This window comes from Mesorhizobium sp. M0590, assembly GCF_040320905.1.
Taxonomy (GTDB): domain Bacteria; phylum Pseudomonadota; class Alphaproteobacteria; order Rhizobiales; family Rhizobiaceae; genus Mesorhizobium.
Genome location: NZ_JAMYQN010000021.1, coordinates 57,672 through 102,448, shown reverse-complemented (window position 1 = coordinate 102,448; position 44,777 = coordinate 57,672). Strand labels below are relative to the sequence as shown.

General features: G+C 63.4%; 42 protein-coding genes, 1 pseudogene and 1 riboswitch (1 of these 44 only partly in view). Of the genes and pseudogenes, 16 read left to right on the top strand and 27 right to left on the bottom strand.

The genetic code is table 11. The annotated features are described in order from the left end of the window. A pseudogene (locus NKI52_RS27180) lies at window positions 1-1,093 on the top strand (hypothetical protein); the annotation flags it as partial. A 160-nt stretch (window positions 1,094-1,253) separates the two neighbouring features. On the opposite strand, the gene NKI52_RS27175 reads toward NKI52_RS27180, so the two are convergent. Further along, window positions 1,254-2,237 (bottom strand): aldo/keto reductase, encoded by a 984-nt coding sequence (locus NKI52_RS27175; RefSeq protein WP_352700319.1) that lies wholly within the window; start codon window positions 2,235-2,237, stop codon window positions 1,254-1,256. Window positions 2,238-2,247: 10 nt separating this feature from the next. Further along, on the bottom strand, window positions 2,248-2,403 hold the full coding sequence (locus NKI52_RS27170; protein WP_156937304.1) for a YjiS-like domain-containing protein: 156 nt from the start codon (window positions 2,401-2,403) through the stop codon (window positions 2,248-2,250). A gap of 231 nt (window positions 2,404-2,634) precedes the next feature. Here NKI52_RS27170 and NKI52_RS27165 point away from each other — a divergent pair, with 231 nt between their 5' ends. After that, on the top strand, window positions 2,635-3,504 hold the full coding sequence (locus NKI52_RS27165) for a LysR family transcriptional regulator (protein ID WP_352647932.1): 870 nt from the start codon (window positions 2,635-2,637) through the stop codon (window positions 3,502-3,504). A gap of 160 nt (window positions 3,505-3,664) precedes the next feature. On the opposite strand, the gene NKI52_RS27160 is transcribed toward NKI52_RS27165, so the two are convergent. The 7 genes from NKI52_RS27160 to NKI52_RS27130 form a co-directional block, all read right to left on the bottom strand. Next, a complete protein-coding gene (locus NKI52_RS27160) occupies window positions 3,665-4,474 on the bottom strand; it encodes an MBL fold metallo-hydrolase (protein WP_352700318.1) in 810 nt (269 codons plus the stop codon). 185 nt (window positions 4,475-4,659) lie between these two features. After that, window positions 4,660-4,851 (bottom strand): YdeI/OmpD-associated family protein, encoded by a 192-nt coding sequence (locus NKI52_RS27155; RefSeq protein WP_352587523.1) that lies wholly within the window; start codon window positions 4,849-4,851, stop codon window positions 4,660-4,662. A gap of 63 nt (window positions 4,852-4,914) precedes the next feature. Beyond that, window positions 4,915-5,709 carry a helix-turn-helix domain-containing protein gene (locus NKI52_RS27150; RefSeq protein ID WP_352700317.1) on the bottom strand — a complete coding sequence of 265 codons (795 nt, stop codon included), beginning with the start codon at window positions 5,707-5,709 and terminating at the stop codon, window positions 4,915-4,917. Between the two features lie 75 nt (window positions 5,710-5,784). Further along, window positions 5,785-6,129, bottom strand: a complete 345-nt coding sequence (locus tag NKI52_RS27145) for a hypothetical protein (protein ID WP_352700316.1) — start codon at window positions 6,127-6,129, stop codon at window positions 5,785-5,787. Window positions 6,130-6,274: 145 nt separating this feature from the next. After that, the gene (locus NKI52_RS27140; protein WP_352578217.1) at window positions 6,275-7,045 is read right to left on the bottom strand and encodes a type 1 glutamine amidotransferase domain-containing protein; all 771 of its coding nucleotides are present in this window, start codon (window positions 7,043-7,045) and stop codon (window positions 6,275-6,277) included. Then, the gene (locus NKI52_RS27135; protein ID WP_352587437.1) at window positions 7,042-8,541 is read right to left on the bottom strand and encodes an aldehyde dehydrogenase family protein; all 1,500 of its coding nucleotides are present in this window, start codon (window positions 8,539-8,541) and stop codon (window positions 7,042-7,044) included. Before NKI52_RS27135 ends, NKI52_RS27140 begins: the two co-directional genes overlap by 4 nt. Continuing rightward, window positions 8,534-9,178, bottom strand: coding sequence for an NADPH-dependent F420 reductase (locus tag NKI52_RS27130; protein WP_352578215.1), 645 nt, complete (start codon window positions 9,176-9,178; stop codon window positions 8,534-8,536). The genes NKI52_RS27135 and NKI52_RS27130 overlap by 8 nt, the downstream gene beginning before the upstream one ends. A 381-nt stretch (window positions 9,179-9,559) precedes the next feature. Further along, a riboswitch (guanidine-I (ykkC/yxkD leader) is annotated at window positions 9,560-9,675 on the top strand. Between the two features lie 101 nt (window positions 9,676-9,776). Here NKI52_RS27130 and NKI52_RS27125 point away from each other — a divergent pair. The 7 genes from NKI52_RS27125 to NKI52_RS27095 all read left to right on the top strand — a co-directional run bounded on the left by NKI52_RS27125 (window position 9,777) and on the right by NKI52_RS27095 (window position 15,426). Next, a complete protein-coding gene (locus tag NKI52_RS27125) occupies window positions 9,777-10,841 on the top strand; it encodes a putative urea ABC transporter substrate-binding protein (protein ID WP_023679467.1) in 1,065 nt (354 codons plus the stop codon). A 38-nt stretch (window positions 10,842-10,879) separates the two neighbouring features. Next, window positions 10,880-11,758, top strand: a complete 879-nt coding sequence (locus NKI52_RS27120) for an ABC transporter permease (protein ID WP_352587526.1) — start codon at window positions 10,880-10,882, stop codon at window positions 11,756-11,758. Further along, entirely contained in the window at window positions 11,755-12,564 is an 810-nt protein-coding gene (locus tag NKI52_RS27115; protein WP_023679465.1) for an ATP-binding cassette domain-containing protein, read from the top strand. The genes NKI52_RS27120 and NKI52_RS27115 overlap by 4 nt, the downstream gene beginning before the upstream one ends. A 10-nt stretch (window positions 12,565-12,574) precedes the next feature. Then, complete coding sequence (locus tag NKI52_RS27110; protein WP_352578214.1) at window positions 12,575-13,783, top strand: agmatinase family protein; 1,209 nt, start codon at window positions 12,575-12,577, stop codon at window positions 13,781-13,783. A 2-nt stretch (window positions 13,784-13,785) separates the two neighbouring features. Further along, window positions 13,786-14,337 (top strand): hypothetical protein, encoded by a 552-nt coding sequence (locus NKI52_RS27105; RefSeq protein WP_352587442.1) that lies wholly within the window; start codon window positions 13,786-13,788, stop codon window positions 14,335-14,337. Between the two features lie 34 nt (window positions 14,338-14,371). Next, window positions 14,372-14,965 carry a HupE/UreJ family protein gene (locus tag NKI52_RS27100; protein WP_352578212.1) on the top strand — a complete coding sequence of 198 codons (594 nt, stop codon included), beginning with the start codon at window positions 14,372-14,374 and terminating at the stop codon, window positions 14,963-14,965. A 299-nt stretch (window positions 14,966-15,264) separates the two neighbouring features. Further along, a complete protein-coding gene (locus tag NKI52_RS27095) occupies window positions 15,265-15,426 on the top strand; it encodes a thiamine pyrophosphate-dependent enzyme (protein WP_198023629.1) in 162 nt (53 codons plus the stop codon). A gap of 413 nt (window positions 15,427-15,839) precedes the next feature. Here NKI52_RS27095 and msuE read toward each other — a convergent pair whose 3' ends face one another. The 6 genes from msuE to NKI52_RS27065 form a co-directional block, all read right to left on the bottom strand. Continuing rightward, entirely contained in the window at window positions 15,840-16,430 is a 591-nt protein-coding gene (gene msuE, locus NKI52_RS27090) for an FMN reductase (RefSeq protein ID WP_352623096.1), read from the bottom strand. Window positions 16,431-16,502: 72 nt separating this feature from the next. After that, a complete protein-coding gene (locus NKI52_RS27085) occupies window positions 16,503-17,558 on the bottom strand; it encodes an aldo/keto reductase (protein WP_352623097.1) in 1,056 nt (351 codons plus the stop codon). Between the two features lie 19 nt (window positions 17,559-17,577). Next, on the bottom strand, window positions 17,578-18,525 hold the full coding sequence (locus NKI52_RS27080; protein WP_352641063.1) for an ABC transporter ATP-binding protein: 948 nt from the start codon (window positions 18,523-18,525) through the stop codon (window positions 17,578-17,580). Then, the gene (locus NKI52_RS27075; RefSeq protein WP_352700315.1) at window positions 18,503-19,501 is read right to left on the bottom strand and encodes an ABC transporter ATP-binding protein; all 999 of its coding nucleotides are present in this window, start codon (window positions 19,499-19,501) and stop codon (window positions 18,503-18,505) included. The genes NKI52_RS27080 and NKI52_RS27075 overlap by 23 nt, the downstream gene beginning before the upstream one ends. Window positions 19,502-19,503: 2 nt before the next feature. Next, window positions 19,504-20,502 (bottom strand): ABC transporter permease, encoded by a 999-nt coding sequence (locus NKI52_RS27070; protein WP_352700314.1) that lies wholly within the window; start codon window positions 20,500-20,502, stop codon window positions 19,504-19,506. Then, window positions 20,502-21,488 (bottom strand): ABC transporter permease, encoded by a 987-nt coding sequence (locus NKI52_RS27065; protein WP_352700313.1) that lies wholly within the window; start codon window positions 21,486-21,488, stop codon window positions 20,502-20,504. Before NKI52_RS27065 ends, NKI52_RS27070 begins: the two co-directional genes overlap by 1 nt. A 315-nt stretch (window positions 21,489-21,803) precedes the next feature. On the opposite strand from NKI52_RS27065, the gene NKI52_RS27060 reads away from it, so the two are divergent. From NKI52_RS27060 to NKI52_RS27040, 5 genes are all read left to right on the top strand, one after another. After that, window positions 21,804-23,414 carry an ABC transporter substrate-binding protein gene (locus NKI52_RS27060; RefSeq protein WP_352700312.1) on the top strand — a complete coding sequence of 537 codons (1,611 nt, stop codon included), beginning with the start codon at window positions 21,804-21,806 and terminating at the stop codon, window positions 23,412-23,414. A gap of 66 nt (window positions 23,415-23,480) precedes the next feature. Further along, a complete protein-coding gene (locus tag NKI52_RS27055; protein ID WP_352700311.1) occupies window positions 23,481-24,665 on the top strand; it encodes an LLM class flavin-dependent oxidoreductase in 1,185 nt (394 codons plus the stop codon). 9 nt (window positions 24,666-24,674) lie between these two features. Further along, window positions 24,675-25,712: an ABC transporter substrate-binding protein gene (locus tag NKI52_RS27050; RefSeq protein WP_352700310.1), complete on the top strand. Its 1,038-nt coding sequence runs from the start codon at window positions 24,675-24,677 to the stop codon at window positions 25,710-25,712. An 18-nt stretch (window positions 25,713-25,730) separates the two neighbouring features. Next, window positions 25,731-26,948 (top strand): acyl-CoA dehydrogenase family protein, encoded by a 1,218-nt coding sequence (locus NKI52_RS27045; RefSeq protein ID WP_352700324.1) that lies wholly within the window; start codon window positions 25,731-25,733, stop codon window positions 26,946-26,948. Between the two features lie 5 nt (window positions 26,949-26,953). Next, the gene (locus NKI52_RS27040) at window positions 26,954-28,219 is read left to right on the top strand and encodes an FAD-dependent oxidoreductase (protein WP_352700309.1); all 1,266 of its coding nucleotides are present in this window, start codon (window positions 26,954-26,956) and stop codon (window positions 28,217-28,219) included. 35 nt (window positions 28,220-28,254) lie between these two features. Here NKI52_RS27040 and NKI52_RS27035 read toward each other — a convergent pair whose 3' ends face one another. Both NKI52_RS27035 and NKI52_RS27030 read right to left on the bottom strand, forming a co-directional pair. Continuing rightward, window positions 28,255-29,346, bottom strand: a complete 1,092-nt coding sequence (locus NKI52_RS27035) for a rhodanese-like domain-containing protein (protein ID WP_352700308.1) — start codon at window positions 29,344-29,346, stop codon at window positions 28,255-28,257. Beyond that, window positions 29,343-30,704, bottom strand: a complete 1,362-nt coding sequence (locus NKI52_RS27030) for an LLM class flavin-dependent oxidoreductase (RefSeq protein WP_352700323.1) — start codon at window positions 30,702-30,704, stop codon at window positions 29,343-29,345. The genes NKI52_RS27035 and NKI52_RS27030 overlap by 4 nt, the downstream gene beginning before the upstream one ends. 181 nt (window positions 30,705-30,885) lie before the next feature. On the opposite strand from NKI52_RS27030, the gene NKI52_RS27025 reads away from it, so the two are divergent. Then, the gene (locus NKI52_RS27025) at window positions 30,886-32,325 is read left to right on the top strand and encodes an FAD/NAD(P)-binding protein (protein ID WP_352700322.1); all 1,440 of its coding nucleotides are present in this window, start codon (window positions 30,886-30,888) and stop codon (window positions 32,323-32,325) included. Window positions 32,326-32,405: 80 nt separating this feature from the next. Here NKI52_RS27025 and NKI52_RS27020 read toward each other — a convergent pair whose 3' ends face one another. Continuing rightward, window positions 32,406-34,001: an ABC transporter substrate-binding protein gene (locus NKI52_RS27020; RefSeq protein ID WP_352622002.1), complete on the bottom strand. Its 1,596-nt coding sequence runs from the start codon at window positions 33,999-34,001 to the stop codon at window positions 32,406-32,408. A gap of 97 nt (window positions 34,002-34,098) precedes the next feature. After that, window positions 34,099-35,694: an ABC transporter substrate-binding protein gene (locus NKI52_RS27015; RefSeq protein ID WP_023679442.1), complete on the bottom strand. Its 1,596-nt coding sequence runs from the start codon at window positions 35,692-35,694 to the stop codon at window positions 34,099-34,101. Between the two features lie 387 nt (window positions 35,695-36,081). On the opposite strand from NKI52_RS27015, the gene gcvA reads away from it, so the two are divergent. Next, window positions 36,082-37,047: a transcriptional regulator GcvA gene (gene gcvA, locus NKI52_RS27010; protein WP_502897804.1), complete on the top strand. Its 966-nt coding sequence runs from the start codon at window positions 36,082-36,084 to the stop codon at window positions 37,045-37,047. A 31-nt stretch (window positions 37,048-37,078) separates the two neighbouring features. Here the strand turns inward: gcvA and NKI52_RS27005 are convergent, their stop codons facing one another. The 8 genes from NKI52_RS27005 to NKI52_RS26970 all read right to left on the bottom strand — a co-directional run. Continuing rightward, entirely contained in the window at window positions 37,079-37,939 is an 861-nt protein-coding gene (locus tag NKI52_RS27005; protein WP_352647894.1) for an NADPH-dependent oxidoreductase, read from the bottom strand. Between the two features lie 62 nt (window positions 37,940-38,001). Next, entirely contained in the window at window positions 38,002-39,078 is a 1,077-nt protein-coding gene (locus tag NKI52_RS27000) for an LLM class flavin-dependent oxidoreductase (RefSeq protein ID WP_352647892.1), read from the bottom strand. Between the two features lie 74 nt (window positions 39,079-39,152). Next, window positions 39,153-40,508, bottom strand: coding sequence for an LLM class flavin-dependent oxidoreductase (locus NKI52_RS26995; protein ID WP_352647890.1), 1,356 nt, complete (start codon window positions 40,506-40,508; stop codon window positions 39,153-39,155). Next, window positions 40,505-41,686 carry an acyl-CoA dehydrogenase family protein gene (locus tag NKI52_RS26990; RefSeq protein WP_352637664.1) on the bottom strand — a complete coding sequence of 394 codons (1,182 nt, stop codon included), beginning with the start codon at window positions 41,684-41,686 and terminating at the stop codon, window positions 40,505-40,507. The genes NKI52_RS26995 and NKI52_RS26990 overlap by 4 nt, the downstream gene beginning before the upstream one ends. Before the next feature lie 4 nt (window positions 41,687-41,690). Continuing rightward, window positions 41,691-42,032, bottom strand: a complete 342-nt coding sequence (locus NKI52_RS26985) for a DUF3088 domain-containing protein (RefSeq protein ID WP_352637662.1) — start codon at window positions 42,030-42,032, stop codon at window positions 41,691-41,693. A gap of 7 nt (window positions 42,033-42,039) precedes the next feature. Beyond that, a complete protein-coding gene (locus NKI52_RS26980) occupies window positions 42,040-43,395 on the bottom strand; it encodes an LLM class flavin-dependent oxidoreductase (RefSeq protein ID WP_352637661.1) in 1,356 nt (451 codons plus the stop codon). A 13-nt stretch (window positions 43,396-43,408) separates the two neighbouring features. After that, window positions 43,409-44,584, bottom strand: coding sequence for an acyl-CoA dehydrogenase family protein (locus NKI52_RS26975; RefSeq protein ID WP_352637659.1), 1,176 nt, complete (start codon window positions 44,582-44,584; stop codon window positions 43,409-43,411). A gap of 24 nt (window positions 44,585-44,608) precedes the next feature. Then, window positions 44,609-44,777: the final stretch of an NAD(P)-binding domain-containing protein gene (locus NKI52_RS26970; protein WP_352637657.1), read on the bottom strand. It continues 1,271 nt past the right edge of the window; 169 of the gene's 1,440 nt are visible here — the last part of the coding sequence; its start codon lies off the right edge, out of view — the gene reads right to left on this strand; the stop codon is at window positions 44,609-44,611.

Sequence of the window (44,777 nt, the reverse complement as noted above, 5' to 3'; positions counted from 1 at the left end):
CGGCGGCACCTCGACCGCCACAGCCCCGGCCGAGACCATCACCGGCGGCAGCACCTCGACTGCCACCGCCCCTTCCGAAGCCACCTCCAGCGGCGGCACCTCGACCGCCACAGCCCCGGCCGAGACCATCACCGGCGGCAGCACCTCGACTGCCACCGCCCCTTCCGAAGCCACCACCGGCGATAGCAATCATGGCAAGACCACGCTTTCGCATCTCCTCGCCGGCAACGGCGGTTCGATTACTACCGCCGCCTCCGGCGCTACCGCCAGCGATGGCAGTCATGGCAAGACCGCGCTGTCGCCCCTCCTCGCCAGCGACGGCAGTTCGACTACTACCGCCGCCTCCGGCGCTACCACCAGCGATGGCAGTCATGGCAAGACCGCGCTGTCGCCCCTCCTCGCCAGCGACGGCAGTTCGACTGATACCGCCGCCTCTGGCGCTATCACCAGCGATGGCAGCCATAGCAAGACCGCGCTTTCTCACCTCCTCGCTAGCGACGGCAGTTCGACTGCTACCGCCGCCTCCGGTGCCACCACCAGCGATGGCAGTCACGACAAGACCGCGCTTTCTCACCTCCTCGCCAGCGATGGCAGTTCGACTGACACCACCCACGATAATGCCGGCGACAAGGTAAGCGAGGGCAGCAGCGTTGACCGCATATTGGCCTCGTTGAGCCATTCTCTTTCGGCCGGCTCGGAACTTCTCCCGACCAACGATCCATCCGACAAGACGGCAACCAGCCTGATCCGCCACGGGTTCGCGCAAACCGTCCAGCCCGATGAAAGTGTCGGCGCCCAGGCAAAAAACGGCGCCGCCGCCGAGATCATGTCTGGCCACGGAGGCAACGATGCCTTCGACTTCAGCAAGCTTCAGGACAAAGTCCAGCTCGACCACTCCGCGCTTGCCGACCTCAAGTCGGGAGGGCTTTCATTGCATACGTCCCCTGCTGTTACGGCCACGGATGATGGTTCCCACCACATCATCTTTGACAGCTCAACCGGGTCGCTCTCTCTCGACAGCGACGCGGTCGGCGGCGCAGCTCAAGCGCAGCTCGCTACCCATCTCCCGTTGCAGCATCACTCTTTGATCTGAAAACCGGAGCGGCGGACCTTCAACTCGAGCGTGTCCGCCGCTCCGTCCGTCTTCAATTGCGCCACGGAAGCTTGACTAAGAAAAATGCGATATCGGCAGACAGCAGAGAGATCGAAGTTGGTCGCATTATCGCCAATGCGAATTCCGGATTCACCACACCCTACGCAGTCTCGGCAATTTTCAGCACTGCGTCGATCTCGGCCATCACCGTTGCCGGCAGCGGCCCTTTCTCCAGCGCACCGAGATTGTCCTCGACCTGCTCGGGCCGCGTGAAGCCGGGAACCGGCAGGGCGATTGCCGACTTGGCGAGTATCCAGCCGAGCGCGCCTTGCGCAAGCGTGCGTCCGCCCGAGGTGAGCAGGTCGCGGATTGCCGAGAGCCTTGACAGATAGTGCGGGTTGGCGGCGCCATCCCTGAAAAACACCATCCATTCGGCATTCCCGCCGCGCACATCGTTGGTGGGCAGCCGCATGGCCGGCGTGTATTTGCCGGTGAGCAGCCCCATTGCCAGCGGCAGCCGGCTGAACGAGACGAGGTTCTCGCGCGCCGCAACGGCCATCAGCTCGTTCGCCGGGGTAAACACATTGAAGTCGTTCTCTACGGCGACGAACCCTTCGCGCGGCGCGTAGGCGGCAAGCCGTCCGCGGTGATCGGTGCTCCAGCCGAAGCCGCCGATCTTGCCCTCCTGGCGCAACAGGCCGAGCGTATCGAACACCTCGCCGGCGCGCTCGATCGGATACTCGTTGATATGTAGCAGCACGACGTCGATACAATCCCGCTGCAGGCGCTGCCGCGAATTGTCGATCGATGTCCGGATTGCCGCGGCAGAGGCATCCTCGGGTGCGATCTTACGCGTTTCGGGATCGCCGAAATAGCCGACCTTGGTGACGATGACGGCTTCGTCCTTACCCCTCAACGCCCGCCCGAGGATCAGTTCGGCATTGCCGGCGCCGTAGGCGGCAGCCGTGTCGAACACCCGCGCGCCGATCTCATAAGCCATCGCCAGCGCGGCTTGCGACCTGATATCGTCGACCTCGCCATAGATTGTCGCCGTGTCACGCCAACGCGCGGGGCCACCCGCCGCCCAAGTGCCGATGCCGATGCGCGGTACCGAGCGGCCACCCCAAAGCATCATCATCTGCATGCCCGGCTCCTCAACGACGCAAGCTGGCGTGGCGGGCACGCTCGCGGATCTCTTCGCGAGAAATGCCGGCATCCGCCAGTGTGCTGTCCCGGGCCTGCCTCAAGCTCGCAAGCGTCTGGCGATAGGCAATCCAGCGGGCGAAACGGTATCGAAGTTCATCCAACATGATCGTCTCCTTTGGCACGCAGAATGCCCGCCTGGGTTGGTCGAAAGCGCAAAGCCTCTGCGCGAATCGCATGCGCGATCGAAAGGGCTGCGCTCGCTTCTTGGCCAGCCGAGGCGCTTGCCCCTGTCCCGCCAGGCAGGATTGTCCAACGCCTCCAATGCCTGCATACTTGCGCACGATGCCCGCTTTGCGCTACAGCCACGGTCGCAAGGAGTTTTTCATTTCTGCAAAATGGATATCGGCTGGGACGATCTGAGGTTGTTTCTCGACGTTGCGCGGCTGGGTGGCTTGAGCGCAGCGACGGGAACCACGCGCCGCAGCGCAGCCACCCTTGGACGACGCGTCACCGCGCTCGAAAAGCAGATCGGCGAACCTCTATTCGTGCGCCAGCAGACCGGCTACCGGCTGACCCCGGTCGGCGAGGAACTGCTGCGGCGCGCCGAAGACGTCGAGGCGGCAATGCAGTCGCTGACCCGCTGGCGCGAGGGAAACCTGCCCGACCGCATTGTCCGCGTCTCGGCCGGGCCATGGACCTCGGCCTTCGTTTCCGCCCATATCGGCGAGATCTGGACGGTCGATGACGGCATAAGGGTAGAGCTTGTCACCACCACCGACCGGGTCGACATCGGCCGCCGTGCCGCCGACATCGGCATCCGCAGCGAGCGCCCGACCGAGCAGTGGCTGGCCGGCCGTCAGAGCGGCAAGGTCGCCCACGCCATTTATTCCGGACGTCACCTGATCAACGGCATCGCCGCCGGATTGTTCGTCGGCGTCACCGGCGAAGGCGCAAACATTGCCTCGGCGCGCTGGCTGCAAGCCCATCACGGCGACCGCATCGCCGTACGCGGCAACAACACCCATTCGGTGCGCGAACTGGTGGCCGCCGGCGCCGGCCTTTCGGTCTTTCCGTGCTTCGTCGGTGACGGCGATCCGCGGCTGGTTCGCGTTGCTCAGCCTATCCCCGAACTTGAAACCGACCAATGGATCGTCACCCATCACGAGGAACGTCACTCCCCGCCGGTACGGAAAGTCGCCGACCGGATCGCCGCCTTGATGCGGGCGCACCAGCCGCTGTTTCGCGGCGAGACGCCGATCCGGTAAGCCTCAGGCAGATCGGCCGCCAGTGGATCAAGAATCAGATATTTTGGTGGGCCGGACGATGGTACCGCCGCCGTTGAGGACGCCGGAGTGCGGCGCGCTGCTCGTAGAGATCCTTGCCTTGGGCGAAGAGAGCGGTATAAACCGACCAGCACGGGGCCGCCTATCCGGTCACTCGTCCTCCTGCCGGCTCATAGCCGTATGCTTCGCCCTTACGCACCACGCGACCGATGCCCGGCCAGCCAAGGTGCGCGCCGGCGATCCACGTCCCCGCCTCGGCCGCGTCACTGAAAACCTTTAGGCGGGTTGCGCGCGCGGTCAGCTGATCGTCGTCATAGCCCCAACTGAACGCGGGATTGCCGAACTGCAAGGCCGGCACATGAACGATGTCCCCGAAGAATAGGAAACGGTCCTCGTCCGTGTCGAACGTGTAGCCGGTATGACCGGCAGCATGACCGGGCAAGGCGACCGCCCTCAATCGCTCACCCACCTGGTCGCCATTCTGGACAGGCTTCAGCAGGGGCCGGAACTGCGCAAGGTGCGCGTAAGCGAAAAAGCTCTGCACAGCCGCTTCGGGAATTACGATCGCCTTCAAGTTTGGAAAGAGCACTCGGCCGTCGGGGGTCAAAAGTCCGTGCACATGATCCTGATGGGCGTGGGTGAGCGCCAAGACCGTGATCGAAGCCGGGTCGATCTTGGCTTCCGCCATGGCCTGCTCAAGACGCCCCACTGTCGGGGCCCAGCCCCCTCCTCCGCTGTCGATCAGAACGCCGTCAACGCCTGGACCTGCGAGGGCGAAGCAATTGACAGACAGGCGAAGCGCCCCTGCCAACGCAGCTTGCGGCACCGGATTATCCTGCGGGTCCCGCAGAAGGTCCGCCGGCATCTCGATGTAACCGTCCGAGAGCGACCAGACGCGCCACCTTCCCGACGTGCTGCCGAGCACGTTATTAGTTTGCGATGTCACGATCATATGGCCACCTGCCGCAAACGAAAATGGAGGATAGGTTCGATTGTCACTATTTGGCTCTCTGCATCCTCTGCGCAAAAACGTGGGGAAATCGATGAAGATCAATGCGGAAAGCACCCGATCTCGATAGGCCACGGATCGGAAGATGATCGTTGACGGATCTGCTAGCTTCGCGGCGATGCCAACTCTTATTGCATTCCCATGTAGATTCCTCCCTTCGTAAGCTCGTCAATCATCTGATTTATGCGCTTTCGGCGTGTTTCCGGGTGACGGGCGCGCTCGATCCAATGCAAGTAATCATTGCGCTGATAGGGAGGCCGTTGCTCGAAAGCAGTTATCAGATTTGCGGCCTCGAGCTCTGCACGCAAACTGTCGGGCATCTTAGCCAACGGACGTTTCAGCAACTCACATCTCCGCCATTCGATGCTGGAATAGATCACAAGTCAGCCGTCGCGCCTGCGAGACCGCAGCCGGCCTGGCGACAGCCCTTTCAATCGGGTCACGACGCGATTCATATGGGCCTGGTGAGTGAAACCCGCGTGCTGAGCAATCTCGGCCAGCGGCAGATTGCTATTTTCCAAAAGCTCGACCGCGCGATCAACGCGGCGGCGTAAAATGAATTGATGTACCGGCAATTGCGTCGCCTCGCGAAAGGCGGCGGTGAAGGCGCGTCGTGGTATTCCCGCGATTCCGGCAAGATGGTCGATCGACACCCCCTTTTCCAGATCGCCGTCAATCGCAGCGAGGACCCGGTCGAACCGCTGCGAGGTTAGGACCGGAGACTTCTGCTGCCGCTGGCGTGCATGCCCGAGACGGAGCAGGTTCGCGAAAACCAGGCCCAGCGTCCATTCGCGGACGATCGGGTTGGCTGGCGGGTCGCCTTCGAGGCGTCGGCACAACTCGGCCACCAGCGAATCGCGTATCGGTCGATCGGTCAGGATTGCCAGGTCCTCGGGGGTCCCGCCTGCGGATACCAGGAGCCTTGACGCCAGCGCGGAGTCAACGGTGATCATCGTCAGCTCTCGCGGCTCCTCGATCTTGAACCGCGTGGCACGCTCGGGAAGACTGAGCAGCAGGTCGCCGGGGCGGGTGAAGACGCGCCGCAGCCCGCGGCCAAGATCGATCTCTGCATAGGATGAACCGCTGCGAATCACACGCAGCTGAACGACTCCGGCCGGCGCATGGCGATAGTCGCCGGCAGGAAAGAACAACCTCTTTGCACTTGCCGCGGTCACCATCGTTGTACCGGGCGTCCGGACGCAAGTTCCTCCAGGACTTCGATGATCGATCGCCGCATCCTCGATCCTTGATGCCTACACTTTTGCCCGTTTGACTGGTCCACCAGGCCCATCATTTGCCAGGGCAGTCAGTTCACCAATCCGGGGCACAAAGATGTTGTGCAGTGTCTGGGTCATAATGGTCATTTCACGCTGAACTTGCAGTTCCTGTGCGGCGGGAAACAATATGTCCTGCAAGAAGAGCTCCAGGCCTGCCTTGTCGTCCCATATCTCGATGATGCGATAACCATCGTCTGTGGCATGCGCGATGTGCTGGTAGATGCCGCCAGCGGGCCGTTTCTCCACGCCGATCCGATCGAGGATGCGGCTATAATCTTCGGCCGTCAGGCCGGCAATATCAAGTGTCGTCACTACGGCCATGGTTCATCCTCGCTGCTGATAGTGGTTGTTTGAGGTGGAGTTCTTGGACGGACCCGGATCCTATTGGGCCGATGTCGTTTGGCATCGCCCGCCCTGACGGCGAGTTTGTCTCCCGAACTTCACCGACAGGAGCGGTCTTTGGTCCTCAGCCACCGAGCGCCTCGATGACAAGACGGGCGGTCGCCGCTCCGGAGAAGTTCTGCTGGCCGGTGATCAAATTGCCGTCGCGCACGGCAAAATCGCGCCACAGCCCGGCCTGAACATAATTCGCGCCGAGCGCACGCATCTCATCCTCGATCCGCCATGGCATCAGATGCGTACCGTGTGGCAGCGCGCCCATCTCCCAGACGGCATTGTCGGCGAAGTCTTCCTCGACATTGGCGAAACCCGTAACAGTGCGCCCTTTGGCCAGCAGCTCGCCGGTTGAGAGGCGAGCGTAGCGCAGCAGCGCGACGCCATGACACAAGGCGGCCGCGACCTTGCCGGCCGCGAAAAAGTTGATGAACAGCCGCTGCAACTCAGTTGCGCCTTCGAAGGTGAACATCGGCGCTTGGCCGCCAGCGACGACGATAGCGTCGAACGCGTCGACCGACAGCTCTGCGATGGGCCGGGTCGTCTCCACCAGCGCCGCCAGTTTCGGCGTCGACAGGAAACCGAGCGAGATCAGATCCGTATCCGAATAGCCGGACGGATCGCGCGGGTCGCTCAACGCATCCGCCTCGCATTTGCCGCCCTCAGGCGAGAAGATCGCGACTCCATATCCGCGCTCGGTGAAGGCGAGCCAGGGATGAGTTAACTCGCTCCACCAAAACCCGACCGGCCAGCCTGTGGTGGTTGACACAGCCGGGTTTGAAAGGACCATCGCGACGCGTTTAGGATGCCGCGGGTCGAGTGGGTTGGAATCGCGCACGCTCATCGCGCCATCTCGACTGGTTCGCCAAGATTCGCCCAAATCGTCTTGTATTGGGTGTAGCTTTCCCACGCCTCGCGGCCCTGCTCGCGGCCATAGCCGCTCATCTTGAAACCTCCGAACGGCGCATTAGGATGGTACTTGTGCCAGCAGTTCAGCCAGACCGTGCCTGCCTTGATCCGGTCGGCGAGCCGCAAGGCGCGGCCGAGATCGCTGGTCTGGATGCCCGAGGCGAGCCCGTAGCTCGTATCGTTGGCGATCCGGATCGCGTCCTCCTCGCTGTCGAATGGAATCACCGGCAGGACAGGGCCGAAAATCTCTTCGCGCGATATCCTTAGGTCGTTGGTCGCATCGGCGAAGATGGTCGGCTCGATGAAGAGGCCCTTGCCGTTGACCTGGCGGGTGCCGCCGCCCGCGGCCAGTCGCGCGGTGCGCTTGCCCTCTTCGACATAGCTCAAGACCTTGTCATACTCGCCCCGCGATGCGATCGGCCCGATCATCGTCGCAGGGTCCAGCGGATCGCCGAGCGTCGCCGACCTCGCCATGGCGCTCAGCTTCTCGACGACCTCGTCATAGCAGGCGCGTTCAACCAGCAGGCGCGATCCGGCGACGCAGACTTCGCCCTTGTTCCAGAAGATGCCCCAGAAGGCTGCCTGTATCGCGACATCGATATCGGCATCGGCGAAAACGATATTGGGACTCTTGCCGCCGAGCTCCATGGTCAGGTGTTTCATCGTCCCGGCACCGTTGCGCATGATGCCCTGGCCGACGGTGGTCGACCCGGTAAAGGCGATCTTGCCGACGCGGGCATCGTTGACCAACGCGTCGCCGATGGTGCCGCCCGGGCCGGTGACGAGATTGTAGACGCCTGGCGGCACGCCCGCGTCGAGGATCACTTGCGCCAAGGCGAGGGCCGTCAGGGGCGTGTCGGTCGCAGGCTTGTGAACGACCGTGTTACCCGCCGCGAGTGCCGGCGCGATTTTCGAACAGGACAGCGCGAGGGGAAAATTGAACGGGGTGATCGCAGCGATCACACCGAGCGGCTCGCGCCGCGTCAGGATCCTGATATTTGGTTCGTAGCTGGTACGATAGGCGCCGTCCATCGCGCTCATGGCGAGCCCGCCATGAAAGCGGAACAGTCCTGAGCAGTGCGGCATGATGATATCGCGGAAATCGCGATAGGGCATACCCATATCCATCGCCTCGCGCACCGCGAAATCCTCGGCCCGCTCGTCCATTAGATCGGCGATGCGAAACAGGATCTTGGCGCGCTCCTCATGATGCATCCGCGCCCAGGGTCCTTGCTCGAAAGCCCGCTGCGCGGCCGCGACGGCATCGCTCGTGTCGGTGACGTCCGCCTTCGCAATATCGGTGATCGCCGCCTCCGTGGTCGGATCAAAAGTCGTCGAAGTCTCGCCACTGACGGCATCGCGCCATTGGCCATCGATCAGCAGACGTCCTACTGGAATCGCCTTGCGCCGCGCGGGTAGATAATCAGTCATGAGTCCGTCCGTCCTGTCGAATGAGATTGAAGGAAATTGTCGGCCCCATCCCGCGCCGATAGGCGAGCTGGACCAATAGCAGCATCATCGGCTCGATCAGGCGCGAGGCCGTGAGATCGCCGACATCGACCGGTATTGTCGGCAGATCGGCGAGAAGCCGGCAAACCGCCGCCTTGGCATCTGCGTCATTGCCGGCGACATAGCTCGTCACCGGATCGCCGTTGAGACGCGGATCATCCCTGTCAAGCAATTCGGCAAAGGTCGGAATGCACTTGACGACAAGGGCGCCCCGCGCGCGCCTCTGAACCTCCTCGCCTACAGACGTAGTAGTGCCTAGCAGCATCGTGGAAAGGTCAGGTGCGACTGCATTGGTATTGTCCCAGACGATCTTGCCCGACAAATCGCCAAGCGCGTCCATCGCCAGCTCGAGAGCCGGCCATGGCGTCGCCAGGGCAATTACGTCGGCCCATCTCGCTACTTCGTCAGGGGCACCGAAGCCAACACGGAGGGTTGCCGCGATTGCGCGCAACTTGCCTTCGTCACGACTGAAGCTGAGGCGAATTTCGTGCCCGGCGAGGCCAAGACATTTCGCCAAGGCCTTCCCGAGCGAGCCTGGTCCGATGATCGCAACTTTCACAACTGCCTCCCGACACGCGATCGGGCTTGCCTAGCATCATTGCAGTCGCGCTTATTTCACGAATTGCCCTTGCACGATCGGGCGCACTCGTCACATGGGTCGGCGCCAATTGGCATCCGGATCCGCCGCGCGCTCACGCCCTTCCCGAACGTGTCCCTATTGGGCATGTATGTGTGGGCGACCATAGAGCAGGGTGCGATCAGCGGAGGTCCCCAGGGCACAAGCTTGCTCATATTGGTTGACGCTAGATTTTCCTTGCCTAATCCGTCGGCGTTGCGATGACTTTTGTGGCATCAGCATAACGCGATTGCCTGCAAATCCGGGGAAAGGCCGCCTCAGGACGGCTTTCCGGACTGGCACGCCCCTTGCTTCGTTATTCATGTGCAGAGCGTCTAGGGTTCCGGCCGTGTCGATCACGGTGCTGGTCCAAGAGACGCGACCGCTTGAGATGCATTGAGGCATCTGGCGGAACACGGCGGGCCAAAATCCCGGGAGAACCCTGCACGGGTTTGCTGGCGCGAACCTCTCCCGGATGCGCGCTCCGTGAACCCCCCAACAGACGTTCGGACGCAATCCGGATCGCAAACAGGGGTATGTAATGTTTCGCAAACTGGCCACAATCATCCTAGCCGCATCACTCAGCCTCCCCTTCATCTCAGCCGCGCAAGCGGCGCCCAAGAAAGACTTCAAGATTTGCTGGTCGATCTATGTCGGCTGGATGCCGTGGGGCTATCTTTCCGACAGCGGCATCATGAAGAAGTGGGCCGACAAATACGGCATCAATGTCGAGATCACCCGCATCAACGACTATGTCGAGAGCATCAACCAGTACACGGCCGGCGGCTTTGACGGCTGTTCGATGACCAACATGGATGCGCTTTCGATCCCGGCCGGCGGCGGTGTCGACACGACGGCCTTGATCGTCGGCGATTTCTCCAACGGCAACGACGCGGTCATCCTCAAGAACAAGACCGCGCTCAAGGATATTGCCGGCCAGAAGGTCAATCTCGTCGAGCTCTCCGTCTCACATTACCTACTTGCGCGCGCGCTGGAGACGGTGGAGTTGGCCGAAAAGGACATTACGGTGGTGAACACCTCCGATGCCGACATGGTCGCTGCCTACGGCACCAGCGACGTCACCTCCGTCGTCACCTGGAATCCGCTGGTCTCGGAAATCGCTGCCATGCCGGGCGCCCACAAGGTATTCGATTCGACTGAGATCCCCGGCGAGATCATCGACATGATGGTCGTCAACACCGCGACGCTGAAGGACAATCCGGCCTTGGGCAAGGCGCTTGTCGGTGCATGGTATGAAGCCATGGCGCTGATGACGTCGGGTACGCCCGAAGGCAAGGCGGCCAAGGAAGAGATGGCCAAGGCGTCGGGGACGGATCTTGCCGGTTTCGACGCTCAGCTTGCATCAACGGCGATGTTCTTCGAGCCGGCCAAGGCGGTCGCATTCACCAACGGCGCCGAACTGCCGAAGACCATGGATCTGGTGCGCAACTTCCTGTTCAGCCACGGCATTCTTGGTACCAACGCGCCGAGCGTCGACGTGATCGGCATGAGCTTCCCCGACGGCTCGACGCTGGGCGACGTCAACAACGTCAAGCTGCGCTTCGATCAGGCCTTTATGGCAGAGGCGGCGGGCGGAACGCTCTGACGCGGGAGCGCGACATGCTAGCCAGAGGAACCGGCATCATGCAGGCCGCAGCAGGCCCCGAAGTCGCGCGCCTGCAACTTAGCAGGCCGAAAGCGCGGCTTCGCCTCATCAACGCGACGGTCTCGCGCGGCGGAGCGTTGCTGCTTGGGACGCTGCCGTTTGCCGCCGTGGCGATTGCCTATCTCTTCGCTTCGTCGCAAAGGCTGGCGGTCAATCCCAGCGACAAGCTGCTGCCCTCCCCTGCACAGATGTGGTCGGCCTTTTCAGACCTGGCGACAGTGCCGGACAAGCGCTCCGGCGACCTGATCCTGTGGGCCGACACCTATGCCAGCCTGATCAGGCTGTTCGCCGGAGTCGGCATGGCCACGCTGGTGGCGCTCAGCCTCGGCGTCGCCATAGGTTTCATCCCGCGCGTCAGGGCCTTTCTGCTGCCCTTGGTCACAGTTGTCTGCGTCATCCCGCCACTGGCGCTGCTGCCGATCCTGTTCATTGCGCTCGGCCTCGGCGAAACGGCCAAGATCACCTTGATCGCTCTCGGCGTCGCACCGGTCATGGTGCGCGACATCGCCAACCGGGTGATGGAATTGCCGCCGGAGCTCGTCGCCAAGGCACAGACGCTCGGCGGCAACAGCTGGACCATGGTGCTCAGGCTGGTGCTGCCACAGGTCATGCCGCGCCTCATCACTTGCGTACGGCTGGCGCTTGGGCCGGCCTGGCTGTTCCTGATCGCGGCAGAAGCCATCGCCTCCACCGAGGGGCTCGGCTACCGCATCTTCCTCGTTCGTCGCTACCTATCGATGGACGTCATCCTGCCTTACGTCGCCTGGATCACGCTGCTTGCGGTGATGACCGACTGGCTGCTCGTGCGGCTCTCTCACATCATCTCGCCCTGGGCGCATCCGGTGCGGACCAGATGAGCCGGATCCTCGTCCATGGGCTGGAGAAGAGCTACGGCGACGCCCGCGTGCTGGAACGGGTCAATGTCTCCGCCGAAGCGGGTGAATTCCTGTCGCTGGTTGGCGCCAGCGGTTGTGGAAAATCGACATTCCTGCGCATCCTGCTTGGCCAGGAACAGCAAAGTGGCGGCGTGGTCGTCGTCGGCGACCAGCCGATCGTGCCGGAACCGACGCCGCAGCGCGGCATCGTCTTCCAGCGCTATTCCGTGTTCCCGCATCTGACCGCGCTGCAGAACTTGCTGCTGGTCGAGGACTTCCGTTCGGGCGGACCGTTCGGCCGCGTCTTCGGCGCCAGGCGCAAAAGCGCCAGGCAAGAAGCCGAAACCATGCTGGAACGGGTCGGGCTTGGCCATGCGCGCGATCTCTATCCGGCCACGCTTTCTGGCGGCATGCAGCAGCGGCTGGCGATCGCGCAGACCTTGCTCGGCCGGCCGCAGATCCTGCTTCTCGACGAGCCGTTCGGCGCACTCGATCCCGGTATTCGCATCGAGATGCATGAGCTGCTCACCGAGCTCTGGACCGAGCACGGCATGACCGTGGTCATGGTCACCCACGATATCGGCGAGGCATTCAAGCTCGGCACCCGCGTGCTGGTCTTCGACAAGGTGCGCCACGACCCCCAGTTCCCGTCCGCCTATGGCGCGACGATCACCTACGATCTGAAGCTCGACCGCAAGCACCGGGCTTCCGCACGAGACGTGGCCGAAGTGGCCGCGATGGTCGGGACGACCCGACTGGATAGCGCAATCGCGACGACGGCGTCGTGAAGGAGGTTTCATGCACAGAGATAGTCCAGAACGCCGGCATCGTCGCGCCGGGCTCACCGACCACCAGCCACGCCAACGCTTCCACCATCCGAACTTCGAGATCCGCGACATGCAGGGCTGGAAGTCGATCGAGGCGGAAGGAAAGCTGCCCGAGGATGGCTGGCGCAAGGAACAGAAATGGGCACTCGACATGGGCCTGCCCGGATCGGATTCGATCATCGACAAGTCGATCCCGACATTCGCGCGAGGCGAGTTGCCGCATTTCGCCGGCATCAACACCTTCCTCAAGGCGCCCTATGTCGAGAACGTCCGCGATGTCGGCAGATATGACGCTGCCGTCATGGGCATTCCTTTCGACAGCGGCACCACCTACCGGCCCGGAGCCCGCTTCGGGCCGCAAGGCATGCGCCGCATCTCGGCGCTCTACACGCCTTACAATTACGAGCTCGGTGTCGACCTGCGCGAGCAGATGACGCTTTGCGACGCCGGCGACGTCTTCACCATCCCCGCCAATCTCGAAAAGAGCTTCGACCAGATCACCAAGGGCGTCAGCCATGTCGCCTCTTCCGGGGCGCTGCCGATCATGCTCGGCGGCGACCATGCGATCGGATTTCCGTGCGTGCGCGGTATCGCCGACGTGACCTCCAAGCGCATCGGCATCATCCATTTCGACCGCCACATCGACATTCAGGAAAAGGATCTCGACGAACGTATGCACACGACGCCCTGGTACTGGGCAACCAACTTGCCGAACGTCTCGGCCACCAATCTGGTGCAGCTCGGCATCGGCGGCTGGCAGGTGCCGCGCTACGGCGTCGCCGAGGCGCGGAAGCGCGGCACCAACGTGCTGACGATTTCCGATATCGAACAGATGGGGCTGGAGAAGGCGGCGGAGATCGCGCTCGAGCTCGCATGGAAGGACACCGACGCGGTATACATCTCCTTCGATGTCGACAGCATCGATTGCGGTTTCGTGCCGGGTACGGGCTGGCCGGAGCCCGGTGGCTTCCTGCCGCGCGAGGCACTGAAGCTGCTCGGGCTAGTGTCGGCGCCCGGCATCTGCGGACTGGAAGTGGTCGAGGTGTCGCCGCCCTACGACACGTCAGACATCACGGCGCTGTTTGGCGTGCGGGTTGTCGTCGAGGCGCTGGGCTCGATGGTCGCGCACGGCAATCTCGGCAAACACAAATCCATCATCGACAAGCCGACGAGCTTTTGACCATGCACGATGATCATCACCACCACAGCCATGACCATGGCGACGGTCACCATCACGAGCCGAACGGTCATCATCACCATCCCCACCCCGTCGGCCACAACGGGCCGGCCGGCAAGCCGTTGCAATGGCAGACACCGCATCTACCGCACGACCATGCGCCCGAACCCGCCGACGCGCCGGCGACGGATCTCGATCTCCTCGAGATCGCGTTTCTCGAAGGGTTTTCGCGGGCGCCCGACCCCTCCAGTTTCCTGCGCCTCGCCGGGATTCCGTTCGTCGGCGAGACCGCCGACGGCGTGCGGCTGCATCTTCTGCGCGTCGAGACGCAGGACATGGTCGATGTCGGCGCCGTCATGCCGCTGATTGGTGGCGCCGGCGTCACCTATCACCCGCTGCCCGCGAAACTGACGTCGCGCCGGCGCCGCCTAGCCTTCGTCTACCACAACGGCAAGGCACAAACGCCCCTTGACTTCGGCGAGGCGCGGCTTCTGGCCGAGAGGTCCGGCGCCGCACAATTCACCATGCCAGGGGCGGACAATGAGCACCGGCCTTGAACCGATCGCACTCCTATCAAACAGGTCCAGAACCATGAACAGAACGCTTTCATTCTTCGGCAGACTCGCCCTGGCAGCCCCCACAACACTCATCCCCTCGTTGGCCTTCGCCCATAGCGGCGGTTTTCATGCCCACGGGTTTGTAGACGGCGTTCAGCACCCGCTGGCCGGCATCGATCATCTATTGGCGATGATGGCTGTCGGCATCATTGCCGCTCGCGCCGGCGGCAAGGGGATCATCATCGTGCCGTCGTGCTTTGTCTCGGCGATGGTCGCTGGCGCCCTGCTCGGTATCGCCGGCATCGGCCTGCCCTCACTGGAAACCGGCATAACGCTATCGCTGTTGGTCTTCGGCGCCATGATGGCGCTTGCCAAGCCGCTTCCGCTCGCTGTGGCCGCCTCGCTGATCGCTCTCTTCGCCCTCTTCCACGGCAATGCCCATGGCCTCGAAATTCCCGAGACGGCCAGCGGCATCGCTTATGCGGTCGGCTTCGTGGTCGCTACTTCGGCTCTTCACGCGACCGGCGCGTTAGCCGCCCTAACACTTCGGCGCTGGCCGCGAGCCATCCGCACGGCAGGGGTCGGCACGTCGTTGGTCGGCGTGGCGCTGGCGGCACAGATCATCTGAACCGCAGCCCATTCATCTGCGATGAACAGGAGGCGAAGGCGTGATCAACCGGCTAACCGTTTGGCAGCGCATCCGAAACGTGCTGTACCAGATCCTGAAGACCCGGTCTGAGCGACTCTGATCTCATCCGGAGATTGAGGCTAGCAGCTTGCCGTACGCAGCGCGCGCGTACGGAGCGGTCCGCCGTGGGTCGCGACTAACTTCCTAGGTGCAGCCGGACGGTCTTGCCTGACGTCGCCGGCCTGTTCCCAGCTACGCCAAATGATCGCCGTCGTGAACTCCGCGCCGGCGAGCGTGACTTGGTCGTCACCGCTGCTGGCGGCCTCCCGGGCGAGGTCATGAAGAACTGGCGTGTCAAAGCGCCGAACAAATTCGATCGCGAATTCGGCTTCTCACGCATGGGCTACGAGATCGCCGCAGGGTGGGGTGCGGCGATGGCCGATGTAGCATCCAGACAGTAATTCGAGGTTGATTGCGACGGGACTATGGGCGGATTTCTATTCCGAACACCGTGCCGGCGTCGTTCAAGCACTTGATAAACGATCCTGACACTCCACCGGCGGCTGGCAACACATCTGCGGCCTCCGGAGGCCCACCATAAGTCAATAAAATCAAACGCTATGGACGGCGGTTCGCCAGTTATTACTTGGCTACCCGAACCAAAACACACCGCTAAGTCATTGATAAATAATAACAATGGTGGGCCCGGAGGATGCATCAAAAGCATTGATTTCATTGACTTTTTCGTGGGCCAAAATCAGAAATCTTCCCGTATCGTTCCGTATGGTTCCGTCGCCGATGTCGGCCAAAACACCGAACGTTCTGCTTATTTGGCCGTCCAAGGCATCCGGCACCTGCTCGAACCCGATATCCGTCAGCCCGAAGCCGCCCGGACCGGTTGGCTCTTCGGCTGGCGCGCTGAAAGCAGGGCAACGAATTGATCCACGGCCTGCCCGGCCCGCGCCAGGACCAGCGGATCCACAAGCTTGCCATCGGAAAAATCGCTGTCGCTGCCGTACACGGCGCTTGGCACGGTCAGCGCCGAGTAGAAGCCGAACAGCGGGCGGAGCTGGTGTTCGACCACCAATGCATGGCGCTGGCCACCACCCGTCGCGCCGATCAGGACCGGCCGATCGACGAGTGCCAGCGGATCGATGAGATCGAACAGATGCTTGAAGAGGCCGACATAGGACCCGTTGTAGACCGGCGTCGTGACGATCAGCGCGTCGGCATGCTCGACAGCCTCCACCACATCCAGCGCCTCCGGCGTCAATTCCTTTCGCGTAAACGCAGCACCCAGACCACGACCGGCATCGACAAGATCGAGGAAATTTACCGTGACAGACAATCTTTCGCGCAGCGCCTTGCCGAGATGATGCGCCAGCGTCCGCGACTTCGACGGCCTGTGCGTGTTGCCCGAAAGCACGACGATGTTCTGGCGCAGCCGTTCGACGTGGAAATTCATGGGCTTCTCATCTGTCCAAAGCAATTGGAAACGCGGGCGGGGCCGCCGGCCCCGCCATTTCGTCGGCGACCGTCAGGCGGCGCGCAGAGGCCGTGTCAGCGGGATCGGCGCGGCCGGCTCCGAACGCGGCACGCGGCCTTCGACCGGATGGCTCGGATCATTGAACCCATGCGTTGAGGCATGGCCGGCGGTGACGAGGCGGTCGACAAAGGCCTCGTCCTCGGCGCTCAGCCTGAAGTCCAATGCCTTCGCATAGCTGTCCCACTGTTCCTCGGTGCGCGGGCCGGCGATCGCCGCCGTGATCAGCCGGTTGTTCAACACCCAGGCCAGCGCGAAATCAGCGGCCGAGACGCCGCGTGACTTTGCGTGCGCCGCGATCTGCCTGGCGATCTCGATCGATTCCGGGCGCCACTCGGTCTCGGCGATGCGCTTGTCGCCACGGCCGGCCCGCGTGTCGGCGGCAGGCGCCTGGTTCGGCTCGTATTTGCCGGTCAGCACGCCGCGCGCCAGCGGGCTGTAGGAGACGACGCCAAGACCGTAATAGGCGGCCGCCGGCAGCTGTTCGGCCTCGGCGGTGCGGTTGACGATGTTATAGAGTGGCTGGCTGGCCACCGGCCGGTCGATGCCGAGTTCATCGGCCAGATGCGCGACTTCGGCGATGCGCCAGCCACGAAAGTTGGAGACGCCGAAATAGCGCAGCTTGCCCTGGCGGATCAGGTCGGCGATCGCCCGCACCGGCTCCTCCAGCGGCGCATCGAAGACGGCGCGGTGGAAGTAGAACAGGTCGATATAGTCTGTTCCCAGGCGCCGCAGGCTGTTCTCGACCGTCTGGATCACCCATTTGCGCGAATGGCCGCCGAGATTAGGCCCCTTGTCATGCGAGTTGACGAACTTGGTCGCCACGACCCAATGATCGCGCGTCGCCTTGATGCCGCGACCGACGACTTCCTCGGACTTGCCGTTGTGGTAGACGTCGGCGGTGTCAATGAAGTTGATGCCTTGCTCGCGCGCCTTGTCGATGATGCGATGCGCGACCGTCTCCTCGGTCGGCCCGCCGAACATCATCGTGCCGAGGCTGAGCGGCGAAACCTTCAGGGCGCTGCGGCCAAGATAGCGGTAGTCGGACATTTTTCTGCTCCGTTGAATTTCAGTTGATGGTTGGTTCGGCGTAGTGGCAGGCGACGTGGTGTCCGGGCGAGATCGCCCGGAATGCCGGCTCCTGCGAACGGCACAGGTCCGTCGCCAGCGGGCAGCGCGTGTGAAAGCGGCAACCGTTCGGGATGTTCTGCGGGCTCGGCAGATCGCCATGGATCGGCGCGGCCTGACGTCGGCGCGCCGGGTCCGGCACGGCATCCATCAGCGCGCGCGTGTAGGGATGCTTTGGCGAGGTCCACAGCGTCGCATTGTCGGCGCTTTCGACAATGCGTCCGAGATACATAACCAGCACCCGGTCGGCGAAATAGCGGACGACCGACAGATCGTGCGAGATGAACAGATAGGACAGCCCGAGCTGCCGCTTCATGTCGACCAGCAGGTTAAGGATCTGCGCCTGGATCGAGAGATCGAGCGCCGACACCGGCTCGTCGCAGACGACCAGTTCCGGATTGAGGATCAGCGCCCGGGCGATGCCGATGCGCTGGCGTTGCCCGCCGGAAAATTCATGCGGGTAGCGGCCGAGAGCATCTCCAGGCAATCCTACACGCTGGACTATGTCCTCGACAATTTTCCGCCGCTCGGCCTTGTTGCCAATGCCATGGACCTTCAGGGGTGCTGTCAGGATGTCGCCTATCATGTGGCGCGGATTGAGCGATGCGAACGGATCCTGGAAGATCATCTGGATATTACGGCGCGCCGCCTTCAGCCGGCGCGCGTCGAGAACGGTGATGTCGGTGCCGTTGAACTCGATCCTGCCGCTAGTCGGGTCGACCAGCCGCATGATGGTCTTGCCTAGCGTCGATTTTCCGCAACCGCTTTCGCCGACGAGACCAACCGTCTCGCCGCGTCCGACTTCGAGGGATACGCCATCGACGGCGCGCAGCGTGCCGCCCTGGGCGTGGAAATGGGTGGAAAGGTCAGAGACCGAGAGCAGCGCCATGCGCAACCTCCGGAATGAAGCTGTAGGGGCAGGCGACTAGACGATCCTCGCTCACCTCGACGAGGGCGGGTACGAAATGGGCGCAGCTGTCGCGCGCCACCGTGCAGCGCGGGCGGAACGGGCAGCCCTTTTCGCCAGCGGCCGAGACGATGCTGCCGGGAATCTCGGTCAGCCTGGCGTCGCGGTAGTGGAGATTGGTCTTCAGCCTTGGCGAAGCGGCAAGCAGGCCGCGCGTATAGGGGTGAAGGGGTGTTCTGAACAGTGCGTCTGGCAGCGCCTGTTCAACCTTGCGGCCGGCATACATGACGACGACCTTGTCGGCCCATTGTGCGACGACACCAAGATCGTGGGTGATGAGCACGACAGCCATCGACAATTCGCGGCGCAGCGTATCGAGCAGGTCGAGCACCTGCGCCTGGATGGTCACGTCGAGCGCCGTCGTCGGCTCGTCGGCAATCAGCAGGCGTGGTCGGCAGGCAACGGCGATGGCAATCATGACGCGCTGGCGCATGCCGCCGGAAAGCTGATGCGGATAGTCGTCGATGCGCCGCTGCGGATCGGGAATACGCACCAGATTGAGAAGCTCGATGGCACGGCTCCGCGCTGCCTTGCCGCGTATGCCTTCGTGCAGCGTCAGCACCTCGGTGATCTGCCGGCCGATGGTCAGCACCGGATTGAGCGACGTCATCGGCTCCTGGAAGATCATGGCGATCTCGCGTCCGCGCAGGTTCCGCATAGCCTTCTGGTCGAGACCGAGCAGGTCCTTGCCGGCGAATTCGATCCGGCCATTGGGGATTTTCGCCGAGCGCGGCAGAAGCTGCATCAGGGCGAGCGCAGTCAGCGACTTGCCGGAGCCTGATTCACCAACGATCGCCAGCGTCTCGCCCTCACCGACCTCGAAGCTCAGCCGGCTGACCGGCTCAGTGTTCGGGAAGCGAGCCGTCAGATTGTCGATCCTGAGCAAAGGAGCCGCCATCTCTAGCGCTCCTGTGAGAAGCGCGGGTTGAGCGCGTCGTTGAGGCCGTCACCGATCAGGTTGAGCGCCAGCACGGTAAAGACGATCGCCAGTCCCGGAAGCGCTGTCAGATACCAAGCGGTGCGGATCAATTCCCTGCCCGCTCCGATCATCGAGCCCCAGCTGACGACGTTGGGATCGCCGAGGCCCATGAAGGACAGCGCCGATTCCATCAGGATCGCGGTCGCCACCATCACCGACGAGGTCACGATCAACGGCGGCAGCGCATTGGGCAGGATCTCGCGGAAGATAATGCGGGCATGGCAGTAGCCGAGGCTGCGGGCGGCCATGACGAAATCCTTCTCGCGGATGGCCCGGAATTCGGCGCGGGTCAACCGCGCCACCGTCGGCCAGGTGATGACGGCGATCGCCACTGTCACGACGGGCGCGGTCGGCTGCGCGATCGCCACCATGACGACCAGAAGCACGAAGCTCGGTATGGTCTGAAAGATCTCGATCAGGCGCACCAGCAGATCGTCGATCCAGCCGCCGAAGTAGCCGGCGGCGGCGCCGACCAGGATGCCGAAGCCGAGACCGAGCGCGGTCGCCACCAGGCCGACGAACAGCGAAATCCGCGCACCATGCAGAATGCCAGAAAGCACATCGCGGCCCATGGAGTCCGTGCCCAGTGGGAAGGCTGGGTTCTGGCCCGGCCACAGGAAGGGCCGCGCCACCATCGATAGCGGATCGGCCGGATAGAGGACTGGTGCTAGCAGTGCGGCCAGCACGACCAACGACAGGAACACCACGCCGAACATGGCGTTGGGATTGCGCAGGAAAACCTTCAGCGCACGCCCTCCAACGGCTATCGGCACCGACGCTGCCGAAGCGGAGCGTGCGTCGGGCGCGTGGAGATTGCTCCAGCTCTTTGCCTCGGGCTCAGGCGGTGCCGCGGGCCCGCGGGCATCGGCATGGAGACGGCGGGAACGGGCATCGCCCGCGGCGAAATCGGTGGAAGCCATCAGCGTACTCCGATGCGGGGATCGAGCCAGGCGTGCAGAAGATCGACGGTCGCGTTGGCGATGATGACCAGCAGCGACGACAACAGAAGGATGCCGAGCAGCACGGTGAAATCGCGGCCCATGACCGCTTCGAAGGCGAGACGCCCGAGGCCGGGCCAGGAATAGACGGTCTCGACAACGACGGCGCCGCCGAGCATGCCGCCAACATGCATGCCGGCCATGGTGGTAATGGGGATCAGCGCGTTGCGCAGGACATGGCGAATGGTGATGATGGCCGGCGGCAGGCCCTTGGCTGCGGCGGTGCGCACGTAGTCCTGCGACTGGACCTCCAGCATCGCCGCTCGTGTCAGCCGCGCATAGATCGCCACGTAGAACAGCGCCAGCGACAGTGCCGGCAGGATCATGTAGCGCGCCCTGTCCCAGAGCCCGGCAAGGCCGGTCAGGTTGCTGCCGATGGTTCCCGAGCCGCCGCTCGGCAGCCAGCCGAGCTTGACCGAAAACAACACGATCAGCATCAAGCCGATCCAGAAACCCGGGATTGAATAGAACAGCAGCGAAATAACGGAGAGCAGACGATCCGGCAGGCGCCCGGCAAACACCGCCATCACCGATCCAAGGGCGAGGCCGAGCACAATGGCGACGGCCAGAGCCACCGCCATCAGCACCAGCGTGCCGGGCAGCCGCTGGCCGATCAGGTCGGCAACCGGCATGCCGTAGCGCGGCGAAAAGCCGAGGCTGAAATGCGCCAGATTGTAGAGATAGTTGAACAGCTGGACGAGCAGCGGATTGTCGAGCCCAAAGCGCTGGCGCAGTGCCGCCATGGTCTCCACCGTGGCCGAACCAGCCTCGCCAGCCATGACGTCGGCCGCATCGCCCGGCGCGAGCTGCTGCAGAAAGAAATTCAGGATCACGATGCCCAGAACGGTCGGCACCGCCTGTATCGCGGTGCGTCGAAACGTTCTGCCAATGCGCGTCAGGGTCGACATCGTTTTCGCTATCCCGGCTGTGGCTGACGATGCGGGTTTGCTGTTTCCCGGAAAGTTTCGTGCTTTTTAGTTGACAAAATTTATAGACATTGTCAAACGTGATTTAAGAAATTTTATCCTGCAAATGGCGACTTTGCAGAATAGAATTTTATTTCATGCTACGAAATTAGCGGTTTGAGGCATGAAATCTTAAGCGCGGGAGCGGGTCGGCCAAATCTTTTCGCAAACGGGCCCGCTCTTGGAACAATAGATTTTTAACTCGGTGGCCGAGGATCGGCCGATCGGGGGCGGCAGCAAAAAAAGGACTAGGGCGCGATGTCTCATTTCCTCATTCCGAACCGCCGCAGGTTCCTCGGCATCTCGGCAGCCGCACTCGGAGCGACGCTGTTGTCTGCATCGCGCAGCGCCTACGCCGCCGAGCCGAAACAGGGTGGAACGGCGACGCTGGTGCTCTCGGCTGAGCCGCCGGTGCTGACAACGATCGCCCACACGGCATTCAATTCGGTCTACGTCTCGGCAAAGACCACCGAGGGCCTGCTGACCTATGATTTCGATCTCACGCCGCGCCCATCCCTGGCCAGACAATGGTCAGTCAGTGACGATGGGCTGCAATACACCTTCAAGCTGCGCGAAGGCGTGAAGTGGCATGATGGCCAGCCGTTCACCGCCGCCGACGTCGCCTATTCGATCACCACGATCAGAGAGGTTCATCCGCGCGGCCGCAACACCTTCCTCAACCTTGTAGATATCCAGACGCCGGATCCGCTGACCGTGACGCTGGTTCTGTCGAGGCCGGCGCCTTACCTGATCACGGCCCTGGCCGCGGCCGAAACGCCAATCGTGCCGAAGCACCTCTATGACGGCACAAAGGCAGCCGAAAATACCGTCAACGTCGCGCCGGTCGGCACCGGCCCGTTCGTCTTCAAGGAATGGGTGCGCGGCAGCCACATCGTCTATGAACGTAATCCCGACTATTGGGACGCGCCGCGCCCCTACCTTGACCGGCTGATTGTCCGTTTCATCCCTGACGCTTCGGCGCGCGCACTGGCGCTGGAGACAGGCGAGATCGATCTGGCGCCGGCAACGCCGATTCCGTACAGCGATTTGCAGCGCTTCGAAACGCTGCCGCATATCGGCTTCGAGAAACAGGGCTACCAATATTCCAATGGCATCAGCCGGGTCGAGTTCAACCTGGAGAAACCCTATTTCCAGCATGTTCGCGTCCGCCGCGCCTTCGCCCATGTTATCGACCGCGACATCATCCGCGACACCATCAACTATGGCTATGGCGCGACCATTCCCGGCCCGATCAACCCCAATTTGAAGAAGTGGTACGTCGCCGACCTGAAGACCTATCCGGTCGACATTGCCACTGCCGAGAAACTGCTCGACGAAGCAGGCTTGCCGCGCGACGCCAACGGCACCCGGCTCAAGCTTGTCCACGACTATGTCCCGAGCGGCGAGACCTACAAGCGCGGCGCCGAATACATCAAGCAGGCATTGGCCGCAGTCGGGGTCGAGGTCACCGTACGCAGCCAGGATTTCGCCACCTACACCAAGCGCATCTACACCGACCGCGATTTCGACTTCACCTTCAACGGCATGAGCAATCTGTTCGACCCGACGGTCGGCGTGCAGCGGCTCTACTGGTCGAAGAATTTCAAGCCCGGCGTACCGTTCTCCAACGGTTCGAAATACAGCAACGCCAAGGTCGATGAACTTCTTGAAGCGGCCGCCGTCGAGGTCGATCACGAAAAGCGCTTCGAGCAATGGGCCGCGATCCAGCAGATCCTTGTCGAGGACCTGCCCGACATCGGCATCGTCAGCCAGCCGGAAATCACCCTCTACAACAGGCGCATAGCCGGTCACACGGTGGGCGCTGAGGGCAATGCCGGCTCCCTCGCAACAGCCCATATCGTCGCTTGATCCGCTGACCCGTGTGCGCGGTCCTTTCGCGCACGGGTTCCCTTCCTCCACCCGAGAAAGTTCGCCATGACGCTCGCCCACAAGCCTGGTTCCATCGTCGGCACGCCCTTCTTCAAGGCGCCGACCGACTATCCGGACAGCCCGCTGTCGAAAGCGCTCCGGCAGCCGGTGCTGCTCGGGCTGTTCCTGCCAATCCAGGCCGGTGGCTGGACCAACTCGACGCTGCCGCGCTCGACCGACTGGCGCTTCGATTACAACCGCGACCTGACGCTCAAGGCTGAGGAGCTTGGCTTCGACCTCGTCTTCGCGCTCAGTCAATGGCTGCCCAAGGGCGGCTATGGCGGCGTTTTCAACGGCCAGGCGCTGGACAGTTTTGTGTCCGTGGCGGCCATGGCCGCGATCACCAAGAAGATCATGCTGATTTCGACCATGCATGTTCTCTACGGCCCGTGGCATCCGCTGCATCTGGCGAAGTTCGGCGCGACGCTCGACCACATCTCCGGCGGCCGCTGGGGCATCAACGTGGTCACCGGCCATCGCGCCGTCGAACACGAGATGTTCGGCTGGAACCGCATCGAGCACGACCGTCGCTATGAACTCGCCGCCGAATTCGTTGAGGTGCTGCAGCGACTGTGGCAGGACGACGAGAATTTCTCCTTCTCCGGAGAATCGAGCTGGAAGCTCAATGGCGGCTTCGTCACGCCCAAGCCGAATTATGGACGGCCGATCCTGGTCAATGCCACCGGCTCCGACGCCGGCATTTCCTTTGCCGGCCGTTATTCCGACATCGTCTTCGTCACCAGCCCGGCCGGCTCCGATATTGCCAGCGCGCTGGAAGCGCTGCCGGCGCATACGAAGAAGGTGAAGGACGCAGCTCTCGGCGTCGGCCGCACCGTGCGCACGCTGCTCAACCCGCTGGTCATCAGCAGGCCGACCGAGAAGGAAGCCTGGGCGGTCGCCGACGAGATCGTCGCCCATGCCGACAGCCGCACGCCGAAAGGCTTCCAGACCTTCAACAGCGACGCCCAGGCCTGGAAAGGACGCGAAGGCCGCGAGGACCCCTACGCCAAGGTCGGCGGCAACATCTACCTCATCGGCACGCCCGAACAGATCGTCGACCAGTTCGTCAAGTTGAAGGACGCCGGCATTGACGGCCTGCAGCTGTCCTTCTTCGATTTCAAGCCTGACCTCGAATTCTTCGGCGAGAACATCCTGCCGCTGATGAAGCAGGCTGGCCTGCGCAACACCTAAGGAGCCATCATGACCGCGACTGGGATCTCCGAAATCTGGTACACACGCTGCCCGGTGCCGACGCCTGTCGGGCTCGCCGCACAGCTCGGGCTTCTCGACGAGACCTTTCGCAAGGAGGGGATCGAATTGAAGTCGATCATCGATTCGGCCAATCGCGACATCCGCCAGAGCCATTTCAACCACACGCTCGACTGGTCGTTCCGCCACGGCGGCAACGTGCCGCCGATCCGCGCGCGGTCCGAAGCGCGCAAGACGCGTCTCGTCGGCATCACTTGGACCGACGAATTCCAGGCAATCATCGCCCTGCCCGGTTCCGGCATCAGGACAACCCAGGACCTGAAAGGCCGCCGCTTCGGCATCGCCCGGCGCCCCGAAGGCATCGTCGACTTCATGCGAGCGACGGCGTTGAAGGGACTGGTCTCGGCGCTCTCGCTCGAGGGCCTTGGCTATGGCGACGTCGAGATCGTCGACATAGCGCTGGCCGACAGCGTGCTCGACAGCCAGGAAGGACCGTCGCTGTTCGGCCTCAAGCGCAAGCAGGCCTATGGCGAGGAAGCCGCAGCCCTGATCCGCGGCGAGGTCGACGCCATCTATGTCAAGGGCACGGCCGGCATCAATGTCGCCAATCTGATCGGCGCCATCCAGGTCGTGGAATTTGGCTTCCACCCCGACCCGAACATCCGCATCAATTCCGGTTCGCCGCGCGTGCTGACCGTCGATGAACTGCTGGCGGAACAACGCCCCGATCTGGTCGCGCGACTGATCGAGACCATCCTGCGCGCCAGTGCCTGGGCCGAGGCGCATCCGGAAGAGACGCAGCGCTTTGTTGCCCGCGAAGCCGGGGCCACCGAGGAACAGGTGCTGGCCGCCAATGGCCCGGATGTCCATAAGCATCTCGGCCTCGGACTGCAGCCTGAGCTCGTCGCAGCGGTTTCCCACTACAAGAATTTCCTGCGCGACTGGGGCTTCCTCGCCGGCGATTTCGACGTCGAGCACTGGGTCGATCGCCGGCCGCTCGATCTGGTGAACATTCGCGCCGCCGCCTGAGAGAAAGCCAACGTCATGATGTCGACAATTGCCGAGTTTCCGCAACTCCTCGAGAAAGTGGCCGGCCTCGCCGACGACTTCGCGCTGACCGCCGCGCATCACGACGCGACCGGGGAATTCCCATTCGCCAATTTCGACCGGCTTCACCAGGCGGGGCTGCTTGGCCTGGTCACGGCGCGCGAACATGGCGGCTTCGGTGGCGGGCTGACGGAAGCACAGGCGGTGATCGCCGAGATCGGTCGTGGCGAGCCGTCGACAGCGCTGGTGCTGGCCATGCACTACAACAGCCAGTATGCGATGCGGAAATCCGGAAAATGGCCGCGCCATCTGGTTCAGCGGATTGTCGAGGCCGGCCGTCTTGGCCCTGCCCTGATCAACGCCGCCCAGGCCGAGCCCCGGATCGGCTCGCCAGCTCATGGCAAGCCGCCCGAAACCATTGCCCGGCGGGACGGCAACGTCTGGCGGATATCCGGCCACAAGAACTACGTCACCGGCATTCCTATTCTGAAATGGGTGAACTTGCTGGCGCTGACCGACGAGCCGCAGCCGCGTCTGGCTTCATTCCTGGTGCCGACCGACGCGCCTGGATTTCGCGTCGAAAAGACATGGAACGCCGCCGGCATGCGGGCGACGGCCAGCGACGACATCATTCTGGATAATGTTGCGGTTCCTGCCGAAGACATCACCGAGGCGCAGCCGGCATCCGAGCCGCTGAGGCGCGAGGAAAGCGCGACGGCGTTCTTCTTTTCGCTGATCGGCGCTGTCTACCACGGTGCCGCCCGTGCTGCCCGTGACCGGCTGGTCTCCTTTGTCAGCACGCACGCGCCGGCAAGTCTTGGTGCGCCGCTGTCGACCGTGCCGCACATCCAGTCAGGGCTGGGCGACATAGAGGTTCGGCTTGCGAGCAGCGCGCGGCTGCTGCGTTCGCTCGCCGAAGATGTCGACGCCGGCCGGCCTGTGGGCACCGACGGCATGACGGTCAGGCATGTCGTCATCGACAATGCCGTTGCCGTCACCTCGCTGGCGCTGGAGCTTGCCGGCAATCCAGGCCTTAACAGAGATTTCCAGCTTGAGCGCCACCACCGTGATGCGCTGACCGCCCGTTCCCACGCACCGCAGAACCACATGATCCGCACGATCGCCGCCAAGGCGACGCTCAGCCGCCATACCGCCCGGCAGCTGGCCGAGACACCGGCTATTGCCGCTGGCAAGCCCAGGCTCGTGGCGGTCGGTTGAGCGCCATGACAACAGAACATGTCGAAGTCGCCATTATCGGCGGAGGCCCCGGCGGCCTGACACTGGCGCAAGGCCTGAAGAAGAACAGCATCAGTGTCGCGGTCTTCGAGAAGGACCGCGCCCGCACCGACTATGTCCAGGGTTTTCGTCTGCGCATCCGCCAGCGCGGCATCGATTCCCTGATCGCCAATTTGCCGCCGGAACTCTACGACGCTTTTGTCGCCACGCTCGGCCAGGCGCCAGATCGCAACATCCTGCTCGACGAGAATTTCAAGATCCTGGGCGAGGATGCTGCCTGGGGCGGCGGCAACGCGCTGGGCGAGGCCGACGATACGCATATCGAAAAGTCAGTGAGCCGTATCACGCTGCGCCAGGTGCTGTTGTCCGGCCTCGACGGCATCGTGCGCTACGGCAAGGTCTTCTCCCGCTACGACGAGCAGCCGGATGGTTCGGTCGTAGCGCATTTCGAGGATGGCTCGACAATCCATGCCGATGTGCTGGTCGGTGCCGACGGCGCCCGCTCGCGCGTGCGCCAGCAGCTGGTGCCGCATGCCAGGAGCTTCGATACAGGCGTCAGGCGCCTGGCCGGCAAGATGACGCTGCATGCGGCAGCCCTTCACCAGATCTCGCCGCTGCTACTCGACTACAATGCCGGCGTCAGGCCAACCGAAGGTCATGGGCTTATGGTCACCAGCCACAGGGTCAATGTCGACGCATTACGAAAGCATGGACTGATCGGGCTGGACGACGCCACCCACAAGGATTTTTCCGGTTTCCATTTCAACAACACCACCAGCTATGTCTGGTGGAACACCGCCTATGAAAAGGACGAACTTGCCACGGACGACGCGCTGGCAAAGCTCTCCGGTTCAGAACTGATTGACCTGCTGATCTCGAAGATCGCCCACTGGCACCCGGAAATCCTCGACCTCATCCGCTACACCGACCCATCGACGGTGGCGCTGCTTCATGTCCACAGCTCCGAACCTGTCGATCCCTGGCCGACGAAACCGGTGACGTTGCTTGGCGATGCCATCCACGCCATGACCTATTTTCGCGCGCTTGGCGGCAACACCTCGATCTACGACGCCGGGCTGCTGGTGCCAGAGCTGGTGGCCGCCAAACGCGGCGGCAAGCCGCTTCTCCAGGCGCTGTCGGAGTATGAGGCCAAGATGCTGGAGCACGGCGCCAAAGCCGTGCGGTCTTCGCTGACGGCGATGCAGAAGAACGTGCTGGCGGGCCGTCGCCGCCAATCGGAAGCCGCCGAATAGTGGCCCCGAAAAAATCGGCTGACAGTGCTCCTGCCCTACGCCGCTTCCACCAGGCTGGCCGACTGGAAGTCATACAAGAGGATCGCGATCTCGAAGCCGCGCCGCTGCAGCCAATGCGCCGTCGTCGCCGCGCGGACACCGAGCAGATCGTCGATCAGCACGACGCGGGCGCCGCGCACGGCGATGGTGCGATAGGCGACACCGAGCAACTGCCCGCCCTCAGACGCGATCGACCCCGGAATATGCGCTTCGGCGAACTCGTCGGGCGTGCGCACGTCAAGCAGGTAGGTCGTCCGCTTTTCGTCCTTCGCCCAGTTCGCGGCCGTGGCCGCATTGATGCGGGGAAAGCTGTCGCCTTCGGCAAGCTTTGCGATGTGCTCCCCGGCGAAACGCTTGGCATCCTCGCTTGCCGGACCATAGATTGCGGTCTTGCCGGTTTCGAGTGCAAGACCGGCTTCGCGCCATGCCTTGGTGCCGTCGTGCAGATAGGCGACCCGGTTGGGCACGCCGGCATCGATCAGTGTCTGCGCCCCGATGATGGCGCGCGGCAGGCCGGCGCAGGAGACGACAACCTGCGTCTCCGGTGACGGCACCAGGTCGGCGAAGCGCAGCACCAGCTCGGCGCCCGGCACGCTGACGGCGCCCGGCACATGGTCCTTTTCGAACTCCGCCACCGTGCGGCTGTCGAGCACCACCACGTCGGCGCCTCGGCCTCTGAGCACCGCGAGCTCTTCAACGCTGACGACCGGGGTCCCCTTCTCGTCGCGGATCGCCAGCGAAAAATCGACGCCCGGCGTATCGAAGGTCGGCAGGCCTTCAACGCCGCTTTGCGTCCATTCCGGAATTCCACCGTTCAGCGAAAACAGCTGGGTACGGCCATACCCCACCAGTCGTTCGACAAGTTGCTCGGCAACGCCGCTGCCGTCGTCCGCCAGCACGGTGCGCACCGATTTGCGCGGGATGAAGCGGTCGATCTCGGCCTCGACCTGAGCCGCGGGCAGGTTGGTGGCGAACAGCGGCGATGCGTATCCGACAGTCGCGCTGTCGCGAATGTCTAGCACCGCCAGTTCTTCGCCATCCGCCAGCCATTGGCGAAACATTTTCGAATCGATCGTCCTGTCGCTCATGATGCTTTCCTCTCTTGCTGTTCAGCGGCGCCACGGATCGAACGCGCAAGGCCGAGGTTCTCGCGCAACGTCCCGCCTTCGTAAGCAGTCCGGAACAGACGCCGCCGCTGCAGCTCCGGAATGACGAGGTCGACAAAATCGGTGAGGCCCGTCGGCAGGATCGGCGGCATGACGTTGAAGCCGTCCGCGGCGCCACCGGCGAACCACTCCTCCATCATGTCGGCCACATCCTTTGGCGTGCCGACGATCTGGAAATGGCCGCGCGCGCCGGCAACGGCGAGATACAATTGGCGGATGGTCAGGTTCCGGCTCGCGGCCAATTCGGAAACGACTTTCAGGCGGCTCTTCACGGCATCGGAACTGCCCAGTGCCGGCAACGGTCCGTCGAGTGAATGGCCGGAAAGATCGACACCGCCGAGCAATCCTGAAACCAGCGCCACACCAACCACAGGATCGACCAGGCGCTGGATCGCATCGAACTTGTCCTCGGCCTCCGTGCGCGTCGGCGCGACGACCGGGAAGACACCGGGCATGATCTTCAAGCTGTCGGCGGAGCGGCCAAACGAGCCCAGCCGGCCTTTCAGTTCGCCGTAAAAGCCGCGCGCCGATTCGATGGTCGGGTGGGCGGTGAAAACCACCTCCGCCGTCCGCGCCGCCAAGTGCTGGCCGGCATCGGACGAGCCCGCCTGGACGATGACGGGATGGCCCTGCGGTGGGCGAGCGACGTTGAGCGGTCCCTTGACGCGGAAATGCCGGCCGACATGGTCCGGGGCGTGGATGCCGCGCCGGTCGATGGCGATCCCCGAAGCCTTGTCGGCGACGAAGGCATCGTCGTCCCAGCTGTCCCAAAGCTTCTGCGCGACAGCGACGAATTCCTCGGCGCGGGCGTAACGGTCGGCATGAACGGGATGCTGGTCGAGGCTGAAATTCGCCGCCGCCGGCGCATCGGCTGAGGTGACGACATTCCAGCCTGTCCTGCCGCCGCTGAGATGATCGATCGAAGCGAACAGCCGCGCCAAGTGGAACGGCTCCCAATAGGTGGTCGAGGCGGTCGCAACGAGCCCGATCCCTTGCGTGATGGTCGAGAGCGCCGACAAAAGCGTCAGCGGCTCGAAATGCACGACATGGCCGGTGCGCTCGAAGGTCTCGATCGGCTGCTCGCCATTGCGCGCGCTGAGGCTGTCGGCCAGAAACACCATGTCGAACAGGCCACGCTCGGCAGTGCGCGCGGCGTCCGCATAGTGCTGAAAGCTCAGGCCCGGATTGGCAGGCACATCGGGATGGCGCCAGGCAGCGACATGATGGCCCGGTCCGCGAACAAAGGCTCCAAGCCTTATCTTTCGATTTTCAGTCATCAGCGGTTCTCAGGCTGGTCGCAAAGGGCGTTCCTATCTAGCGCCTGCCAAACCCGCTGAGTGAAAGAATGCCTTTCGCCAGCTGGCAATTATTGTTTTTTGACATCGGATTACGGGAAAGCACGATGGTCGTTGCCGGGGCGGTGGGCTAGAGCCATGACCACCGGCGTCGCAAAGGTTCTTGATGCTTCATACCCTTTCCTCCCCGCTACGTTCGATCCCTCGTTCAATCATCATCGTTGGCGGCGGCTTTGCCGGCGCGGTTACCGCGATCAAGCTGCTCGACCGTTCAACTGAGCCGCTGGCAATCACCATCATCGAGCGCCGGGCCCAACTCGGCCGCGGTGTTGCCTACAGCACCTGCGATCCGAACCATCTCGTCAACGGCGCGGCGCGTATCTTCTCGCTGCATCCAGACGATCCCGATCACCTCGTCCGCTGGCTCCTGGCGAATGGTCCGGACCAAGGCTGGACACCGCCCGAAGATGTCCCGGACTCCAGCCCGCCACGTTGGCTGTTCGGCAGCTATGTCCAGTCGGAACTGACGAGAGCGGTTCGAGAAGCAGATGGGCGCTCCTCGCTGCGCCACATCAAGGCATCCGCCGTCGACATGCTGACGGGTCCGTCCGGAGTCTGCGTCGGCACCGGCGACGGCCAGCAATTGCTGGCCGATGAGGCCGTGCTGGCGACTGGGGTGTTCCAGAGCGAGCCAGCGGCGGCAGAAGCACCTGTCATCAGCGATCCCCGCTACGTCGCAAATCCCTGGGATTCGGCGGCGCTCGACCGGCTCACCGGCAGCAAGAAACTGCTGCTGATCGGCTCCAGCCTGAGCATGGTCGACGTCGTCGCCAGCATGGAAGCGCGCGGCTTCAAGGGCGGTTATCGCGTCGTGTCGCGGCGCGGACAGATCGTCGAACCTCGGCGCAACACGGAAGCGTGGCGCGATTTTCTCGCCGGGCGGCCGCTGCCGAAAACCACCAGGGCGCTTCTCGCACTGGTCAAGGCCGAACGCCGGGCAATCGAAACCACCGGCCTGGACTGGCAAGGGCTGCCACTGACGATCCGGCCGTGGATCCTGGCCTTGTGGCAGGGCGCCACCGACAGGGAGCGCTTGAAGTTCGCACGCCATCTGCGCGCCTTCTGGGATGTCACCGCGCACCGCGCGGCGCCACCGAGCTTTGAGCGCGTGGCACTGGCGCGAAGCCAAGGCCGTTGGACGGGTGGAGCGGGACGGGTGCTGGCACTCCATCCGCAGGCAAATGGGATCGTCGCTGAAATCCGCTGGCGCGATACCGGCGCAGTCGAACGGCTGCGCTTCGACGGCGTCGTCAACTGCCGCGGCCATCAGGAGCATGATTGGCGACGGATCGCCGATCCGTTCGTCCGCAGCCTGCTTGAGAACGGCATCGTCAGGCCCCATGCAACCGGCTTCGGCATCGACGCGACGCATGGCGGCCAGGTGATTGCCGGTAACGGCAACACCCATGGCAATCTGTTCGCCATCGGCCATCCGCTGCGCGGCGTCGCCTGGGAATCGAGCTCAATCGGCGAACAACTGGCGCAGGCCATAGCCCTTGCCGGCCTTCTGGTCGGAGCCAGCCCAAGGCTGCGTGCTTTGGCCTGAAGTTACCGGCTTTGCGAAATGGAAGAAACGAAAAGGGCCGCAGCTCGATGCGGCCCTTCTCTCATGATTGCCCGGCAGATTTAGGCGTTCGGGTCGAGATAGGCGTCGGCGAAATTCGCTGACAGGCCTTCGGCGCCAGGCGCGTAGTTCTTGACGGTTTTGCGGGCGATGATGATGGTGGGTGGCGCGATCAGATTGATGATCGGCAACTCGTCGGCGATGATCTCCTGGAACTTGAAGAAGAGTTGCTTGCGCTTGGCCTCGTCGAGCTCGACCGATGCGGCTTCCAGCAAACGGTCAACCTCCGGGTTCTCATAGTGCGCGCCGTTGGAGAACGGCAGCCCTTTCTTGATGTTCTTCGACCAGTAGAGCCGCTGTGCGCCGGCGCTCGGATCGAAGATGTTGCCGCAGGATTCCGTCGACAGGTCCCAGGTGCGATCGGTGTAGATGGTTTTGACATAGGTTCCGAAGTCGAATTTTTCGATCTCGGCATCGATGCCTATCTTGGCCAATGCCTGCTTGAGGAAGTCGGCATAGCCCCACGGGTTGTAGGGATTGTTGGTGAGCCTGAGCTTGAAGCGAATGCCGTCCGCTCCCCGCTTGAAGCCGGCCTCGTCGAGCAGTTTTTCCGACAATGCCGTATCGACGGTCGCGGCCTTTACGTCGGGGTCGAAATACTTCTTGTTGACGACGCTGATCGGCGTCGGCGAGACTTGGCCATAACCGTAAAACACGATTGCATTGACCGCGTCGAGGTCGATCGCGTGCGCGATTGCCTGACGGACCTTCTTCTCCTTCAGGATCGGGTTTTCGAGGTTGATGATCAGTTGGTGCAGCGGGCCGCTATAGGTGAAGACCGTGCTGTCGACGACGAATTGCGGCAGCGCGTTGAAACGCTCCAGATCGGCGAAGGCCACAGGGTTCGGTCCGATGTCGACCTCGCCCGTTTCGAGCGCCGCGGCGCGCGCGCCCGGATCGGTGATGAAGCGGAAAATGATCCGGTCGAGATAGGGTTTAGGCGCATCCCAATAGGTCGGGTTCTTTTCGACGAGGATGTGGCTGCCCTTCACCCATTCCTTCAGCACGAACGGCCCGCTGCCGATGATCTGCTCGAAGGACGGATCGTCAGCCGGCTTCAGCTTCTCGTAAATGTGTTTGGGCACGACAGGCGATTCCGTGGCGGCCAGCCCCGAAATCAGGGCGGCGGACGGCTTCGACAATTTGATCTTTACGATATACGGGTCCGACGTGTCGATGTCGGTGACGTTCTGGAAGGTGATGCGCCCGCGCGGATGCGCTTCGCGCAGCCGGGAGATCGAAAAGGCCACGTCCTCGGAGGTCAAATCATGGCCATCGCTAAACTTCACCCCCTGGCGCAGCTTGAAGACGTATTCGAGCCCGTCGTCGCTGATCGACCATTCGGTGGCCAGTTGCGGTCGCGGATTGAGATCGTAGTCGTAGGCGAGCAGGCCGTCGAAAATCTTCGGACCGATGGTGGCCGGTCCGCCAGCGCTGGTGTTGATGGAAACGATCTGGTTGGGCTCGGGATAGTAGACGAAGTTGAGCGTGCCTCCGGCCACCGGCTTTGCGTCTTCTGCGAATGCCCCGGCGGGAAGTGCTGCACTCGCGCCGGCCAGCAGCAGGAACTGATTGAACAGGCGTCGGTTGATGGTCATGGTCGGTACTCCGAATTGGCGCGATTTATCTTTCATGGAGAAAAGTCGGGATCGTCGTTTTCACGCGCCGGTCCCAACCAGAGGGCTTGCAGAACGCTTAGGCGTTTGGCGCGAGCCATATCTGCGCGAAGCTGTTGTTGATCCCCTGAGCGCCGGGCGCAAAATCCCGGACCTTCTTGTTGGCGACGATCTGGGCGCCGGCGGCGACCAGATCGACCGACACCACGTCGTCATGGATGATGTGCTGGAATTTGTGCCAGAGCTCGCGCCGCTTGGTCTCGTCGGGCTCGATTGCCGCGGCTTCGAGGATCTGGTCAACCTTGGGGTTTGCATAGTGGCTAGCGTTGGAGAAGACGAGGCCGATCTTGAAGTTCTTCGACCAGTAGGCGCGCTGGACGCCGAGCGTCGGATCGAAGGTGTTCGACAGCGACTCGACCACCAGGTCCCAGGCGCGGTCGGTGTAGACGGTCTTCAGGAACGTCGACAGGTCAAGCTTGAGGATCTCGGCATCGATGCCGACCGTCGCCAACGACTGCTTGATGAAATCGGCATAGGACGCCGGCAGGAACGCGTTGTAGGCAAGCCGGAGCTTGAAGCGCGTGCCATCGGCGCCACGCGGATAGCCGGCGTCGTCGAGCAGCTTCTCCGCCAGTTTGGTATCGGGCTCGCGCGCCTTGATGCTGCGGTCATACCATTTGGGCAGCGCCGTGCTGATCGGGCTCGGCGATACCTGCGCATAACCGTAGAGCGCGATGTCGACCAGCTTCTGCAGGTCGATTGCGTGGGCGATGGCAAGGCGCACATCGCGCTTGGTCAGGATTTCGTTCTCGTAGTTGAAGAACAATTGCTGCTGTGGGCCGGAATAGGCGTAGGTGTTGGTGTCGACGACCAGAGCGGGGTTTGCCTTCAGCCGTTCGATGTCGGCCAGCGGCACGGGATTGGCGCCGATATCGATCTCGCCGGTTTCAAGAGCCGCCGAACGTGCGGCCGGGTCGAGGATGACGTGCAGGACGATGCGGTCGAGGTAGGGCCGAGGCGCGTCCCAATAATCCGGATTGCGGTCGAAGATCAGATGGCTGCCGGGCACCCATTCCTTGAGAATGAAGGGACCGGTGCCGATCGTCTGTTCGAGCTTCGGCTGTTCCGCCGGCTTGAACGTTTCGTAGACGTGCTTCGGCACAATCGGTGATTCCGAGCTGCTCAGTGCCGTGATCAGATAGGGCGCCGGCTTTGAAAGCACGATGATGGCGGTGTGCGGATCGGGCGTCTCGACCGCGGTCACGTTTTGGTAGGTGATGCGGCCGCGCGGATGCGCCTCCTTCAGCCGGAAGATGGTGAAGGCAACGTCTTCCGACGTGAAGTCCTTGCCGTCATGCCATTTGACGCCCTCGCGCAGTTTGAAGGTGTAGCGCAGGCCGTCATCGCTGATCGACCACTCCGTCGCCAGCAGCGGTTTCGGGCTGAGGTCATAGGCGAAATCAAGCAGACCTTCATTCACCTTGGGACCGATCGCCTGGCCGGTGCCCGACGAGGTGTTGATTGCAATCAGCGACGTGGGGTCGGGATAGTAGGCCCAGTTGAGCGTGCCACCCTGGACCGGCGTTCCTTCGGCAGCGAAGGAAACCCCGGGCAATGCGAAGCTCGCACCGCCAAGCAACAGCAGCTGGTTGAAATGACGACGATTGACAGACATGGCCTTGAGCTCCGGAAAACGGCTTCGATGGCATCCGGCGGCCGAACACACTCCGGCGCCTCGACGCGATGATCTCTGCCACGCCGCAAAACCGGAAGAATGATTTTCTATCGTCTGCCGAAAGCACCGCTTCGCACGACCGTTTCATTCCAGGATCTGGCAACGCTGCTCGACGCCCAAATCAGCGCTCCGATCTTATTTCTACAAGAATTGTAGACATTACGATTTTTTAGATTTCCGTTCCCGCTGCCGCGACGCTGCGGCAAACGAAATTTTCCACCGAGCACTTTAGCGCAAAGCCCGCCCTCGTCGCGCCCGGCCTGAACGTGTTGAATGCGCTCTATGGTCGATCTCATTCGCGCAAAATCAAGGAAGCTGCGGCCGACGTTGGCGAGGCTTCCGCCGCTGACGTCGCTTCGCGCTTTTGTCGCAACCGCCCGCCACCTGAGCTTTACGCGGGCGGCCGAAGAACTCCATGTGACGCCTGCCGCCATCGGCCAGCAGATCCGCCTGCTCGAGGATCACCTCGGTCAACCGCTGTTCCATCGCAACCGCGGCGAGCTTCTGCTGACGTCGGCCGGCCAGGCGCTGATGCCCGGCCTCACCGAGGCTTTCGACGTCGTTGTCGAGTCGGTCGCGCGGATTTCCGGCGACGAGGAGGATGCGCCGATCAAAGTGTCGGTCGCGCCCTCCTTCGCCAGCAAATGGCTGATCCCGCGCCTCGACGCACTGCGCGACGCGGTACCCGGCCTAGAAGTGCTGGTCAACGCATCGACCAGGCTTGCCGACTTTGCCAGCGAAGACGTCGACTGCGTCATCCGCTACGGGTCGGGCGCCTATAGCGGCCTGCTGACGGAACGGCTTTTTTCGGAAGCGGTGCTCCCCGTCTGCAGCCCGGAATTTGCCCGCATGCACGGTCTCTATCGCGGGCCGGAGGGGCTGCGTGACGCACCGATCCTGCATGAGGACGGTCCGGAACGCGATCCAAGCTGCCCTGACTGGAAGGGCTGGCTGAGATCCAACGGCCTGTCTGGCCGCTTTGTCGAGGGCGGTATACGGCTTAGCCAATCGTCACTGGTGCTCGACGCTGCTGCTGCCGGCAAGGGCATCGGTCTCGGCAAATTCCGGCTGGCCGAGCCTGACCTTGCCGCAGGGCGGCTGGTCAGTCCGTTCGGCTCACCGCAGCCGGTCGAGTTTTCCTATTATTTCGCGACGACACCGCACAAGGCGAAGCTGGCGACAGTCGAGCGCTTCCATGGCTGGCTGAAGGCCGAGGCGCGGAGGCTTGGCGCGCTCGACTTCACGCCGCCGGCGGCGCTGCCGGCGCGCATCGCCATCATCGCCGCCGAATAGCCCCGCCTCGGTCTCGCGAGCAGGCGCGCGCCTATTTGAGCTTGAAGCCCAGGGCCTTCAGCACTTCGCCCAGGCGATCACGGCCTTTCAGCGCTGCTTTGCTGCCGATGCGGTTCGAAAGCAACTCTGTCCAGTCCACCACAGGCATCGCCTGCTCCTGCTGGAATAAACGAAGCCTCTGGTTGTAGGCTGCAAGATCGTCCGGATCGGGCTCTGATCGATAGCGCTCGCGGTGCAGCACCACAGCCTGCGGCAGTCTGGGCTTGATGTCAGTCGCAGCCAGGAGATCGGGATAGCCGACGGTCAGGCCGAACACCGCCACGGTTTCCGGCGGCAGACCGAGTTCGCGTGCCACCTCCTGCGGATGATTGCGCATGGCGCCGATGTAGCAGGAGCCGAGCCCGAGCGCATCGATCGCCACCACGGCATTCTGCGCGGCAAGTGCGGCGTCGATCACGGCCAGCAGAAAACTCTCCTGATAGTCGAGCCCCTCGCCCTCCCGGCCGTTTGCCTCGGCTATGGCGCGCAGCCGCGACAGGTCGGCCAGCCAGACCAGCAGCAGTGGCGCCTGCTCGATATGGCGATTGATCGCCGCCAGTCCGGCAAGCCGCGCCTTGCGCGCCGGATCCTCGACGACGACGACACTCCACGCCTGGAGATTGGACGAGGTCGGTGCCGACTGGGCGGCCGCGATGATCAGTTCGAGCATTCCTTCGGGCAGAGGCCTGGCGAGATAGTTGCGGACCGAGCGATGCGAAAGGATCGCCTCGAGGGCTTCGTTCCAGTTTCCGGTGTGCGTATGTTGCGGCGCCCGGTAACGCCGCCGCAGCGCCGCTTCACCACGCAGGTCGGCGTCGGAAGGGCGGATGCTGAAGGCGGCCGGCTGTGACATCGTCTTCCCTACTTGGCAATCTGGCTTCCCTCGCCGGCCCTTGCCGGTTCAAGAAGCGCGGCTTAGGCCCCATTGCGCAATAGCGGAAGCAACTGATCGCCTTGCCGCTTGATCTCGGAAAGGTACGGCGTGTCCGAGAGCACGAAATGCGTGATGCCCAGATCCCCGTACCTGCCGAGCGAGTGGGCGACGTCGGCGGCCGAGCCGACCAGCCAGGTGGTACCGGCACCGCCGCCGCCATATTTGCCCGGCGCAGTATAGAGGTTGTCGTCCAGCACCTCGCCACGCGCGTGCAGATCAAGCAGACGCTGCTGGCCCACCGCTACCGCCCGACCGTGATCGTTCCAGCCGGCGCCTTGGCCCTTGGCCATCTCCTCGACCTTCGCCTCGGCGTCCGCCCAGGCCTGGCCAGTGGTGTCGCGGACCAGCGTGGTGACCCGCAACCCGAATTCCAGAGGCGGGAGGTCTCGGTCGAGTTCGCTGCTCAAGGCTTTGAGCCGCTCGATCCGCTCCCGGACGCCGTCGAGCGGCTCGCCCCAGAAGAGCTGGACATCCGCCTCGCTGGCCGACACCCGCTCGGCCGCCTCCGACGCGCCGCCGAAATAGAGCTTCGGATGGCGACGATCGCCACGCACAGGAATGCGGGGCATGACGGTAGACCCGGTGACCTGGAAGTGCTCGCCCGCAAAGGTCACGTTCTCTTCGGTCCAAAGTCTGCGGACCAGCCGCATGAACTCTCCGGTGCGGGCATAGCGATGGTTCTGCTCGCCTTCGCTGTCGCCATACGCAGCGAGGTTGTCCTTGCCCGACACTATGTTGATACGCACGCGCCCGGCGATCAGCTGGTCGAGCGTGGCGACCGCGGATGCGAAGTGCGCCGGCCGCCAGTAACCCGGGCGGATCGCGATGAGCGGTTCGAAGGAGGTGGTCCGCGCGGCGAGCGAGGCGGCGACGGTGAACGTGTCGGGCCGCCCCCAGCCGGTACCGATCAGCGCGCCCTTCCAACCGTGTTCCTCAAGCGCCTTCGCGTGGCTGGTCAGCGTCTCCAGGCTGTTGTGGTCCTCGACGGCCGGCTCGCCGCGATGACCGGGATCGACCTGGTTCGGGATGTACCAAAGAAACTCGGTATCAGCGCTCATTCTCGGGCCTGTATTTTTGTCGGGCATGCAGGTCAATGGCAGGACCTTCCGCTCAGCTGCATTTTGATGATCATTCAAAAGGCTGCCCCTTGCAGCCCTGGCGCCTTGCGCGGCTGCGGTGCAAAGCGGCTTTCGGGCCTGATAAGGCCGAGGTGGTCGCGCAGCGTGCGCGCTTCATATTCGCTGCGGAACAGGCCACGCCGGCGTAGGATCGGCACCACCGTGTCGACAAAGACCTCCAGTCCGGTCGGCAGGACGTCCGGCATCAGGTTGAAACCGTCGGCGGCGCCGGCGACAAACCATCTTTCGATGTCGTCGGCGATCTGCTCGGGCGTGCCGACGATGGTGCGGTGGCCGGTGCTGCCGTTCAGCGCCCGGATCAGCTGGCGAACGGTGAAATCGTTGCTGCGCGCGAGCGCGAGCGTGGCCTTGAAGAAGGTGTGGCCGCCATTGGGGGGCAGTTGAATCCCTTCTGGCAGCTTCTCGTCGAGCTTCAGCCGCTCGCGGTCGATGCCGAGCACGCCGGACAGCCGCCCAAGGCTGTAGTCGAGCGGAATGCGATCCCACAGCTCTTCTTGCCGCCGCTCCGCTTCCGCCTCTGTGCTGCCGATGATGGTGGCTAGGCCGGCGAGGTTGAGCGGCACGCCGCCGGTGCGGCCATAGGCGACGGCACGCGCCTTAAGTTCCCGCGCATAGCCGAGCGCTTCCTCGAAAGATTGCGATGCGGAAAACACGGCTTCGGCGTGGCGGGCGGCGAGGTCCTTGCCGTCATCGGACCCGCCGGCCTGGACGACCACCGGATGCCCTTGCGGCGAACGCGGCACATTGTGCGGCCCGTGCACCGAGAAATGTGCGCCCTTGTGGTCGATGGCGTGAACCTTGGTGGCATCGACGAAGCGCCCGCTGGCGACATCACCGATGAAGGCATCGTCCTCCCAGCTGTCCCACAATGCCTTGACGATGTCAGCGAATTCCGCCGCCCGCTCGTAGCGCCGGCCATGATCGATGGCACCGTTGAGGCCGAAATTGCGGGCCGAGGCGGGATCGGCCGTGGTGACGATGTTCCAGCCGATGCGTCCGCCGCTGACATGGTCGAGCGTCGCGAAGCGCCTGGCGATATTGTAGGGCTCGTTGAAGCTGGTCGATACCGTGGCGATCAGGCCGATGCGCTCGGTTGCGGCGGCTACCGTCGCCAGCACGATGGTCGGCTCCAGCGACGTGATCGGACGATAGTCAATGCGGTCCGATATCGCCGCCTGGTCGGCAAGGAATACGGCGTCGAGCTTTGCGCGCTCTGCGATCTTCGCCACCTGTACATAGTGGTCGACGGTGAAGGCGGCATAGGGGTCGACGCCGTCCATCCGCCATGCCGCCGGCGAGAAGCCGGCATGCAGGACGTTGACGTTGAGATGGAGCTGCCGGCCGCTCATCGAAAGACGCCGGGCTCGGGATAAGCGCCGGTCAGATACCAGGTGCCGACGGTGCGGGTCTTGTATTCGGCAGGGTTGTGCAAGGTGTGAATGCGTGCGTTGCGCCAGAAGCGGTCGAAGCCGTATTTGCGCACTGCGGAGCGGGCACCCATCACCTCGAATATCTCGGTCGTGACTTCGAGCGCGACATCGCCTGCCAGCACATTGGCCGCGGCGACGGCAACCGCCGCCTCACCGCGTTCTTGCTCGGTCAGCGCCTTGCCGCGCGCGATCGCATGATCGATCGCCGCCCCCGCGCGATCGGCCAGCGCCGTCGCCGCCCGCGTCTTGACCCAGAGCTCGCCATACTGCCGCTTGATCCATGGATCGTCGATATGGCGCTCGACGCCGGAATACATCCACGGCCGCGAACTATTGAGCGTATAATCTCGCGCCGCCAGCAGCGCGCCCTGGGCCGTGCCGACAAAGACATTGAGCAACACGCTCTGCTGCTGCAGCGGGCCGATGGTGCGGATTGGCAACGACGCGTCGACCCAACCGCGCACCAACTCGCTGTCGTGGATCCTGACGTCCTTGTAGGCGACCTTGCCGCTGCCGGTCTGCGTCTGGCCGATGCCGTCCCAGTCGTCGAGAACGGTGATGCCTTCGCGGTTCGCCGGGATCGCCGCGAATTTCCTCTCGCCGCTGACCTCGTCTTCCCACGAGGTCGAAAGATAGTCGGCGACATGCGAGCCGGAGGCGAAGGGTTTGAAGCCGTTGACGATCGTCCACTCGCCATCTTTGCGGCCGAACAGCGTTTTGGAAAAACTGTTGCCGGTGTTGCCCCAGAACCAGTCGCCGGCAGCCGAACGCCGTAGCAGATCGGCTGAGCGCGGTTCGTCCGAATTGAGCCTGGCGGCGATCAGCGCGCTGAAATGGTAGCCATAGATATGGCCGATCGAGCCGTCGACCTTGGCGAACTCGCGCCCGATCTTCAGCGCTGTCGAATAGGGTTCGCCGGCGCCGCCGAATTCCTTGGGGATGACGATGGTGAGCAGGCCGCTTTGCTTGAGCAGACGGATCTGTTCGGTAGGCCTGCCGCCAAGCTGGTCGCGCTCGACCGCATCGCGGGCAAAGATGTCGCGCAGCTCGACCGCCTTGGCGATCCATGGATTGGACGTATCGGGATCGAAGGTCATCGTCTCACTCATGCAGATGCGGGAAGCCGTGGCGCTCGGCAAGCAGTGCGAGAATGCGCCTGGTGTCATCGGCGAAGACCTTGCCCTTGGCCCTCGGCAAGTCGGCGGGCGGATCGCTGCCGATGATCAGCACCGGCAGCGACTGGTGCCGTTCGCCGAGCGCGTCGATCACCTTGCCCCTCGGCCTTGCGAACGGGACGCGTTCGACGTCTAGTCTGCTGGCGAGATCGGGAAAGGCAGCGAGCAATCCCTCAACCTGGTTGCAATAGGGGCAGACGAACGTCTGGCCCGGCTGCTTTGGGTCGGCGAAACCCGGCTGGATGAGAAAGAGCGTGTCGCGCGCCATTGCCGGCCTACTCCGCAGCCGCCGCGGCATGCCGCGAAAAGCGGTTTGCCGGCCGCTTCAGGCCGAGATTGTCGCGCAAGGTGCTGCCCTCATACTCATCGCGGAACAGGCCACGGCGGCGCAGTTCCGGCACCACCAGCTCGATGAAATCCTTCAGGCCGCCGGGCATGATCGGCGCCATGATGTTGAAGCCGTCGGCACCGTAATTCTCGAACCGCTCTTCCATGATGTCGGCGATCTGTTGCGGCGTGCCGACCACTTGCCAGTGGCCGCGGGCGCCGGCGATGCGCAGATAGAGCTGCCGGATCGTCAGATTCTCGCGTCGCGCCAGATCGATCACCAGAGCCTGCCGGCTCTTGCCGGCATTGGTCTCCGGCAAATCCGGCACCGGCCCGTCGAGCGGATAGGCGCTGAGGTCGAAGCCGCCGGCCAGCGCCGAGACCAGACCGAGGCCGACTTCCGGCTGGATGAGATCCTGCAGCTGTTCGAACTTCTCCCGCGCCTCGGCTTCGGTGCGGCCGACGACCGGGAAAATGCCTGGCAGGACTTTCAGGTCATCCTCCGAGCGGCCATATTTGCCGAGCCTGCCCTTGACGTCGGCATAGAAGGCGGTGGCTTCGTCGAGCGTGATCTGCGCCGCGAAAATCGCTTCCGCGGTACGAGCCGCCAGCTCTTTGCCCGGACCCGACGCCCCGGCCTGGACCACGACCGGATGGCCTTGCGGCGTTCGCGGCGTGTTCAGGGGACCACGCACCTTGAAGTGCTGGCCCTTGTGGTTCAGCACATGCAGTTTGTCCTTGTCGAAATAGCGCCCGCTTGCTCTGTCGCGCGGGAAGGCGTCATCTTCCCAGCTGTCCCACAGGCCGAGCACGACATCGGCGAATTCCTCGGCGCGGTCGTAGCGCTCGCCATGCTGGATATGCGTCTCGTGACCGAAATTGAACGCTGCCTCCGGATCGGACGAAGTGACCAGATTCCAGCCGGCCCGCCCGCCGCTCAGATGGTCGAGCGACGCGAACTGGCGGGCCAGATTGTAGGGATCGGAAAAACTGGTCGACGCCGTGGCGATGAGGCCGATATTCCTGGTCACAGCCGACAGTGCCGACAGCAGCGTGATCGGCTCGAACGGATAGACGCCGCTATGCGCCTTGCGGCTGGCGGCCTCCAGATCCTTCAGCCGCGCCGCCACGCCGTCGGCGAAGAAGATCGTGTCGAACTTGGCTGCTTCCGCCAGCCGGGCCAGCTCGACATAGTCGTTGAGGCTGGTCCCTTCTCCTGCCTCCGGGTGGCGCCAGGCTGCGACATGGTGGCCGGTGAAGAGAAGAAAGGCTCCAAGCTTGACCTTGTCCTTGCGGCTGGCCATGTTCCGCGCCTCCTCAGCGATACAATCCGCCGACCGGGAATTCCCCGGTCAGCAACCAGGTGCCGATCGTGCGCTTCTTGTATTCGGCCGGATTGTGCAGCGTGTGCGTGCGCACGTTGCGCCAGAACCTGTCGTAGCCGTTGGCCTTGGTGGCTGAGCGGGCGCCCATCACCTCGAAAACCTCGCTCGACGCATCGAGGCCGATTTGTCCAGCGTAGACATTGGCGGTGGCGAGATCGATCGCCGTCTGCCCGCGCTGCTCCAGGGTCAACGCCTCGCCCTGGCCATAGGCGGCATCGAGGCTGCATGCCGCTATATCGGCCAGTTCGGCCGCGGCGAGCGTGCGGATATAGAGGTCGCCATATTTGCGTTGCACGAACGGATCGTCGGTATGTTTCTCATAGCCGGAATAGACCCAGGGGCGCGATTGCGAGACCGTATAGTCGCGGCCTTCGCTCAGCGCTCCTTGCGCGCTGCCGACGAACAGGTTGAGCAGGACCGCCTGCTGGAACAGTGACGTCAGCGTCTGGAATGGCGTCAGCGGCACCGCGGGCGAGCCAATCAGTTCGTCATCACCGACATGCACGTCCTTGAAGGTGACCTTGCCGGAACCCGTCTGGCGCTGTCCGACGCCGTCCCAGTCGTCCTCAATGACGATGCCCTCACGGTCAGCCGGGATTGCGGCTGCCAGCCGGTCCTGACCGTCCTCCCAGGCGACCTGGATATAGTCAGCGATGTGCGAACCGGAAGAAAAGGGCCGAAAGCCGCTCAGGATCCAGCCCGTGCCGTTGCGCCTGGCCGTCGACGTCTTCGACATGGCGTTGCCGGAATTGCCCCAGACCCAGTTCTCCCTTGCCGAGCGTTTCAGCAGTCGGTCCTTCTGCGCCTCGGTCCCGCGAAACAGCACGCCGTTGAGCGGCAGATGATGGTAGCCGTAGAGATGGGCGAGCGAGCCGTCGGTGCGGGCGAATTCGCGCACGACGCGCAGCACCGACAGCCAGGGTGCGCCCTTGCCGCCATAGCGCTTGGGAATCTGCGCCGACGGCAGGCCGCTTTCCTTCAGCAGACGGATTTGCTCGACCGGCCGCCCGCCGGCCTTGTCGCGCGCCACGGCATCCCGATCGAAGATATCGCGCAGTTCGACCGCCGTGGCGACGAACGGGTCGGAAAGGTCAGGGCTGAAGGTCATCGGCGTTTGTCCATGGAAATGCGTCTATTCCGCCGCGATCGTCCGCGCCGGCCGCCAGACGGAAGCGGCATAGGCGTCTTCGCCGAACTCGGCCGGATGGCTCCCGGTTATGCGACTCTCATGGCTGTCGAGATCGGCGAGGAAGAGATCGCGGCTGATGCGCGCGACCACAGCCGGCACATCGCGCCTGATC

Excerpts from the sequence above, each read along its gene's own strand:
- NKI52_RS27005 (WP_352647894.1), bottom strand. The coding sequence starts at position 37,939 with ATGTCACAGCCGGCCGCCTTCAGCATCCGCCCTTCCGACGCCGACCTG.
- NKI52_RS26995 (WP_352647890.1), bottom strand. The coding sequence starts at position 40,508 with ATGAGCGGCCGGCAGCTCCATCTCAACGTCAACGTCCTGCATGCCGGC.
- NKI52_RS27015 (WP_023679442.1), bottom strand. The coding sequence starts at position 35,694 with ATGTCTGTCAATCGTCGTCATTTCAACCAGCTGCTGTTGCTTGGCGGT.
- NKI52_RS27050 (WP_352700310.1), top strand. The coding sequence starts at position 24,675 with ATGACCGCGACTGGGATCTCCGAAATCTGGTACACACGCTGCCCGGTG.
- NKI52_RS27145 (WP_352700316.1), bottom strand. The coding sequence starts at position 6,129 with ATGGCCGTAGTGACGACACTTGATATTGCCGGCCTGACGGCCGAAGAT.
- NKI52_RS27110 (WP_352578214.1), top strand. The coding sequence starts at position 12,575 with ATGCACAGAGATAGTCCAGAACGCCGGCATCGTCGCGCCGGGCTCACC.
- NKI52_RS26985 (WP_352637662.1), bottom strand. The coding sequence starts at position 42,032 with ATGGCGCGCGACACGCTCTTTCTCATCCAGCCGGGTTTCGCCGACCCA.
- NKI52_RS27065 (WP_352700313.1), bottom strand. The coding sequence starts at position 21,488 with ATGTCGACCCTGACGCGCATTGGCAGAACGTTTCGACGCACCGCGATA.
- NKI52_RS27075 (WP_352700315.1), bottom strand. The coding sequence starts at position 19,501 with ATGGCGGCTCCTTTGCTCAGGATCGACAATCTGACGGCTCGCTTCCCG.
- NKI52_RS27045 (WP_352700324.1), top strand. The coding sequence starts at position 25,731 with ATGTCGACAATTGCCGAGTTTCCGCAACTCCTCGAGAAAGTGGCCGGC.
- NKI52_RS27120 (WP_352587526.1), top strand. The coding sequence starts at position 10,880 with ATGCAGGCCGCAGCAGGCCCCGAAGTCGCGCGCCTGCAACTTAGCAGG.
- NKI52_RS27115 (WP_023679465.1), top strand. The coding sequence starts at position 11,755 with ATGAGCCGGATCCTCGTCCATGGGCTGGAGAAGAGCTACGGCGACGCC.
- NKI52_RS27170 (WP_156937304.1), bottom strand. The coding sequence starts at position 2,403 with ATGTTGGATGAACTTCGATACCGTTTCGCCCGCTGGATTGCCTATCGC.
- NKI52_RS27000 (WP_352647892.1), bottom strand. The coding sequence starts at position 39,078 with ATGAGCGCTGATACCGAGTTTCTTTGGTACATCCCGAACCAGGTCGAT.
- NKI52_RS27140 (WP_352578217.1), bottom strand. The coding sequence starts at position 7,045 with ATGAGCGTGCGCGATTCCAACCCACTCGACCCGCGGCATCCTAAACGC.
- NKI52_RS27085 (WP_352623097.1), bottom strand. The coding sequence starts at position 17,558 with ATGTCCGACTACCGCTATCTTGGCCGCAGCGCCCTGAAGGTTTCGCCG.
- msuE (WP_352623096.1), bottom strand. The coding sequence starts at position 16,430 with ATGAATTTCCACGTCGAACGGCTGCGCCAGAACATCGTCGTGCTTTCG.
- NKI52_RS27080 (WP_352641063.1), bottom strand. The coding sequence starts at position 18,525 with ATGGCGCTGCTCTCGGTCTCTGACCTTTCCACCCATTTCCACGCCCAG.
- NKI52_RS26975 (WP_352637659.1), bottom strand. The coding sequence starts at position 44,584 with ATGACCTTCAGCCCTGACCTTTCCGACCCGTTCGTCGCCACGGCGGTC.
- NKI52_RS27150 (WP_352700317.1), bottom strand. The coding sequence starts at position 5,709 with ATGGTGACCGCGGCAAGTGCAAAGAGGTTGTTCTTTCCTGCCGGCGAC.
- NKI52_RS27100 (WP_352578212.1), top strand. The coding sequence starts at position 14,372 with ATGAACAGAACGCTTTCATTCTTCGGCAGACTCGCCCTGGCAGCCCCC.
- NKI52_RS27040 (WP_352700309.1), top strand. The coding sequence starts at position 26,954 with ATGACAACAGAACATGTCGAAGTCGCCATTATCGGCGGAGGCCCCGGC.
- NKI52_RS27165 (WP_352647932.1), top strand. The coding sequence starts at position 2,635 with ATGGATATCGGCTGGGACGATCTGAGGTTGTTTCTCGACGTTGCGCGG.
- NKI52_RS26980 (WP_352637661.1), bottom strand. The coding sequence starts at position 43,395 with ATGGCCAGCCGCAAGGACAAGGTCAAGCTTGGAGCCTTTCTTCTCTTC.
- NKI52_RS27160 (WP_352700318.1), bottom strand. The coding sequence starts at position 4,474 with ATGATCGTGACATCGCAAACTAATAACGTGCTCGGCAGCACGTCGGGA.
- NKI52_RS27070 (WP_352700314.1), bottom strand. The coding sequence starts at position 20,502 with ATGGCTTCCACCGATTTCGCCGCGGGCGATGCCCGTTCCCGCCGTCTC.
- NKI52_RS26990 (WP_352637664.1), bottom strand. The coding sequence starts at position 41,686 with ATGACCTTCGATCCCGATACGTCCAATCCATGGATCGCCAAGGCGGTC.
- NKI52_RS27025 (WP_352700322.1), top strand. The coding sequence starts at position 30,886 with ATGCTTCATACCCTTTCCTCCCCGCTACGTTCGATCCCTCGTTCAATC.
- NKI52_RS27020 (WP_352622002.1), bottom strand. The coding sequence starts at position 34,001 with ATGACCATCAACCGACGCCTGTTCAATCAGTTCCTGCTGCTGGCCGGC.
- NKI52_RS27035 (WP_352700308.1), bottom strand. The coding sequence starts at position 29,346 with ATGAGCGACAGGACGATCGATTCGAAAATGTTTCGCCAATGGCTGGCG.
- NKI52_RS27105 (WP_352587442.1), top strand. The coding sequence starts at position 13,786 with ATGCACGATGATCATCACCACCACAGCCATGACCATGGCGACGGTCAC.
- NKI52_RS27060 (WP_352700312.1), top strand. The coding sequence starts at position 21,804 with ATGTCTCATTTCCTCATTCCGAACCGCCGCAGGTTCCTCGGCATCTCG.
- NKI52_RS27125 (WP_023679467.1), top strand. The coding sequence starts at position 9,777 with ATGTTTCGCAAACTGGCCACAATCATCCTAGCCGCATCACTCAGCCTC.
- NKI52_RS27055 (WP_352700311.1), top strand. The coding sequence starts at position 23,481 with ATGACGCTCGCCCACAAGCCTGGTTCCATCGTCGGCACGCCCTTCTTC.
- NKI52_RS27175 (WP_352700319.1), bottom strand. The coding sequence starts at position 2,237 with ATGCAGATGATGATGCTTTGGGGTGGCCGCTCGGTACCGCGCATCGGC.
- NKI52_RS27135 (WP_352587437.1), bottom strand. The coding sequence starts at position 8,541 with ATGACTGATTATCTACCCGCGCGGCGCAAGGCGATTCCAGTAGGACGT.
- NKI52_RS27155 (WP_352587523.1), bottom strand. The coding sequence starts at position 4,851 with ATGCCCGACAGTTTGCGTGCAGAGCTCGAGGCCGCAAATCTGATAACT.